This is a genomic window from Rothia amarae (genome assembly GCF_042677725.1).
GTDB classification, from domain to species: domain Bacteria; phylum Actinomycetota; class Actinomycetes; order Actinomycetales; family Micrococcaceae; genus Rothia; species Rothia amarae.
The window spans coordinates 115,343-160,997 of the sequence record NZ_JBHUCN010000014.1; the positions used below are offsets into that span (position 1 = coordinate 115,343).

Consider the following 45,655-nt stretch of genomic DNA (forward strand, 5'->3'; position numbering starts at 1 on the left):
TCGCCTAACAATCCCACCGGGACCGGGTTAGACTTGTCGACTATCGAGGCAGTATATGAGGCTATGAGCGAGCATGATGGTATCACCATCGTGGACGAAGCCTACGCCGAATTTGCCCAAGATCCCTCTCAGACAGCCCTAACGCTGTTGGAAGACCGACCTCTTCTCGTCGTTTCTCGCACAATGAGTAAAGCCTTTGCCCTGGCAGGCGCAAGAATTGGGTACTTCGCAGCATCTTCGGCTATGTGCGATGCCGTTCGACTGGTTCGACTTCCATATCACCTCTCAGCAGTTACTCAAGCAACTGCACTCGCGGCACTGCGCCATCGTACCCAGCTGTTAGAAAATGTAGAAGATATCCGCTCTCAACGTGATCGAATCGTTCGTAAACTCAGGGAGTTCGGATTAGAACCAGCAGATTCCGATTCAAACTTCGTGTTTTTTGGCGGACTCAAAGATGAAAAAGCAGCCTGGCAGTATCTGCTCAAAGACGGTGTGCTAGTTCGCGATAACGGCATCGCCCACCATCTACGGGTGACCGCAGGCACCGAATCCGAGACTTCTGCCTTTCTGGAAAGCCTAGAAACATACCTTCGTAACACCGGAGAACTCTCCTAGGTACAGAGATAAACAGCACTTCAGATGCTGGTGCGATAACCTAGTCCTATCCCTATACTCTCCAGAAAAAGAGAACAATGGCAGAATCAACGACCGGCTTGGGTCCACGCATTGCTTCACAAGAGCGGCACACCAGTGAATCGTCCGTCTCTGTTTCTATCAATCTTGATGGAACGGGAAAAGCTGACATAGACACCAGCGTGCCTTTTTACGACCATATGCTGACGGCTCTATCCAAGCACTCGCTCATCGATATGACCATTAAATGCACAGGTGATACCCATATCGATGTTCACCATACGGTGGAAGACACTGCCATCGTGCTCGGAGAAGTTCTGCGTGAAGCACTGGGAAATAAAGCCGGCATCCGCCGTTTTGGAATGGCTACTATTCCATTGGATGAAGCTCTTGCTCAGTGCGTTGTCGATATTTCTGGAAGACCTTATCTGGTGCATCAGGGTGAACCTGCAGGCTTTGAGTTTCATCTGATTGGCGGGCATTTCACCGGTTCTATGGTTCGCCATTGCTTAGAAGCAATCGCTTGCCATGCTGGTATTTGCCTGCACATGACCGTTCTGGGCGGGCGCGATCCGCACCACATCGCGGAGGCAGAGTTTAAAGCACTGGCACGTGCTCTGCGCGAAGCGATCGAATCGGATCCGCGTCATCACGATATTCCATCGACCAAGGGAGCACTCTAGATGGTAGCTACAGAAAGCATCTCCAAAGCCCCGCTGAATCGTCCTACCGTCGTTGTGCTTGATTATGGCGCAGGGAATGTTCATTCTGCAGTGCGAGCACTAGAGGAAGCTGGAGCTTATGTCATCCTGTCCAAAGACGAAGCGGACGTGCTCGGAGCAGATGGTCTGGTAGTTCCAGGCGTGGGGGCGTTTGACGCTGTGATGAAAGCACTTCAACAAGTGCAGGCGCCTCGTATGATTGGTCGCAGAATTGCCGGGGGTCGTCCCGTTTTAGGTATATGTGTAGGACTACAAATTTTTTTTGATAAAGGGGTAGAACACGGGATAGAAACTGCGGGAATGGGGGAATGGCCTGGAACCGTCGAAAAACTGAAGGCGGACGTAATCCCCCATATGGGCTGGAATACCGTAGAGCCGGCCGAAGGCTCGACTCTCTTTCAGGGAATCGAAAATGAGCGCTTCTATTTTGTGCATTCTTATGGAGTGCAGAATTGGGAATTCGAACAGAATTCTGAGACCATGAACCCGCCTCAAGTCACCTGGGCAGAACACGGTACGCGATTTATCGCGGCTGTAGAAAACGGTCCGTTGTGCGCCACTCAATTTCATCCCGAAAAGTCTTCAGAAGCTGGTATTGCTCTGTTGCGAAACTGGATTTCAACTTTAAAAGTTACTGGCCGGTTATCGCAGGAGGATTCTAAGGCATGAGTACTTCACTTTCTGGACTGTTGCTCATGGCGTTTGGTGCATTCTTTATTGGCGGAGCTTGGTCTTTCCGTTCGCAAAAACTTCCCCTCATCGTGCAACTCATTATGGCGATTGTGGGTATCGCGCTGACAGTCTATGGTGGATTTATTCTTTTTACCTATAACTAATGAAAGTGGGAGCAAGACTATGAGTACCCAACGGCTTGAATTGCTGCCCGCAGTTGATGTGGCAGATGGGCAGGCTGTGCGGCTTGTTCAAGGTGAAGCAGGCTCTGAAACGGGTTATGGAGATCCTGTGGAAGCAGCTTTAGCTTGGCAGAATGCAGGCGCAGAGTGGCTTCATCTGGTGGACTTGGACGCTGCCTTTGGTAGAGGGAACAACATCGAGGTTCTCACCGAAGTGGCTCGAAAAGTTAATCTCAAGGTGGAGATGTCCGGTGGTATTCGGGACGACGAATCCTTGGAGCGGGCGCTCTCTCTCAATCCTGCTCGAGTAAATCTGGGTACAGCTGCCCTGGAAAATCCTTCCTGGACTTCGCGCGTCATTCGCCAGTATGGGGGAAAAATAGCTGTAGGCCTGGATGTCCGGGGAACTACTCTGGCAGCTCGCGGCTGGACAGAAGACGGCGGGGATCTCTGGGATGTCTTGGATCGTTTAGAAGCTGATGGTTGTGCGCGCTATGTGGTAACGGATGTGACCAAAGATGGCACCTTGAAGGGTCCTAACTTAGAACTTCTGAAGCAGGTTGCAGAGCGTACCGATAAGCCCGTTGTCGCCTCGGGTGGAATCTCTAGCTTGGACGATATCGGAGCCCTTCGAAGCCTTGTTGGTTCGGGAGTTGAAGGTGCCATCATGGGTAAAGCGCTCTATGCCGGTAAATTCACTCTGGAACAAGCGCTCGAAGTCGCCGGATAATCACCTCTGCTCACGCCGCACATATCGTTTTCTACTCAAAGGTCATTATGTCTTTTCCTCAAACTACGGGGTCCGCATCAGGCGATTCGCAGAAGCAACCGCGTGAACTTCCCGCCCACATTGTGGCTCAGCTAGCGAGTGCGGGCCGGTCGACCGATACTGCCGGTCAGCCCTGGGGCGGGCGCAATCTGGGAGAGGGAACGAGTCATACGCATCAGTACCCTTCTGATACAGGACGCACAGAGTCTACTGTTCAGCAGGCTTTCGCTGCTTTTGTTGCGGGAGATATTGTTGAAGAAAACGTGGTAGATGCTCTACGGGGAGCTCGTGTTTTTGCTCCAGTGGTGGCTGAAGTTTCGCATTCTGTGATTACTGATGAAGGTCTCATCTCCGATAAGGAGGCAGATATGGCTTTGATTAGTATTGAAGCTCCCGACGGGCGCAAGGCGCTACCCATCTTCACGAGCGTAGATGCGTTAACAGCCTGGCATGACAAAGCGCGACCGGTAGCTGCGGATATGCGTAAGACAGCGTTATCTGCAGTAGAGGATCAGAATCAGATGCTGGTCATCAACCCCGGTAGTGATATGACGTTTGTGGTTCGACGTCCGGCGCTGTGGGCCATTGCTAAGGGGGAGTCGTGGGTTCCCTCCTATAAGAGCCCAGAAGTTTTGAAGCAGCTGAAGGATATTACCTCTGATTTAGCAGTGGTTACTGATGTTCGGATTACTGCCGGCCACGGTGTTGCAAGTTTGTCCGCAGAAGGAAAGCAGCTTGCCGGTGGCGGCCCGGGTCCTGAACTCAACATCACTTTGGTGTTAGTACCCGGTCTGAACCAAGAACAACTCAACACAGCAATCCAGGTTTTCCAGCAACGACTGGCATCTCATAGGGAACTGTCCGAAGCAATAGATTCTGTGCAACTTTCGTTGACTTCCCAGTAACCTGGTTTAGCGAGAGTTCAGGGAAAGCGTCTCAAAATAAGACGCTTTCCCTGAACTATTTTGTGGGAGGCTCGGGTCTCTAGAAAACTGGACCGGTGAATTTCTCTCCGGGGCCCTGCCCGGGTGCATCGGGTTCAAAGGAAGCTTCACGGAAGGCGAGCTGCAGGGTGCGCAGCCCATCACGCAGGGGACCAGCATGCTGTGAGCCAATTTCCGGTGCTGCCGCGGTGACGAACCCAGCCAATGCGGTAATGAGCTTGCGTGCTTCATCTAGGTCTTTGAGTTCGGCTGCATTTTCTTCAGCTGCCAAACCACATTTAACGGCTGCCGCGCTCATGAGGTGCACGGCTGCGGTGGTGATGATTTCTACCGCTGGCACATCTGCGATATCTCGCATTTGTGCGTTGACGGCGTCAATCTGTCCCTGGGAAATCTCATGGTCAGGTGCTGGCTCGCCGGATTCATCGGCGAATCGGAAAGAATTGTTTTCAGTCATGTATTCAGAATCTCATACTCTAATTCGGAACGCGGTATCGGATCGGGCAAAAGCTTGAAAACTGACGAGAGTCTGAGACCAATCTTGGTCACAATCGTTGAAAATCCGGGCATATCCGAGTAAACTCTATATAAGTTTGCAAGCGGAGGTATCTCCCACCCGCATCAACCGCATTCATCCAGTGATCAGGTTGTCGGGTATTGCCACGGATTCCAGTGAATCCTGTTTGAGGTATGCCTTCGTTTGCGCGCGCATCGAAGGCATTTTTTATGCCCCGATGAGCTAACGATTTTATTCACGGGGAAACCCACTGAGCTACAGGAGCTACTCATTAGCGATCCACGCATCAATGAACGTATTCGTGTGCCGGAAGTTCGACTTGTTGGACCCGGCGGCGAACAGGTTGGCATTGTCCGAGTTGAAGATGCTTTGCGACTAGCGCAGGAATCTGATTTGGATCTGGTTGAGGTTGCCCCCTCGGCTAAACCGCCGGTATGCAAGCTCATGGACTTCGGTAAGTACAAGTACGAAGCCGCAGTTAAAGCACGTGAATCCCGTAAGAAGCAGGTTAACGCTTCTTTGAAGGAAATCCGTTTCCGTCTAAAGATTGATACCCATGACTACGAAACCAAGGTCGGACACGCGCGTCGTTTCTTGACCGGTGGTGACAAAGTCAAGGCTATGATCCAATTCCGTGGTCGTGAACAGCAGCGCCCCGAGATGGGTGTGCGTTTACTGGAACGCATGGCGGCTGACTTGGCAGAGGTTGGTACCGTAGAGTCCAGCCCTCGTGTTGATGGTCGCAATATGGTGATGGTTCTTGCTCCTCTCCGCGGCAAAGCGGAAGCTCGCAAGGAATCTCAGCCTAAGCAGCGTTCCGGTGGCCGCAAGGGTCGCGAACGCGTTGACACTCAGAATGCTACCGAGGTCTCGAACTCTGTTGCAGGTGCTATGCCTGAAGAGCTCAAGAACATGGCTAAGCAGGCTGACTCAGAGTAATTCTGGGCACGAAATAGGCGGTTCAATGGACACCAAACTCCTCGCTCCACTAGAGTGAGGCAGTTGGTTCTGGTTGCACGACCCATATGTTTCCATAGGGCGTGAATCCACCTCGCAATTGCGAATCCAATTCGCTCACAGAGTTCTTCTCATTGAAAGATGAGAAGCAGAACGTAAGGAGAACGGCAGCTATGCCGAAGCAGAAGACCCACTCTGGTGCTAAAAAGCGCTTCAAGCTCACCGGTACTGGCAAGGTAAAGCGCCAGCAGGCGAACCGTCGTCACTACCTAGAGCACAAGTCCTCACGTCTTACCCGCCGTCTGGCATCTGACCAGATTGTTGAGGGTGGTCAGGCTAAGGTCATCAAGAAGATGCTGGGCAAGTAAGCTCACCCTTTTCTAGGACTGTGCCCTATAGACGGGCTTGAAAAAACTTTTTAGAACTCGCTCCTCGCCGATAATTTTGAGATCGGCCAGGACATTAAGACGAAGGAGACACACGTGGCACGTGTGAAGCGCGCGGTCAACGCGCACAAGAAGCGTCGAGTAATCCTCGAACGAGCATCCGGCTACCGTGGACAGCGTTCACGCTTGTACCGTAAGGCTAAAGAGCAGGTCATTCACTCGCTCGTATACAGCTACGATCACCGCCGCAAGAAGAAGGGCGATTTCCGCCGTCTTTGGATTCAGCGCATCAACGCAGCTGCACGCGCAGAAGGTCTGACCTACAACCGTTTCATCCAGGGCCTGAAGGCTGCTGAGGTTGAGGTTGATCGCCGTATGCTAGCTGAACTTGCTGTGAGCGAGCCTGCTGCATTCTCAGCTCTCGTTAAGATTGCTAAGGACAACTTGCCTGCTGATACTTCAGCTCCCAAGGCTGCATAATTTCAGCCGAGCTGGATATTTGAGGCTATTTACCTGATATATCTTTTGAAAGTGCCGCTTTCCCGTCGGGGGAGAGCGGCACTTTTTTGCTTGCCGCTAGCGAAACCTCTGTGTTTAAATCTGAAAGTGATTCCTCGCAACGTCAAGCAACGATATATTTTCACACCACCGATTGCGGCAAGATTAAATATCGCGGCTTCAACTATCAGATGGAGCCAGATGCATTAGAACAAACGCTGAATTCGAGATACCGCGGGCAGAAAATCATTTTTAGCGTGCCTGCAATTGATCTGCTCCCGCAGGACTTATCACCTGCCCATCGATTTGCGGTGGGAGAGCTAGATTATCGTACCTGGAGTATGCAAGAACACTAAGCCAACCGCGATAAACATAACTCCGGTACAGTAGAGATTGTGGAATTTAGAGAACGCCTATGCACCCCCGTCATTATGGAAAATCCTCACGCTGATCGTGTGAAGGATATTGCCAACCTCGCCAGCCGTCGAGGCCGCGCCAAGAAGAACCAGTTCTTGGTGGAAGGCCCGCAAGCTGTTCGTGAAGCTCTGAAGTTTCACCTGGACGAGCGTCCGATTCTTGACGCCGTCTACATCACCGAGGCTGCATTCGATCGCCACGAAGATATTGTAGATTTGCTGGAGGCCGCTCACGGTACTCCTACCCCCGAACAGGGTCGAAAAGTGTTCATGCGTATGGTCACCGAAGAGGTTTTGGACTCCATGGCGGAGTCTGTAACTCCTCAGGGGATTATTGCTGTTTCATTTAAACTGGATATTACTGAGGCCGATATTTTCGGCGCAGACGCTATTAACCCGCGCCTTATCGCCGTCCTGACTCGTGTTCAGGATCCGGGAAATGCCGGTACTATTTTGCGCGTAGCAGATGCTGCCGGCGCCGATTTAGTACTGACAACTAAGGGCTCGGTTGACTTGTACAATCCGAAGACCGTCCGCTCTACGGTCGGCTCGATTTTCCATGTGCCTATCTTGCAGGGAATCGATCTCGAAGAATTTGCAGAAGACGCAAAAGCACAGGGAATCGGCGTACTTGCTGCCGACGGCTACGGAAATGTTAGCTTGGACGATTTAGCCGACGCCGCTGTGGCACAACGGCTAGGAATTGAGCTAGAACGCAAGCCCAAATTCGATTTAGCGCAGCGTACTATGTGGCTCTTTGGCAATGAAGCCCAGGGGCTGACTCGCGAAGAGAAGGCAGTCGCTCAGGCAAAGGTTGTGGTACCTGTTCACGGTTCTGCTGAGTCTTTGAACGTGAGTACGGCAGCGGCTATTTGCCTCTATGCTTCAGCACGGGCAATCAACAGCGGATCGGCTCATGAGTGATTACCCCACCGAATCGAGTGATTTTGCGGTTCAGGTTGTAGGAGCTGCCATCGTTGATTCTTTGGATGGACCCCGGCAAATTTTAGTTGCCCGCCGAAGTGCGCCCGAGGCGTTAGCCGGGCTATGGGAATTCCCCGGTGGAAAGGTTGAGCCGGAGGAGACCTGTGAACAGGCTTTGCAACGAGAGTTATCCGAGGAATTAGGGATTGAATCTATCCTGGGGCAGGAGATATCCGGTCCGCTTATGCAAGGATGGCAGCTCAACGACCGGGCAGCGATGCGCGTGTGGACATCAGAAATTTCTGCTGGGAATCCGCAACCTTTACAGGACCACAGTGAGTTACGTTGGGTAAATCTCGACGAAACGCTGCTGGAATTGGACTGGATTCCTGCAGATTTTCCAATAGTTCAAGCGCTTTTAGAGACTCTCTAAGAAGAAGCGAGATGGAATATTTTCCATCTCGCTTCTTTTAATTTCGGCTGTAGCTAGGATTCCTTTGGACTGAGGATGAAGTCTGCTGCTCGCTCTGCAATCATGATGCTCGGAGCGTTGGTGTTGCCGGTGGGTACCGTGGGCATCACCGAAGCATCCGCAACATATAGACCGCTGACTTTATAAACTTCTAGGGTACGGGGATTGGTAACGGACTGAGCCGACTGGCCCATAGCGCAGGTTCCTACCTGGTGGTGATAGGTCACTACTGAATTTCGAGCGTATTCTTCAAGTTCCTCGTCTGTAGTTACCTGAGGACCGGGCCAAATTTCTTCAGCACCCCATTCCTCAGCGAGAGCAGCCTGGCGTCCAATAGTGCGGCAATGCTTGAGGGAAGCAACAAGAGCGTCCGCATCGGTTTGTTCTTCGAGTGCCGCCAAGTCTAAGGAAATAGGGTCTGAAATATCAGCGCCTGTGAGGGTGAGCTCGCCTCGACTTTGCGGGCGAACAATACCTGCCATCAGAGTAAATGCTTGGTCAGGACCGGTCATGTCACCTGGATACCCTTGTGAATACATGGGGTTGCTGAAAAAGATGGGCTGGGTATCAGGTACGAGCTGGTCAGCAGTGCTCTTTGCAAACAGATGAGTTTGCGCGGGTGCGGCCTCAGGCACACTGATTTCTTGTGTGGTGGTAAAAATGACGGGGGCTAGCATGTGATCGTGCAGGTTCTTTCCTACGCCGGGCACATCGGCAATTACCTCAATTCCCAGTTCTGTTAATTCATGTGCGGGTCCGATGCCGGAGCGCAAGAGTATTTCTGGAGACCCTAGAGCCCCCGCGCAGAGAATCGTGGCACCGGCAAAAATATCTTGAACAGCGCCGTCCTGCTTCAAAAATTGTGCACCCGTTACCTGAGTACCTTCGAAGAGAAGGCGGGTAACTCGGTGCCCGGTGAGAATCGTGAGATTCTTATGGTTCTTGACCGGCAGGATGTAGGCGCGGAACGTACTGAATCGATGTAAATCTCGAATATTTAGCTGCATACGGGAGATGCCTTCTGGATTTCCGCTGTTGTAATCTTTATTCAGCGGGAATCCTGCCTCAACCGCCGCCTGCACCATCGATTCTTGTAAATCGTGCCGTGGGTAGGTGGAGCAGACATCGAGCAGACCTTCATCGGAACGGGTCTCGTTGAGTTCTCCGTCAAATTTTTCAATCTTTTTGAAATAGGGGAGTACTTCATCCCAGCTCCAACCGGGGCAACCGTTATAACTCCAGTTATCGTAGTCTTCTCGTGCTCCGCGCACCCAAATACATGCATTCAACGCATGCGAACCGCCCATGACTTTGCCTCGCGGCACGTGAAGACGGCGTCCAACAGCCTACGTGCCATCACGTTACCTGCCGAACCTGCACCAATAACTAGATATTTCATGAATTCTCCTTAATGCCCAGAGAGCCAACCAAGCATCTTTGCTCAATTGGCTCTCTGAGTTATTTATTTAGCCGTTGATAATGTGGGGGACACCCAGTTGCTTCAAGCCTTCGAGCCCGAATTCAACACCGAATCCGGATTGTTTGATGCCACCGAAAGGTACTCGCGGATCGATTGCTCCGTGATCGTTAATCCAGGTTGAACCTGCTTCTAGTTGAGCTGCTACTTCGCGAGCGCGTTGCCGGTCAGAAGACCAGATGGAGCTACCCAAACCTACTTCAAGTTTGTTCGCTTCTTCGATCGCCCAGTCGAGGTCGCTGTATCGAATAATTGGTAGAACAGGACCAAATTGCTCTTCGACCACCAGCGGATGGTCGGGGTCAATATCTGCAATCAGGGTGGTGGGGTAAAAGTTACCTGGTGCATCGTAGTCCGGGTTGGCTCCCATCAAAACACGTGCTCCTGAGTCGCATGCTGACTTGACGAGGTCGTCCACAATCTTGAACTGCATTTGGTTCTGCAAGGGGCCCAGTACGTTGTTTTCATCAAGACCATCGCCCATCGGCATTTTCTGTGCGACGTCGGTAAGGGCCTGGCAGACCTCTTCGTAGAGAGCATCTGGTACGTACAGGCGTTTGAGCGCTGCACAGGTCTGACCATTATTCAAGAACGCGCCCCAGAAGAGAGTTTCAGCGTGCTCTTTTACATCAAAATCATCGAGGATGATACCGGCGTCGTTGCCGCCGAGTTCCAGCGTGACCCGCTTAACCGTGCCGGAAGCTGCAGCCATGATTTTCTTGCCGGTAGCAGTGGAGCCGGTGAACATAATTTTTCGAATATCGGGGTGCTTGGTGATGGCTACGGTGGCCTCATCATCGGTGAGCAGAGTCTGAAGGATATGTTCTGGGAGCACCGAATTCATGACATAGGTTAGCGCCAGAACACTGAGCGGTGTGTAAGGCGATGGCTTCACAACGATAGTGTTACCCATGCGAAGAGAAGGTGCAATCTGCCACATAGTAATCATCATGGGCCAGTTCCACGGCCCGATTGCACCGACGACGCCGAGGGGGCGGTATTCCATGGTGGCGTATGTTTGCCCGTCGTCCACAAGTACTTCTGGGGCTAGTTCTAGGGCTGCAGTGGTGCGAAGCCAGGCTACACAGGCACCCACTTCAAAGCGGGCGTTGGGCCCGTTGAGCGGTTTGCCCTGTTCGCGGGAGAGGAGCTGGGCGAGGGGCTCTGCTACTGCTTCGATGGCGTCTGCGGCTTTGTTGAGGTAATCCTGACGATCGGAATGCGAGACTTTCGCCCACTCTTTCTGTGCCGTCTTCGCGCGCTCTACGGTGGAGTTGAGCTCATCTAGGTTTTTGACGCTCACGTATCCTACGGTTTCGTCGGTGGATGGATTGCTAATGGGTGTTCCTGCTGAATCGTTTGCGCCGATTGCTTCGAGGAGGTCCTCAAAGGTGGTGGGAAGTGCTGACATGTTTTCTCCTTGAATCTATTACTTAGACTGATTGTCGTGGAGAAACCCAGTGTTGATGTTGTCTGAACGTGCAGAGCGTTTGGTTTTAAGTGTGTGCTGAATCACTCATGAGGTGATAAGAAGTGTAAGATATTCGAATGAACATTCGGTCAGGAAAGGAGAGCATGTGAACCTCGAAGAATGGCGGGCGGCAGTTTCAAAATCTTTTGCCCCCCTCCATATATTTGCTGACCGTCCTGATGAATTTCAGGCGAAAATAACTGAAGTCCAGCTCGATAATGTTCATCTCTACGATATGGAAACCAGCGCCCATCAGGTCTTGCGAGATTCTTCGCTCATTGACGACACCCAAGAACCTTTCTGCAAAATGTCCCTTCAGTTACGCGGTGAGTGCCAACTTATTCAGGACGGGCGAAGTTGTACATTAGTGCCCGGTGACTTGGGAATTTATGTGACCCAACGACCCTATGAGCTAATCTATCCTTCCGAGCAGGCAAGTCTCGTCATTATCTTCCCTTTACGGATGATGCAAATGAGCCCGGACCATATCAACCTCATAACAGCAACACCGGTGAGCAGGAACAGCGGGCTGGGGCGGGTCGCTGTACCCCTTTTTGAACAGCTCGCGCAAAATATGCAGATGCTGTCGGGTCCTCACGCCCTCGCGTTAGTGAAATCCGCCCTCGATATCCTCGTCACCGTCCTCTCCGCAGAATCAAGGGAAACGGCAGGAGACACCGGCGGCACGATCATTTTTCACCGCGCCGTCTCATATATAGATGCCCACCTGGACGACGAAAATCTCAACCCCACCACAGTAGCCCAGGCACTCTTTATTTCCCTGAGGCAGTTGCATACTCGTTTCTCGGAGAGGCAGCTGACGGTTTCCTCTTATATTCGCCGGCGCCGTCTGAATGCAATCCGGGAAGATCTCAGCAACCCTCTGCTCGGTCACGAACCAATTCACACCATTAGCGCGCGGTATGGCCTCCATGATTCTGCGTATGTGAGCAAGGCGTTTAAGCAGGAATTCGGGGAAAGTCCCGCCGCATTTCGTAAACGAATCCTCGACGGGCAATAAAGTGGAATAGCAAAAGGCGGCTGGTTCCTTTCGAAACCAGCCGCCTTTACCTTTTACGAAAATGGATTTACTTGACGGGCGCTAATGCTCCCTCAAAGTAAGCGCAAATCCCCTCGAAATCATTGAGCGGTAGAACGGCAGCAACATATTGATCGGGGCGAACAATCACGACGGCGCCGTCCTTGCTAATGCCGCGAAGGTCAAAAATATTATTTTCAGGAATAACCGAGTAAATTTTCTCCCAGTAATCCAGACCCAGCTCGCCTACCGGAGGGCGGAAAATTTCTGGTACTTCTGGACAAGTGAAAGTGGTGTACTCGCTCTGATAGATAACGTTAGGTTCTATCAGGGTTGAAATATCATCGCCTTCTTTGCGGAACTGCACGAAGGGGGAGCGGGGATCATGAAGTAGCTTCTCTGCAAGAGCATCTACCGTGGACTTTTCCTGCACCGGTGCATCATCAGCAAAGACATAGAGCCGATAACGACCGTCGGCTTTATGTTCATGTCCCAGATGGCGGACATAGGCATCTAGCCGGCGCATGACTTCCGCGGACCGGAATCGCTTACCGATAGGGAAGCCGGTAGCAAGATTTTGATGCTCAGCGGTCGAGGTAATCATCGACGGTTGATATTCGGTCATAAAGCCTGCGGGGAATTCCGCCGTCTTGACGTAAAAATTTTCCAGATACGCTGGATCGGGTAACTGATCGGCAGGAGTTGCCATCAGAGTGGACCACTCTTTATCGAAATCAATCAGGTTCTTAGCGATTTCCTGGCGCTCGCCCGAATAGGTATCGAGAAGAGAAGATGGAGCTCGCCCCGAAAGAACCTGACCCAACTTCCAAGCGATATTCCAGCCGTCTTGCATCGAAACGTTCATTCCCTGACCAGCTTTGGCAGAGTGGGTATGGCAGGCATCTCCTGTAATAAAGACACGCGGGCACACCGCCCCGCGGTCGTCCGGGTTGACGTCATCAAAGTGGTCAGTGAGGCGGTGCCCCACCTCGTACACCGAATGCCAGGCAACCTGCTTGACGTCCAAAGAGTAGGGGGTGAGAATCGCGTTGGCCCGATCGATAATCTGTTCGATGGTGGTTTCTCGGACGCGGTGGTTATCGTCTTCGGGTACTTCGCCGAGGTCGATATACATGCGTACCAGATGCCCGCCTTCACGAGGAATATGGAGAATCGATCCGTGCTTGGAGCTGATGGCACATTTGGTGTGCATATCGGGAAAGTCTGTATTTGCTAGAACGTCCATGACGCCCCAGGCGTGGTTAGCAGACATGCCGGTGAGCGTTCGTCCGATTGATTTACGGACGCCGCTACGGGCGCCGTCGCAACCCACTACATATTTAGCGCAAACGGTGCGTTCTTCGCCTGCTCGTTCACCGGCGACGTACCGAAGATGCACTGAGACGGGGTATTCGTTGGTGCCATCTTTGTCAATGTCTAAGGAGAGGAACTCAATTCCATAGTCGGGGGTGATACGCCCCGGAGAGCGTTCGGCAAACTCTCTAAAGTAATCCAATACTCGTGCCTGGTTCACGATGAGGTGGGGGAACTCAGATATATTGTTGGGATCATCGGGGGTTCGGGCGGTCCGAATAATGTTCTGGGGGTTTTGCGGATCCGGTTTCCAGAAGCACATTTCGGTGAGATGGTATGCCTCACGGATGAGTTCTTCGGCAAATTCAAAGGCCTGGAAAGTTTCTACGGAGCGTGCCTGAATGCCGTCTGCTTGGCCCAGGGGTAGGCGTCCGTCCCGTCGCTCAATCAGGCGGGTATTGATGTCAGGAAACTGAGAAAGCTGTGCTGCTGCAATCATGCCCGCAGGGCCAGAGCCCACAATCAGAACATCCATTTCATCAGGGAGTTCTTCGGAGCGGTTCTCTCCATATCCTGCAGGAAATTCGACGCGCGGGTCTATTGAAACGTATCCGTTGTGGTGAAAATGCACGGTTACTCCTTTGTTTAGTGGATCGTCTTTGAGCGGTGGCGACGGTGACATCGCTCAGTTAGAAGGGGCTGGTGAATCGGTTAGTGGTTGAGGATCGGATTGGAATGGTTCTTCTGGTGAAAGATGAAAGGTGATTGAGCCTGCACCTGCTCGTGCGCAAGACCAAGGGGAATACCCGAGCGATCTCTGAGAAGAAGAATTGAGATGAGACTGATTGCATCAGTACTATTTTGCGGCCGAACTTATCGCCAAAATGGCCAGCGAGAAACGCGCCTAGGGGGCGAAAAAGAAAACTCAAACCCACGGTGGCGAAAGCAAGAAGTGTAGCAGCCTGTGGACCAAGGGGTTCGAGAAAGAGGGTTGTGAAAACTAGGCCGGCAGCAGAGGCGTAGAGAAAGTAGTCGTACCATTCGATGCTGGTGCCAATGACAGTTCCCGCCACGACACGGCGTTGTTCTTTGCGCTGAGCTACAGTCCGTAAAGCGGCTGTGGTGGTTGTCGGATCATGGTATGCGGCCACGATACCTCCTTGTGTGTGGGGCTGAAGCGCACTCATGATTTGTGACGTACACTACTTGCTAACCTTGTTTGGATAATATACGATTTCAAATAAGATTCCAAGAGATTTCATGATAAGGCTCACAAAATGGTCGAGATTAATCAGCAAAAATTTCAACAAGAAACCGGCAAAATCATTGCGGTGCACGTGGCATATGAGTCCCGCGCCCAACAGCGCGGTCGGCGTCCTCAACAACCTTCCTACTTTTTCAAACCAACGAGCTCACTCTCATTTTCTGGGTCTTCTGTAGAGCGCCCCGCGGGAACGGAACTGCTTGCCTTTGAAGGGGAAATCGCTCTTATCATCGGTAAGGTAGCTCACCGGGTCTCGCTGGAAGACGCCTGGAGCCACGTAGGATATGTCACCGCCGCTAACGATCTAGGTATCTATGACTATCGTGCCGCGGATAAAGGATCAAATGTCCGCTCCAAAGGTCGCGATGGGTACACCCCGATTGGCCCTGAACTGATAGAGGCATCAGCAGTCCGCCCAGATGAGCTGCGGATTCGTACCTGGGTTAACGGTGAACTTCGCCAAGAAGACACCACTGAAGACGAGCACATGATTTTTTCGCTTCCCCAGTTCGTCGCTGACCTCTCTCAACATATGACTCTGGAACCCGGCGATATTATCCTCACCGGCACACCTGCCAAATCTTCGGTGATTGCCCCTGGCGATACCGTAGAAATTGAAGTCGATGCCCCTGCAGCCAACGGCAACCTCACCAGCGGCAAGCTAAAAACACAGGTGGTCGCAGGAGCAGGCAACTTTGATTCCGCGATCGGAACCTTACCCTCTACTCATGAAACTCAGATTGAAGAAGCCTGGGGCTCTCGTGAAGAAGCAGGATTACCCCCTAAACCATCCCTTACCGCAGAGACCCGCGCACTTTTGGAAACAATCCCCACCGCCGGGCTCTCTGCCCAGTTGCGCCAGCGCGGTCTGAACAATGTCGTCATTGAAGGGGTCTACCCTCAGACTCCCGGCACCAAAATGGTAGGTACAGCTAAAACCCTGCGTTTTGTGCCCAACCGCGAAGACCTCTTTAAGAAGCACGGCGGGGGATTCAACGCCCAAAAGCAATGCTTTGATGCGGTCAAAGATGGTGAGGTCATTGTCATCGAAGCACGTGGGGAATCTGGTTCGGGAACGCTCGGAGATATCCTCGCCCTGCGCGCCAAAAACAACGGGGCCGCAGGTGTTGTTACCGACGGCGGGGTTCGAGACTACTCAGCAGTTCAAGAGATTGGACTACCCGTTTTTACCCAGGGTGCACACCCTGCGGTTCTTGGGCGTAAGCACGTACCGTGGGAGTCTGATGTAGCTGTGGCATGCGGCAACGCGACCGTGCTCCCTGGCGACGTCATCGTAGGTGACGACGACGGCGTCATCGTCATTCCCCTCGAACTGGTCGATGAAGTCGCACACGACGCCCAAGCCAAAGAACACCAAGATTCCTGGGTAGCTGAGCGCGTAGCCGAAGGCTACCCCGTCGATGGACTCTTTCCCCCTGTAAGAGAATGGAAAGAAAAATATCAGCAGTGGCTCAAAGAAAATCCCGTCCACTAGCTGAAGACAAAGCCGAAAGATTTTCTCCCCTATGACGAACACGCCACCCCTGACCACCACAAGTACCGAGCTTTCCAAAGCACAACTGGCATATCTGTGGATTAAAGAACGAATTACCAGCGGAGAGTTCACCCCTGGCTACAGACTGGTTCTTTCCACTATTGCCACAAACCTCGATATGTCCGTTGTGCCGGTACGAGAAGCCGTACGCCGTTTAGAAGCTGAAGGGATCGTAAATTTTGAGCGCAACGTCGGAGCCAGCGTTGCGATGGTTGATGAATCAGAATACCGAGTGATTATGGAAACCCTCGGCGTGCTGGAAGGAGCGGCAACCGCGTTGTCCTTCGCCTACCTTACCGACCGGGATCTCGCAGTAGCACGATCCATCAATCGGGAAATGGAGCAATCACTGGCAAATTTTGACCCCAAAACCTTCACCCAGAAAAATCAAGAATTTCACCAAATTCTCTACTCCAAATGCCCCAACCACCGACTCAGCGAGCTTGCAGATTCTGAGTGGGAACGGTTGAACAATATTAGAACTTCATCGTTTTCATTTGTGCCAAACAGGGCTAGAGAATCAGTTGCAGAGCACTATCAATTACTCGATCTCATTGAGACTAGTTCTACGGGGCGAGGCATTGAAGAAGCTGTGCGAGCACACCGCACCGCTACCTTAGAAACGTACCTTACTAACCACTGGAAGACCCACCGAACCCTCTAGATTCAGAACAAACGAAGGAGTTTGACGATGACCACCGAAACCATCACTGATCGCAAAGCTGCACAGCCCGCTGACTTGCCAGAGAAGATTCAGCACTATATCAACGGGCAATTTGTCGATTCAATCGACGGTGATACCTTCGATGTACTCGACCCAGTCACCAATAAGCCCTATATCAAAGCAGCCTCCGGCAAAAAAGAAGACATCGAAGCAGCTGTTAAAGCAGCTAAAGAAGCCTTCAAAAACGGCCCCTGGCCCACGATGCTACCTCGCGAACGCGCTCGCATTCTGACCAAAATCGCAGACATCGTGGAGTCCCGTGAGCAAGTTCTTGCCGAAATGGAATCCTATGATTCGGGTTTGCCTATCACTCAGGCGAAGGGCCAGGCGCAACGCGCCGCAGAGAATTTCCGCTTCTTTGCAGATTTGATTGTGGCTCAGTCAGATGACACCTTCAAGGTACCGGGGCGGCAGATTAACTATGTCAACCGTAAGCCTATTGGCGTTGCGGGTTTGATTACCCCCTGGAATACGCCGTTCATGTTGGAATCCTGGAAACTGGCCCCTGCGTTGGCCACCGGCAACACCGTTGTGCTCAAGCCTGCTGAATTCACACCGCTTTCGGCATCACTGTGGGCAGGCATTTTTGAAGAAGCAGGCTTGCCCCAAGGCGTGTTCAACCTGGTGAACGGGTTTGGCGAGACCGCAGGCGATTCGCTGGTGAAGCATCCTGACGTTCCTCTGATTTCCTTCACCGGCGAGTCCAAGACCGGCCAGATTATCTTTGGAAATTCAGCACCCTTTCTCAAGGGTCTTTCCATGGAGCTCGGCGGCAAGTCACCGGTTGTAGTCTTTGACGACGCCGACCTGGAAACCGCCGTCAACGCCACCATCTTTGGTGTGTTCTCTTTGAACGGCGAGCGTTGCACTGCCGGTTCACGCATTATCGTCCAGCGTGGAATTTACGATGAATTCGTTGAGCGCTATGCGGCTCAGGCTAAACGAGTTAAGGTAGGTCTTCCCTCGGATCCGAAAACCGAAGTCGGGGCGCTGGTGCACCCCGAGCACTTCGAAAAAGTGATGAGTTATGTCGAACTCGGCAAGGAAGAAGGCCGACTGGTTGCCGGTGGCGGACGCCCCGAAGAGTTCCCCGAGGGCAACTTTGTGCAGCCCACTGTATTTGCCGACGTCGCTCCCGACGCTCGTATCTTCCAAGAAGAAATATTTGGTCCTGTAGTAGCCATTACTCCTTTCGATACCGAAGAAGAAGCACTCGAACTTGCCAATAACACCAAATACGGATTGGCAGCATACATCTGGACTTCTAATCTGCAGCGTGCCCACAACTTCTCCCAGGCAGTAGAAGCGGGCATGGTATGGCTGAACTCCAACAACGTTCGTGATTTGCGCACCCCCTTTGGCGGAGTGAAGGCATCCGGGCTCGGGCACGAAGGTGGCTACCGCTCCATCGATTTCTATACCGACCAGCAAGCCGTCCACATCAACCTGGGTGAAGTTCACAACCCTGTTTTCGGCAAAGCCGACTAAACCACCGAAGGCGCTTATGCCAAATACACCGTTCTGGTTGAGGTCAAAGAAGCCCCGAGCCAGAACACTAGATAAGAAAGTAAGATCATGGCACCAGAATTTGTCAGCTACGACGTCGTTACCCCAGATGCAGATGCACCCGATGTGCTGCGTTGTGCATCCATGGAATTAGTCGTCACCGACTTGAAACGCTCACGAGATTTTTACGTAGATGTGCTCGGCCTCGTCGGCACCGAAGAAGACGACGACGCAATCTACCTGCGCTCGCTCGAAGAATTTATCCACCACAACCTGATTCTTCGTAAAGGCGATACACCTGCGGTAGCAGCCTTCTCCTACCGCGTTCGCACTCCTGAAGACCTCGATAAAGCAGAGAAATTTTACGCTGCGCGCGGCTGCGAAGTACGCCGCAACAAAGAGGGATTTGTTAAAGGACTGGGCGATTCAGTACGAGTCCAAGATCCGCTAGGGTTCCCCTACGAATTCTTCTACGACGTCGAACACGTAAAGCGTCTGTGCTGGGACTACCATGTTTACACCCCCGGCGCTTTGGTCCGCTTGGACCACTTCAACCAGGTCACCCCTGATGTTCCCAAGGCAGTTGCCTACATGGAAGACCTCGGATTCCGCGTGACCGAAGATATTCAGGATGCAGAGGGTACCTCTTACGCCGCATGGATGCGCCGTAAGCCCACTGTCCACGACACCGCAATGACCGGCGGCGATGGTCCCCGCATGCACCACGTAGCATTCGCAACCCACGAAAAGCACAACATCATCGCAATCTGCGACAAACTAGGTGCTCTTCGCCTCTCCGACCACATTGAACGCGGCCCCGGGCGTCACGGCGTCTCCAACGCCTACTACCTCTATCTGCGCGACCCAGACGGTCACCGCGTAGAAATCTACACTCAGGATTACTACACCGGTGACCCTGACAACCCCCGCGTGACCTGGGATGTCCACGACAACCAACGTCGCGACTGGTGGGGTACGCCCGTCGTACCTTCCTGGTACACCGATGCCTCCCGTGTACTCGACCTCGACGGCAACCTCATGCCCTTGTCCGAACGCACCGACGACTCCGAAATGGCACAAACCATCGGAGCAGATGGCTTCTCCTACACCCGTAAGGAGGAGGGCGAAGAGTCAATGCCCGAGTGGAAGCAAGGCGAGTACAAACTGGGGCACCAGCTCTAACAGGGCTGTTATACCTATAAACCTACTGGATAGAGGTGTGCGGGGAAATGCTCCCTCCCTCACGCTGGGCCCTCGGTCAGACAGAGCCCCGCGCATCTCTACCCATCCGGTACATCAGAGTATTAGCCCTGTGGTTTGCTCTGCAGCCTCCGTTTCATCCGTTGTCCATTTCAAGGAAGAACATGCTCACCGAAGAACAACTCACCACGATTGCAGATAATCTGGCAGAGGCTGAGAAGTCTCGGACCATGATTCCCCGCCTCACCGCCCAATACCCAGAGATGACAGTAGAAGATTCCTACGCGGTACAAAACACCTGGCGAGCACGGGGCGAGGCCGCAGGACGCCGCCTGGCGGGGCGAAAAATTGGGCTCACCTCCAAGGTGATGCAGGAAGCCACCGGCATTACTGAACCTGATTATGGTGCAATTTTTGCCGATCAAATATTTGAGAACGGATCAGTGATTGAACACGCCCAATTCTCGAACGTACGCATCGAGGTGGAGCTAGCGTTCGTCCTCAAAGATGATGTGAAGGGGCCAAACACCACCATTTTTGATGTGCTCAAAGCTACTGACTATGTGGTTCCCGCGCTAGAAATTTTGAGCTCACGGATCGAGATGGAAGGCCGCACCATCGTCGATACCATCAGCGATAATGCCGCACTCGGTGGCATGATTTATGGCGGAACTCCCATAGCTCCTGATGCGGTAGATTTGCGATGGATTTCGGCACTCTTGTATCGCAACGAAACGATTGAAGATACTGGGGTTGCGGCTGCGGTGCTGAACCACCCTGCGATGGGCGTGGTGTGGCTGGCTAACAAACTTGCTCAGCACGGTGATTCATTGAAGTCGGGAGAAATAATATTGGCTGGGTCTTTCACCAAGCCAATGTGGGTTTACCCCGGAGACACAGTGCATGCTGACTATGGTGATTTGGGGTCAATTTCATGTCGCTTCGAGTAAAAAAGATGCTGGCGGATGAGGCAAACCACCCCGTCCCCGGTTTGCCTCCCAGTTTCAAAGATCTTTTCAGCCCTGCTGCCCAGCAAAATTCTGACGCACCGGTCACTGGACTTTTTGTCTGCTCAGGTGATGCAGGAGTCGCAGAGATTTGTGCCGGAGCGGGTTTTGACTACCTTCTGATTGATGGTGAGCATGCGCCGCTGTCGTTGCAAAACATCCAGAATCAACTCCGTACTGTAGCTGCTTACCCAACGCTGGCTCTGGTGCGCGTGCCCTCCAATCATGAAGTCACCATTAAGCAGTATCTAGATTTGGGTGCTCAATCCTTGCTTGTACCTATGGTCGATACTGCCGACGACGCGCGTGTAGCCGCCGCTGCGGTGGAATACCCCGGCTCCGGCGTCCGAGGAGTGGGGTCGGCGCTTGCCCGTTCGGCCAGGTGGAACCGTGTGCCTCAGTATCTAGCGAATGCCCGCGCATCGATCTCTTTGGTGGTTCAAATCGAATCTGCTGAGGGAGTCAAAAACGTCGATGAGATTTTGGCGGTGGAGGGTGTTGATGCGCTTTTCATTGGTCCTTCAGACCTAGCAGCATCGATGGGGTATTTAGGGCAGCAGAATCATGAAGAAGTTGTTTCTGCTGTTTTGGAGGTCATCAAGAAAGCGAATGAGCGCGGCAAAATCGTGGGTGTGAATGCCTTTGATCAGGAGCAGGCGCAAGAGTATCTCCTCGCGGGAGCGGACTTTATTAACATTGGTGCGGATGTGGCACTTTTAGCGCGAGCAACCGAGAATTTAGCGCAGTTATGGCGCCGCGATCAAGGCGGTAAGCAGATTACCTCCAGTTACTAGAATTAGCGCATGAAAATATACCTAAATATTTGGAGATAAAGATGTGAGGGTCGTATCATTAGGTATGCCTCAGTAAAAGCTCAGGTAATCCTAGAGAAAGCACCTCATCGTGTTTCAAAATTTCCTCATCGGTCTGCGAGAAGGACTGGAAGCAGCCCTCATCGTAGGAATTTTGATTGCTTACGTTCGCAAAACAAACCGCGCATTTTTGCTACCTAAAATTTGGATGGGTGTTTCGCTGGCGATTCTGATATCGCTAGGATTTGGAGCTTTCCTGACTTTCGGACCCAACGGTCTCACTTTCGAAGCACAGGAAGCAATTGGTGGCGCGCTGTCTATCATCGCCGTGGGGTTTGTGACGTGGATGATTTTCTGGATGGCAGAGAACTCACGCAATCTCTCCAAACAACTGGGACAGCGTATCGATGCGGTGGAAACTAGCACCTGGGGAGTCATTCTTCTGGCGGCTCTTTCAGTAGGTCGAGAAGGACTCGAAACGGCGCTGTTTCTCTGGGCAGCATCGCAATCAGCAGGTTCGGGCTCATTGGCGCTCGTCGGTGCCCTTCTTGGTATCCTCCTCGCGGTACTTCTTGCCTGGCTTTTGATGCGCGGTGTCCTTAAACTGAACCTCTCAAAATTTTTCAAGTGGACAGGCGCATTTCTTATTTTTGTAGCGGCAGGGGTTCTTGCCTACGGTGTGCATGATCTTCAAGAAGCCGGTATTCTGCCCGGACTGCACCACCTTGCTTTCGATGTATCGGAAACTATCCCGCCGACGTCGGTCGCAGGCACACTCCTCAAGGGAATTTTCAATTTTTCCCCGGCAACCACCTGGCTGGAAGCCATCGTCTGGGTACTTTATGTAGCTATTGTGCTGACCTTCTTTGTCCGCTCCTACCGTGCTCCCAAAGTCTCACCTAAGACTGCCGTTGCGAGCGTCGCTTCTTAATTTTTCTTTCTCACATCTCTATCACCCCATTGAATTTCAAGGAAAAACCGTGAAAAAACCTCTCCTTATTTCAGGTGTGTCTGTCTCCCTGCTAGCAATGGCGCTGACCGGGTGCACTCCGAATAACAAGGGTGCCAGCGATTCAGACGGCACCGTATCTGTTACTTCCACCGCCTCCGAATGCAAGCTCTCTACCACCGAGGTAAAGGCAGGAAAGACTACCTTCTCCGTGAAGAACGACGGTAACGAAGTAACCGAATTCTACGTTCTGGCAGAAGATGGATTGCGTATTCTCTCCGAAGTAGAGAATATTGGCCCGAGTATTAGCCGTGATCTCACGGTGGAACTTGCCGAAGGTAAGTACAAGACTTCCTGTAAGCCGGGCATGGTGGGCGACGGCATCGTGGGAGATCTAACGGTTACATCGAACCCCGATGCCACCGCTGTTTCTGCTGATGAGCAGGCTCTGCGCGATACCGCCATTTCCCAGTACACCTCCTATGTCAAGGACCAGGTAGAGCAGCTCAAGACCGCTACTGGTGACTTCGCCGAAGCATATCAGTCTGGTGACTTCGAGAAGGCGCGTGTACTCTACCCCCAGGCGCGATTGCATTTCGAACGTATAGAACCTGTTGCTGAGTCATTTGGCGATCTTGATCCCAAGCTAGACGCCCGCGAAGCCGACGTTGAAGAAGGCCAGGAATGGACCGGATGGCACAAGATAGAAAAAGATCTCTGGCAGCCTAAACCTGCTGAAAACGATGGCAAAACCTACACTGCCCTCACCGATGCTGAACGCGCTAGAGTTGCCGAACAACTGGTCACCGACACCAATTCCCTCTACGAGAAGACCCGCGATGTCGATTTGACGGTGGATCAGATTGCTAACGGCGCCAAGGGTCTCCTTGATGAAGTTACCGCATCTAAAGTCACCGGTGAAGAAGAAATCTGGTCGCATACAGATCTTTCGGACTTTCAAGGAAACGTTGACGGCGCTCGGGTAGCTTTCGAAGATCTTCGCCCTATCGTGGAGAAAAAAGACTCTGAATTAGCGTCCAACATCGACGAAAAATTCAAAGACGTGCAAACTCTCCTCGACCAGCATCGGGAGGGCGAAGGATTCGTGTCTTACACCGAGCTTAGTGAAGACCAAGTGCGTGAACTATCCGACTCTATTGATGCCCTCAGCGAGCCTTTGAGTAAGCTCACCGGCGTCGTTGTCTCCTAGAAGAATCCCATGAATACTGAACCGAATCCCATTCACCAGCCTGTTTCATCGTCTGACGAAAAAACTTCAGGCGTCAGTCGTCGAGCTGTCTTCGGGGGTGTGGCTGGAGCAGCTGCGCTCACCGGCGCGGTGGCGGGCGGCTATGCCTGGGGAAACCACCAGAACTCATCCGAGGAAACTGTTTCCGACTCCTACGAGTTTTGGGGCGAACACCAGCCTGGAATAGATACCCCTGTGCAAGACCGCCTTCATTTTGTGGGGTTGACGGTCAAGACCGAGAAAGTGGAGCAGCTGGTTAAGCTCTTTAAAGACTGGTCTGAGGCGAGCGCGCGGTTGATGTCGGGGCAACCGGTGGGGGAGGAAACCTCCTATAAAGCGCCGCCGGATGACACCGGTGAAGCGCTAGACCTTTCTGCTTCGCACCTGAGTATCACCTTTGGGCTAGGTCGATCTCTATTTGTTGATGAGCAAGGTAACGATCGGTTCGGTCTGAAAGACCACATGCCCGAGGGTCTCATTGACGTGCCCCATATGAGTGGGGACATGTTGGAAGAGGCTCGTAGCGGTGGTGATTTGTGCATTCAAGCGTGTGCCGATGATCCTCAGGTTGCCGTGCACGCTATTCGTAATTTGGTGCGTATTGCTTCAGGACGCGCGGTCGTTAAGTGGAGTCAGCTAGGGTTTGGGCGCACGTCCTCCACCAGTACCCAGCAGGCAACTCCGCGCAATTTGTTTGGGTTTAAGGATGGTACTGCCAATCTTAAAACTGAAGAGCCGGAGCTTCTTCAAGAACACGTGTGGGTGGATACCCAGGATGAGAAGGAACCTGCCCAGTGGATGGCAAGCGGCTCATATTGTGCCGTGCGTCGAATCCGCATGATGATTGAAACCTGGGATAGGGCGCCTCTTCAGGAGCAGGAAGATATCGTGGGCCGCACTAAAGTCAGTGGCGCGCCGCTTTCTGGCGGAGGCGAATTTGATGCTCCCCAGTTCGACATGCAGGGCAAAAAGGGGCCGATTATTCCGGTTGATTCTCACGTTCGACTGATGCACCCGCAGATGAATGGGGGAGTGCAGATGCTTCGTCGCGGATTCAACTATACGGATGGCACCGATGGTTTGGGCCACCTTGATGCGGGGCTGTTTTTCATAGCCTATGTGCGGGATCCTCGCACTCATTTTGTTCCGCTATTGCGCACGATGATGCGTTCTGATGCACTGAGCGAATACTTACGTCATACTTCAAATGCGTTGTTTGCTATCCCACCGGGCTGCAAAGACGAGAATGATTTCATTGCATCAGGTTTATTCAAAGCGGCGAAAATCGCTATTGATTGAGACGACGGCGTAACGAAACGGCGAAAACTCCTGGTCACGGCGTACTTAAGGTATTTTATAAATCACATACTTATTCAGTTTGTGCAATGAAGCACAACGCCGATATCAGGAGTTCACTGTGTCTATTCCTCCACCTCAGAACCAAAACCCCGGTTATAGCCACGCACCGAGTGATACTCAGGCTATATCCATCGAAAATAACTATCCCGCCACGGGTGCAATCTATCCCCCCGGACAGCATCCTCGTGTGAAGTCCTTACTGTCTCTTACTCTAGGGTCCGCTACGGTCTTCGCCCTCACTCAGATTTTGGGTATTTTTACTCCTGTTCAAGAGTCGGGGATTACGCTGAGCGCCAGTAGCGACTCCGGAGCTTTTCAGACGGATCCCCTCCTTAGCGGTATCTTGGGTCTGGTCATTGGCCTTGCGCTCTACGCCCTGGTGTACAGCCTAATCAAGAAGGGTAAAAAATCTGGTCGAATCACCGGCATCGTGTTTTGTATCTTGGGCACTATCGGTGCTTTCTTCGGTATCTTTGGTTTGCTCTTTATCGAGATGCCGTGGGGGCTGCTTTCCACCATCGTGTATCTGGCATTTTTTATCGTCAATATTTTCTGGCTGATGCGTGCATTCCACTCTGATACGAAAGCTAACTTGGTCTAACCAAACCCCGCGTGACCTACGAGGGCCTCCTCACCACTTCATCCCCGCCCCAGCGGGGATGAAGTATTTAAGCACGAAAAATATGCTCAAAATATTTGGAATCAATGATGCAACAATGGGTTTCGGTCGATACCCTTAAAGGACAAAACTACGTACTTCAAGCGTTGGGAAAATACAATGGCACCGTCTAAAACTGAATTACTGCACGAAAGCGGTTATGGAACTAGTTCGACGTACGGGGACTACAACACCTACCAAGACCAAGGTTTCTCCAAGCAGCAAGACCAGGCAATCAATCCGTTTGCAACCAACGCAGGGTACGCCTTTAGCCCCTCGCCACGTACTCCGAACCCCGCTATCCAGAAATCTCAGTGGGTTTTGTTGGGGTCTGCTCTTTGTTTCGTAGGTGCCATCATCTTGGGATTTACGCAAAATGCTCAAATTGCTGCAAGAATTGGTAACCTATCCTCCGGCGCAGCCATTGCTGCCGGAGTCTGCCAGGTGATTACTGCCCTCTTCCTTTACGGGCTCGTTGCCTATCTCATGAACCGCCGCGAAAATAACGGGCGTATGATTGGCATTGCTTTTTCTCTCATCGGAATCGTGATGGGGATTATTTGGGCAGTCTTCGGTTTTTTCAGCGGAAACATTCTCGGTGTAATTGCGGCAGTACTTTGCTCGGGCGTCGTACTCTTCAACTGCATCTGGCTCTATCAGACTAACCAGCCCAAGCTCCATCGTGGACTGCGTAAATAAAGTTTGAGTTAGCTCATCTTTTGAACCAGTAGGTGGGCGCGAATCGCAAGACTTGCGCCCACCTACTAAACTAGGGAACGAATGAAACTGGGCTCAGCACCCAGCCACCGCGTTAAGAGATGAGTAATTCATGAGCGAATCTTTGCCCCAGAACGCAAATACGCCCGAATCATATCGGATTCTGGCGAATATCAAAGATGTTCTGGAAAGTTCTGAGAACGGGCTCGACACCGTTCGTCAGGCATTTACCGACGAATTTGAACGAGCCAACACAGCAATCAAAGAACATTCAGCTTCTTTCGACGAGCTGAAAGAAACACGTTTGGCATTCTTGGGGGATAAGGGTTCATTTACCCTTGCCAACAAGCAGATGCGCGAATTGAGCAAAGAACACAAAGCTGAGGTTGGCAAGCTCATGGGTCAAGCCCGCGGCCGCCTCACCAAAGCAATTGATGCTCGCACTCACGAACTAGAAGAAGAACGCGACGCTCGCATTCTTGTGGAAGAAGCGGTCGACGTCACCGCAGCATCACCTCGCCGCCCCCTAGGCGGACGCCACCCCTTGGGTATTCTCCAGGAACGCCTCACCGATACTTTCGTGGCGATGGGCTGGGAAGTTGCAGACGGCCCAGAAATCGAATCCGAATGGTTCAACTTCGATTCCTTGAACTTCAAGCCGGATCACCCCGCGCGCGAACTACAAGATACTTTCTTCATCGAACCTGCAGAAGCACACCTGCTCCTTCGTACTCATACGTCTCCGGTTCAGATGCGCTCGTTGTTGACCCGCGAGTTGCCCGTCTACGTCGTCTGCCCCGGTCGCGTGTACCGCACCGATGAACTAGACGCTACCCACACCCCGGTCTTCCACCAGATTGAAGGTCTGGCTGTTGACAAGGGACTGACTATGGCCCATCTCAAAGGCACTTTGAACCACATGGTGAAAGAAATGTTTGGCCCCGAAGCGAAAATTCGCCTGCGTCCTAACTACTTCCCTTTTACCGAACCATCTGCTGAGCTGGACCTCTGGCATCCCGGCGCTAAGGGCGGACCCCAGTGGATTGAATGGGGCGGCTGCGGCATGGTGCACCCCAATGTATTGCGCGCCGCGGGTATTGATCCTGAAGTCTATTCAGGCTTCGCATTTGGCATGGGTATCGAGAGAACTCTGATGTTCCGTAACGATGTTCCCGACATGCACGACATCATCGAAGGCGACATTCGCTTCAGCCAGCAGTTCGGAATGGAGATTTAATAATGCGTATCCCACTTTCTTGGTTGCGTGAATACGCACCGGTCCCTGCAGATGCAACTGCCGAAGACGTCATGGAAACTCTAGTGACTGTCGGCTTTGAAGAAGAAGCTGTTCACCGCCCCACCGATGAACTTTCCGGCCCGATTGTGGTGGGTCAGGTTCTTTCGATGGAACCGGAAACTCACTCCAACGGTAAGACAGTGAACTGGTGCCAGGTTCGGGTTGTTCCTGAAGGGCAGCCTCAGACTCTCACTGGAAAAGGAATCGAAGAATCAGGCGTTCAGGGCATTATCTGTGGCGCCCATAATTTCAAGGTAGGGGACAAGGTCGTTGTTACTCTTCCTGGCGCTGTTCTGCCCGGCGGATTCGCGATTACCGCTCGTAAGACCTACGGGCATAAGTCCGCCGGCATGATTGCTTCGGTACGCGAACTGGGCATCGGCGATGACCACAACGGTATCCTCGTACTTTCAGATATCGGGTTAGATCCAGAAATCGGTACGGATGCTATGGAACTTTTGGGGCTCTACGATCAGGCCGCTGAAGTTAACGTGACACCGGATCGCGGTTACGCCTTTTCAATCCGAGGAATCGCCCGGGAATACTGCCACGCCACTCACACTGAGTTTGAAGATTTTGTATTGGACCTGGCAGAGCGTGCACCGGCTGCAAATAACTCGGGATTGCCCGTTGAAATCTCCGATGAGGCACCCATCCACGGGAACGTTGGTTGCACACGCTTTGTAGCGCGACAGGTTTCCGGAGTAAATTCCGCTGCACCGACCCCCACCTGGATGTCGTCCCGACTCCGCTTGGCTGGTGTCCGCTCCATTTCGCTTCCCGTTGATATCTCAAACTACGTGATGCTGGAGACTGGACAGCCTCTGCACTTTTACGATGCAGACAAACTGGACGGCGGAATCGTCGTTCGCCGGGCGCGCACCGGTGAGAAGCTCACGACACTTGACGATAAGACTCGGGAACTGAACACTGAAGATTTGCTCATCTGCGATCAGTCAGGCCCTATTGGTCTTGCTGGCGTGATGGGTGGGGCGACCACGGAAACTTCGTCGGACACCACCACCATCATTATTGAAGCTGCTCGTTTCGATGAGGTGTCCATCGCTCGTACCTCTCGCCGCCACAAGCTTTCATCCGATGCTTCAAAGCGTTTTGAACGCGGAGTGGACTTCAAGCTGCAAGCAGCAGCAGCTCAGCGAGCGGTTGACCTTTTGGTTGAACTTGCAGGGGCAACGGTGGAAGAAGGTGTCACCGATTTCAATAACACGGTGGAGAACGAACCCATCGAGCTGCCTACCGGTTACACCTCTGCGCGAGTTGGCGTAGAGTACTCGGAAGCTCAAATTGTTGATGCTCTCACTGAAATCGGTGCCGAAGTAGTATCCTCCGGGGAAAATTTCAAGGTAACAGCTCCTTCGTGGCGACCAGATATTGCCGATAAGGAAGATCTCACCGAGGAAATCGCTCGCCTGGTAGGTTATGACAAGATTCCTTCTACCCTTCCCGTTGCTCCTCCCGGTCGCGGTTACACCGACGAGCAAGTCGCACGACGTCGGGTGCTCGATGCGCTTGCCGCGGCAGGTATGACCGAAGTTCAGGCATACCCATTCGTTGCACAGACTGCTAATAACCTTTGGGCGGCTCCCGAAGCGGGTCAGAAGCTTGAGTCTATTAAGCTGGCAAACCCCATTGCTGAGACCCAGGCATGGATGCGCCGTTCTCTGATGCCCGGTTTAGTAGAGGTATTCAAACGCAACCTTTCTCGTGGCTTCAAGAACTTGGCGATTTTTGAATCAGGGCATGTATTTATTCCCGGTTCTCAGACCGGTTCAACACATATCCCAGGGCTCGGCGTCAAACCTGGTGACGACGTCTTGACCGATCTCAACGCTGGTATTCCCTTTCAGCCGCGCTACGTTGCCGGTTTGTTTGCAGGAAATGAGCACGCTGAAATGCCGGGAACAACGGCTCGTGCCTACGATTGGCGCGATGCATTGGATGCAGTTCAGCTGATTGCAGATGCAACAGGGACAGAAATCAGTGTGGTTCAGGGAACGCACCAGGCGTTTCATCCAGGTAGAACGGCAGAATTGCGCAACTCCGAGGGTGAAACCTTAGGATTCGCGGGGGAACTTCACCCCAAGCTACTCAAGGATAACGATTTGCCGGAGCGCACGTGTGCCTTCGAAGTTGATTTCACTCGTATGCTCAACGACAAATCCGACCGGGTGGAGGCATACGGTATCTTCGGTTACCCCGCAACTAACCAGGACGTAGCGTTAATCGTTGACGCTACCGTTCCCGCTGCAGAAATCTCAGCTGCTCTCGCTGAAGGCGCAGGAGATTTGCTGGAAGATATTCGGGTCTTTGACGATTATCGGGGGGTGGGAATCGAAGAGGGCAAGAAATCTGTAGCATTTGCGCTACGTTTCCGTGCTGACGATCGCACGCTCACCGCCGAAGAAGCCTCGGCATCTCGTGAAGCTGCTATTGCAGTTGCTGCCGAACGTTTTGGAGCAGTTTTGCGCGGCTAAAAATCCTTGGATTCTCTTCTTTGAAGGAGGATAGGGCGGTGTTCTTCAACCGAAGAACACCGCCTTTTTTCAGTTATCCCTTGTAGACTGTAGTGTTAGCCCCCCAAGCACCTTAAATTTTGGAGTATTTTTATGGTTCACGAACCTCAGGAAATAGACAACGATTCTTTCTTTGAGATGGCAGAAGATGATGTCTATGAAAACGAGGTAGATAATCGAGGACGCTGGTTGACTGTGGCAATGGTGCTTTTGGCAACCATTGTGGCAATTTTCCTCTGCGTTTTGGGAATCCGCCAGCTTTCCGAAGCTAATCAGAACAAGGGATATGAGGACAAGAGCTGGGTCATGAGCGGCACGTATGTTGATTTGACTCCTGACCTGCAGACCAAATCTAATGTGGCTATCTATAGTGGCGCGGTTCCTGCAGATGACCAGCTCAAAGAAATTACCTATGTTTCTAACCTGAATGATTCAAAGAAGATTCAGCCGGGTGAGACGGTTCAGTTCCGCGGCACTCAAAACGGTTCGGTTGAGGGCGATTTTGACAAGGATGTCGATGCTCTTCTGGCTAAAACCGGAGATCACCAGGTTGAAGTTGTGCGAACAGGCGAAAAAGGTAGCCTCGAACCCGTTACTTCTTCTCTCGTTTCTCAGCAGCAGATTATGGGCTGGGCGTCGCTGATTGGTGCCGTCGTTGTTTTTGCAGCTGGTGTTTTTGCGGCGATCTTCCTCAACCGTCGCGCTCGTGCTGAGGAAGACCTTGACTAGTCTCATCTAAGGCATGAGCAAGACTTTTCCACGAGTATGCCGCCCTTCAAGAAATTCGTGGGCTTGGCTTGCTTGAGTCAGAGGAAAAATTTGATCAATAGTAACAGTGAGCTCTTTGGCCAGAATACGGTCAAAGAGCTCATTCATTCTCCACAGGAATTCAGGGCGGTTGAGCGTGTAGTGAGCCAGGGTGGGACGGGTAACGTACAGCGAACCTAAGGCATTTAGCTGTTGGAGGTCAAAGGGCGGTACCTGCCCGGATGCGCCCCCGAAGAGGACGGCGGTTCCGCGCGTCTTGAGGGTTTTGAGGGTTTGGTCAAATGTTGTTTTGCCTACTGAGTCGTAGGCGACGTCCACACCTTTGCCCTGAGTAATTTCTAGGGTTTCTTCGGCAAAGTTGTCGTAGAAGAGCACATGATCTGCACCGTGGTTGAGCGCGATGCGTTTCTTTTCTTCGGTGGAGACGGTAGTAATAACCGTAGCGCCGATTGACTTGAGTAGTTGAATCGCTATTCCTCCTACCCCGCCTGCTCCTGCGTGGAGGAGAACGGTGTGTTCGGGGTTGACGGCGAAGGTTGAGCGGGTGAGATAGTGAGCAGTCATGCCTTGTAGGGGGAGCGCTGCAGCAATCTCATCTGAAATCTCGTCTGGAACGGCAGCGGCAAATTCTTCGGGTACGGTAAAGAATTCCCCGTAGGTTTGGGTAGCTGAAGCGGTGGTGATTCGATCGCCTACAGAAAATTCGCTCACTTGATCACCCACCGCTTCTACGATTCCGCATGCCTCTCCGCCAGGTATGAAAGGGAGCTTTACTGAATAGACGCCGGCTCGTTGGTAGGTTTCTATAAAGTTGACCCCGGTAGCGCGCGTTTTGACTAACAGTTCGTGGGCGCCAGGAGGGGGCACAGGAGCTTGCGATGGGCGCAGGACGCTCGGGTCTCCAGTTTCTTGGACAAGGGCAACGTTTTGAGTCTGTGGAGTATGCATGTGTTCTAGACTACTCCAGCCTCCTAGAAGTTTGAGTATGCACGAAAGAAAAAGAAACATTGCTATAAATTCCAAATTATATGAATAAATATGTTTATATTCGTATAAATACGCGTTATGGCGGCTCCATGACACATTTAGTTGCAGTCTCAGATGCCACCGGGGACGCAGACGGCGAAGTTCTTCGTTTGCTCACCTCCCACCCCGAGGTGGACGTAAAAACCGTGTGCGCCAACAGCCAAGCAGGTCAACGACTGGGAGAAATAGCACCGCACCTGCGAAAGTATTCGACAACGGTGTTGCAGGAAACTACTGCGGACGCTTTACGGGGGCACGACGTCGTCTTTCTCGCCCTACCGCACGGTGCATCGGGAGAACTAGCCGCAGAACTCAGTGAAGATACCCTGGTCATCGATGCAGGGGCCGACCACCGACTCATCAATGCTGTTGACTGGAAGCAGTACTACGGCACTGAATGCGCAGGATCATGGCCCTACGGGTTGCCTGAGTTCACCTTTCCTAGCGGTCAGAAGCAACGGGAAAATCTAGAAAACACGAAGCGCATTGCAGTGCCAGGTTGCTATCCCACCGCAAGTATTCTTGCGTTGCTGCCGGGGTTTCAGGGGTAGCTACTGGAGGCGGACGACGTCGTTATCGTAGCCGCATCAGGAGTAAGCGGCGCGGGCAAGAGCTTGAAACCTCATTTGTTGGGTTCCGAATCCATGGGATCTATGAGTCCCTATGGGGTAGGTGGAATGCACCGGCATACACCTGGGATTGAATCTGCGTCGATTCGAGGAACATCGCTATGACTGGTATGCAAAAATCATTAATGGGCCAGTACCCCCAAGATCTGCTGGGAGTCTTTGGTGATCCGGGGTTGGTGGTTGAAAAAGGAAACGGCTGTCTTCTTGAGGATGTCAACGGCAAACGCTATCTTGATTTGCTGGCGGGAATTGCCGTCAACGCCTTGGGGTATGCCCACCCTAGGTGGGTGAAAGCCGTCAACGAACAGGCAAGCGACTAGCTCATATTTCTAATCTCTTTACCACGCCTCAGCAGATTGCTCTGGGTAACAAGCTCTCTGAGCTTTTTAATTCCGCTGAACCCGTTCAAGCTTTTTTCTGCAACTCGGGAACTGAAGCGAACGAAGCCGCCTATAAACTCGCCCGTCGTTTTGCCAACCAGCACGGAAAAAAGACTATTCTTGCACTCGACCATGGATTCCATGGACGAACGGTCGGAGTGTTGCCGCTTCCCGGTGGCTACCTGCAGAAAGCGCGCGAACTTACCCGTCAGAAGAACGCGTTCCTCATTGTGGACGAGGTACAAACGGGGATGGGCCGCACTGGCCGTTGGTTGGAATGTACCCGCGAACTTGACGCGCAGTCTATGCCCGATGCGATCACCCTGGCTAAGGGCCTTGGGGGCGGGTTCCCTATCGGCGCTTTGCTAGTGAACGGGGCAGAAAATCTTTCGATTTTGCAAGCAGGGATGCACGGAATTACCTTTGGCGGTAACCCGCTGGCATGCGCTGCAGCATTGGCGACTCTCTCTGTGATTGAAGAAGAGAATCTACTGGCATCAGCTCAGCATCTGGGTGACAGCGTGCGAGCGCACATTGAAAAAGTAGTAGGGGTAGTAAGCACCAGCGGTGCGGGTTTCCTGATTGGAATTCAGCTGGAGTCAGATGCTACAGCATCCGGCGCCCCCTTGGCTCCTCGCTGCGTAAATATTGCCCGCGAAAAAGGTTTTATCCTCAACGCAACGGATGCGAAAACTTTACGTATTGCCCCGCCCCTGATTATCAGCGCTGCCGAGCTGAGTAGTTTTGCTGATGCTCTGGAATCAATTATCGCTGAAGCCGCGGCGTCCTAAACAAATAGATTTTATATGCATATAGTGCATAAATATCGCTATCTAGCCTTATAATTATTGAGAGTGCCGATTCATAAACTAATTGGTGCATGTATAAACAGGAGAAAATCATGGTTCGACACTTTCTGAAAGACACAGATCTCACGCCCATGGAGCAGGCTCGCGTGCTGCGTCTAGCAGCAGAGTTTAAAGCTGATCGGTTTTCTCAACAACCGCTCAGCGGCCCCCAAACAGTTGTGGTAATTTTCGACAAGACCTCCACTCGAACTCGCGTCTCATTTGCCACGGGAATTGCTGAAATGGGGGGTTTCCCGCTGGTGATGGACTCGGGTGAATCGCAACTAGGTCATAAAGAATCTATTGAAGATACATCTCGGGTACTTACCCGTATGGCATCTGCTATTGTCTGGCGAACATCCGCACAGGAAGGGCTGGAAAAGATGGCGGCACACGCAACAGTGCCTGTCGTTAACGCACTTTCTGACCAATATCATCCCTGCCAAATACTTGCAGACCTTCAAACCATGCAAGAAAATATAGGTGATTTGAGGGGTAAAACTCTGGCTTACCTGGGCGATGCAGCCAACAACATGGCGCACTCCTACCTGCTGGGGGGAGCGACGGCGGGAATGAACGTCCATATTGCTGGTCCTGCCGATTATCAACCCGATTCAACCGTTGTTCAGGAAGCACATCAGCGGGCTGAAGAAACCGGCGCCACCATCCTCATCACCGATAACCCCGAGGAAGCACTGCAGGGAGCCGATGTGGTTATTACTGATACTTGGATATCAATGGGGCAGGAGGGAGAAAAAGACCAACACGAAAGCATCTTCCGCCCCTATCAAGTAGATTCCGGAGCAATGGCTCAGGCGAACGATCATGCAATCTTTATGCACTGCCTACCCGCCTATCGAGGCTTCGAAGTCACCGCTGACGTCATAGACGGCTCCCAATCAGTGGTGTGGGACGAAGCCGAAAACCGGCTACACGCCCAAAAAGCACTTCTCACATTTTTACTTGAAGAATCAATTACCCGATAATAATAAAAATCACTTCGCATATGAGGAACAAATAGATGGCAATCCCTTCCACCAAAACCGCGCGGCAAGCGCGCATCGTAGACCTGCTTTCCACCCACCGAGTGCGCTCCCAAGCAGACCTTGCGCAATTGCTGACCGACGACGGCGTCAAAGTCACTCAAGCTACGCTTTCCCGAGATCTTGTAGAAATTGGGGCAGAACGCGTACGGGACGAAAAATCAGGTCTTATTTATGCTGTGCCTAATCATCCGGTCCGTCGCTCATCATCAGATGGTATTGATGCCCGTATGATTTCTCTCTTCAAGGAACTTCTCATCACAGCTGAAGCTTCGGGCAATCTCGTTATTTTGCGCACGCCCCCGGGTGCCGCACAATTTCTCGCGTCATCCATTGATCAAGCAGGAATCGACCGTGTTCTTGGTACTATCGCGGGCGACGACACTGTCATGGTTATCACTCGCGCCGCCATGGGAGCAGAAGAGTTGGCGGAGCAATTTCTTGAATGGGCCGCGTAAATGTGGAACCTACCGTAGGAGGTTGCCTCGCACCGTTGGGTTCCTTACCGTTCCTAGCGGCTCTACTTCCCGGCTAACAGTTCTTTCATGTGTGGCAAATTGAAAAAATCAGCAACCTCTGCAGGGGTTTGGTGGCCTAGCCGAGCGTCTGCGCCGGCATCAAGCAAGATCTTGGTGATTTCTTCATTGTTGCGGAAGACTGCGCAGACCAGTGGGGTCTGTCCACGGTCATTGAGTGCATCGATATTTGCTCCTCGGCTTAGTAAGAGCTCCACCAGCTGAGTGTGCTCATGGTAGGCGGCAAGGATGAGAAGCGAATCCCCTTTGGTGTCCGTAAAATCTACAGGGATTCCTTGGTCGAGTAGTGAGGTTAGCTTGGCAAGGTGGCCTGCCCTTACTACATCAAAGATGGCATTGAGAAACTCAATTTCTTCATCGCTGAGTTCAAAACTTGTTGATTCAACTGGCATGTGAAACCTTTCCATTTCCTTATTATGAGTAAATCATAATAAGGAAATTGGTGCAATAGCCTGTATAAAATAAGCCCATAACGGCATAAGATGCTGATACCTATTCCGCTCGGCAGAATCCAGCGAATATTTGAAGAGGAGAAACGGTGGCACTTTCTAAGTCATCCCAGTTCAATCTTGCCCATCTTCTGGAATCTTCGTCTTCAGAAGCAACCGCGCTGGTCACAGATGATGTTGAGCTGTCCTATCCAGACCTCAAAGCAGCGGTAGGTCAAGCGGGAAAATGGCTGCAACACCTGGGTGTTTGCCCTGGGGATCGCGTTGCCCTCTCCTTACCGAACGTAGTGCAGATGCCTGTCCTTTATTTTGCTGCTCTCAGCATGGGGGCCGTGGTGGTGCCGTTGAATCCTCTACTCAGTACCGATGAGGTCAATTTTCATATAGAGGATTCGGGGGCGCGCCTGCTGATTTGCTGGGATAGCTCCAGAGTCGCCCAAGAGAGTTCAAGCCACCAAATATCTGCGGTTCAACAGATAGAAATAAGTGCTCATACTACTTTTCCCGCCGATGAATCATCAGAAGATGCAGGGGAGTGGACTTCATATGCTGTGGGTAAGAATGATCCTGCAGTAATTCTTTATACCTCCGGCACTACGGGTAAACCTAAAGGTGCTGTGCTGACACATAAGAATCTGCTTTCGAACGCTTGCACCGTGGCAGATTTCTTTGAGTACCGTTCTGATGATGTATTTTTTGGTGGGCTACCGCTTTTCCATGCCTTCGGGCAGACCGTTTCTATGAATGCTGTCTTCGCTGCAGGAGCATCCATTGCCTTGCTTCCAAGGTTTACTCCCGACGCCGCAGCTGAGCTGTGTGAACAGAAGGGCGTTACGGTCTTCGCAGCTGTACCTTCGATGTACTCGGCCCTAGCTGCCTACTGTGAAACACGGGATGTAAGTGGTTTATACGGAAAAATCCGGTTTGGGATATCTGGCGGTTCTCCTTTACCGGCATCGGTGCATTCTGATTTTGCGCGTCTCTTGGCATGCCCTATCTATGAAGGATACGGTTTGTCTGAGACGGCGCCCGTCGTCAGCTTCAACCAAGAACGATTTGGGTTGGTAGTGGGTTCAGTGGGGCGTGCGATTCCTGGAGTCCAAGTTGCGGTGCGGGGGAAGGATGGGCAAGAACTTCCTGCAAATGAGCCCGGCCAGTTATGGGTGCGAGGCGATAACGTGATGGCTGGCTACTGGGGCAATCCCCAGGAAACTGCGAAAGTATTTGACGGCGATTGGTTTGCCACGGGGGACGTAGCCCGTATCGATGAGCTGGGAAATATCTTCATTGTTGACCGTATTAAAGACATGATTTTGCGGCATGGTTACAGCGTGTATCCGCGGGAGATTGAAGATGTCATGTATTCCCATGCGGGGGTGCGCCTGGTTGCAGTGGTAGGTGTACCGGATGTGCGCGTGGGCGAGGAAATTTGTGCCTATATTGTTCCCAAGGAGGCTCTGAATATAGCTGCCCAGAATGCTTTGATTGAGGAGCTGAACACCCTCTGCCGAGAGAAACTGGCGTCCTATAAGTACCCTCGTCAATTTCGGGTCGTGAAAGATTTACCGCTGGGTCCCACGGGGAAAATCCTGAAGCGGGAGCTGACGCAATAGTATGAGTTTCCTTAAAAATGAAGAAATTTGGGCTCACTTCGGTCACTCCAACTTGCATAATTATTGATCCATGTTAATAATTATTTATAACCAATTTTTTTGTTTGCCTAGGCAGACCACGAAAGGATGACGATGAAGGATCGCGTAGTACTTGCATATTCAGGTGGTCTAGATACCTCCGTAGCAATTGGCTGGATTGGCGAGGCCACAGGAGCAGAAGTTATTGCGGTTGCTGTTGACGTAGGACAGGGCGGCGAGGATCTTGAGACTATTCGCCAGCGCGCTCTCGACTGCGGCGCCGTCGAAGCATATGTGGCAGATGCCCGCGATGAATTTGCTAGCGAATACTGCATGCCCGCGCTGAAGGCTAATGCCTTGTATATGGATGCATATCCGCTAGTTTCTGCGGTATCGCGTCCCGTCATCTCTAAGCACCTGGTGAAAGCTGCTCAAGACTTCGGCGCAACTACCGTAGCTCACGGTTGCACAGGCAAGGGTAATGACCAGGTTCGTTTTGAGGTCGCCATTCAGACTCTCGGCCCCGATTTGAAGTGCATTGCACCCGTTCGCGACCTTGCGTTGACTCGTGAAAAGGCAATTGGGTATGCAGAGAAGAACAATTTGCCGATTGTAACCACAAAGAAGAATCCCTTCTCCATTGATCAAAACGTATGGGGACGCGCAGTGGAAACCGGGTTTCTCGAAGACATCTGGAATGGCCCGAGCAAGGATGTCTACGACTACACTGATGATCCCACTTTCGCGCCGGCTCCCGATACCGTCGTCATTACCTTCAAAGAAGGTATTCCGGTAGCTATTGATGGTCAGGCTGTATCACCGCTTGAAGCGATTCAGCAGATGAACCATCGTGCCGGCGCACAGGGTGTTGGTCGTATCGATTTGGTAGAAGATCGCCTGGTAGGTATCAAATCCCGTGAAATCTATGAGGCACCTGGCGCGATGGCTTTAATCGCTGCGCACAAGGAACTTGAGAACGTCACTATTGAGCGCGAACAGGCTCGTTTCAAGAAGACTGTGGGTCAGCGCTGGACCGAGTTGGTGTATGACGGTCAGTGGTTCTCCCCGCTGAAGAAATCTTTGGATGCGTTTATCGATGACACTCAGAAGATGGTCAATGGCGAGATTCGCATGGATCTGCATTCAGGACGCGCAGTTGTCACCGGACGTCGTTCAGATACCTCTCTCTACGATTTCAACTTGGCGACTTACGATGAAGGCGACAGCTTCGATCAGTCCCAGGCAAAGGGATTCATTGAACTGTTTGGTATGTCTTCTAAGGTTGCATCTTCGCGCGATCAGCGGTTGGGCAAGTAGGACTGTGGGCGGGCTGGTTGCAGTCCGCCCCTGTAATTTCTAGTGGTTTTTTCTCCAAGTTTTTAGGGTCTTTGTATGTCTTCTCATGAAAAACATGGCACAAATTCTGGTGCTTTGTGGGGCGGTCGGTTTGCCGGCGGCCCTTCGGATGCTTTAGCTGCGTTGTCGAAATCTACCCAGTTTGACTGGCGGCTGGCGCCTTACGATATCGCCGGTTCACGGGCTCATGCTCGCGTGCTCCACCAAGCTGGTTTGCTTACCGACACTGAGCTTTCGGGGATGATTTCTGCCCTGGATCAGCTGGAAGCTGATGTTCGCGATGGTTCTTACACTCCGGCAGACTCAGATGAAGATGTGCACGGATCATTGGAGAAAGGTCTCATCGAACGTGGGGGGGCTGAGCTGGGCGGCAAATTACGCGCTGGTCGTTCGCGTAATGATCAGATTGCCACCTTGGGGCGCATGTATCTGCGCGATCATGCCTCCATCATCGCTTCTGGCGTCTTAGACATGATTGATGCACTGGTTGAACAGGCTGAGGCTCATCCTTATGCGCCGATGCCTGGGCGTACTCATTTGCAGCACGCTCAACCTATCCTTTTGTCCCATCAGTTGCTGGCGCATGCCTGGGCATTGAGCCGAGACGTGGAGCGATTGCGTGATTGGGACGCGCGTGCTGCGGTTTCGCCCTATGGCTCTGGCGCGTTGGCTGGCTCCTCCTTGGGTCTTGATCCGGAGGCTGTAGCTGCGGAATTGGGTTTTGAATCAGCGACTTTTAATTCGATCGACGGCACGGCTGCTCGGGACGTTTATGCCGAGTTTGCTTGGGTAGCGGCCATGATTGCTGTGGATCTTTCTCGATTTGCCGAAGAAGTGATTCTGTGGGCAACCAAGGAGTTCTCCTTTGTGAAGTTGCACGATTCGTTCTCGACCGGTTCCTCGATTATGCCGCAGAAAAAGAATCCTGATATCGCAGAGCTTGCTCGCGGTAAAGCCGGTCGACTCATTGGCGATTTATCAGGATTGCTTGCAACTCTGAAGGCTCTTCCGCTGGCTTATAACCGCGATTTGCAGGAAGATAAAGAGCCGGTTTTCGATGCTATTGATCAGCTGGAAGTTCTTTTACCGGCAATGTCTGGCATGACGTCCACTCTCACCTTCAATACTGAGCGTTTAGCTGAGCTAGCACCCCAGGGGTTTGCACTGGCAACCGATATTGCCGAGTGGTTGGTTCGCCAAGGCGTACCTTTCCGCGTGGCTCACGAACTTGCCGGTGAAGCAGTTCGTGTTTGCGAAGAAAAGAACTGCGAACTGTGGGATCTTTCAGATGAAGATTTCGCTTCAATCTCTGAGCATCTGACCCCGCAGGTTCGCGAGGTCTTGACCGTTGAGGGTTCTTTGAATTCTCGTTCTGCTCAGGGAGGTACTTCTCCTAGCGCAGTGGCAGAGCAACTAACGGCGTTGAAGAAGGTACTGGCAGAACTTAAAGATTTTGCCGAGCGACCTGCAATAGTCAATAGCTAACTCATTTCTAAGGCCCGCCTGTTCTTCTCGGAGAGCAGGCGGGTTTTGCGTGTCAGAGATTGTTCCGAGCTCGCAGGCTCCTGCTGCGCGTATAATTTTTGAAGGATTCTTTGACCATTTATAAAAGCAATCACCGTTTTTCGGTGTGAAAGTTTTACCCGCGATGATTTCAGCAGACCTTCAAAACCTTTCCATTCAAGACGCCGTGCCCGCAGCGTGCGCGCAAATTCAGGACTTTCCTAAGCCGGGGATCTTGTTCTACGACGTCACTACTCTCTTTGCTAATCCGCAGGTATTCCGCCGCTGTATCGATGAACTGACCGAACGGTTCGCGGGAACTTTTGACATCGTAGCCGGTGTGGAGGCTCGTGGATTCCTGCTTGCTTCTGCTATTGCCTATAGTGCAGGAACCGGTGTAATGACTGTTCGCAAGGCAGGTAAGCTCCCTCGCGATACCTATACCAAGGAGTACGAGCTGGAATACGGTTCAGCTGCAATCGAGATTCACCGGGATGATATCCCAGCCGGTACGCGCGTTTTGATTGTGGATGATTTGCTGGCAACCGGCGGTACCCTTGCTGCTGCAGTGAACCTTATGGATCAAGCGCAACTGAAAGTCGCGGGTGTGGGAGTACTCCTTGAGTTAGAGGGGCTAGGTGGCCGTGAAGCGATTGGACCGCATCTGGTTGAGTCTTTATCTATTGTCTCTGAATAAGTTTTCCCACCCTTAACTTTTGAAGGGTACCCGCCCTATTTCCAAGCGGCCTTTTGACGCGTAAACTAGAACGTCTCAGTTTTAAATTTAGAGAAAGAAACGTGCGTGACTGATCATAATTCGGAGAATGCTCGAGGTCCGGTATCCCCGGTTGATTCTGAAGCTGCTGAGGCCGCTTATGCTCAGGCATTGCAGTTGGAGCGGGACTACGTCAATCGGTTGTATTTACGCCTGGATGAGATGCGTGAAGATACCGATGCCAAGCTCAAAAATATTCGGCGTTCGCAAACAATCGGCACGCACCAGAATCGTTCGGAGCGAGACGCGTATGCCAGCCACTACGAGGATAGGTTGGCGCAGCTCAACGCAGTAGACCACCGGTTAGCGTTTGGTCGGCTCGATCTTGACGATGAAACGACCCGATACATCGGGCGTATCGGTTTGGCCACCGAAGAACACGAGCGTCTTCTCATTGACTGGCGCGCGCCGGAGGCTGGCACTTTTTATCAGGCAACGGCTTTTGACCGGCAGAATGTCCGCCGCCGCCGTCATTTGATGCTGGAAAAGCGCAATGTGGTGGGAATCGAAGATGATGTTCTTGATTCCACTATGCTTGATACTGAGGACAATTTGCACGGCGAGGGCGCTCTTCTCGCTGCGCTCAATCGCAAGCGTACCGGTCGTATGGGCGATATCGTTGCAACTATTCAGGCGGAGCAGGACAAGATTATTCGCGCTGATTTGCCTGGTGTCCGCGTTGTTCAGGGCGGCCCGGGTACGGGTAAGACGGCGGTTGCTTTGCATCGTGCGGCCTATTTGCTCTATACCTTTCGTGAGCGGTTGAACAAAGCTGGTGTTTTGGTCGTCGGACCTAGCGCTTCGTTCATGTGGTACATCGAGCGTGTTCTGCCGTCCTTGGGCGAGACTGGCGTTGTGATGACATCCCTGGCGTCGCTTTACCCGGGTTTGCGCGCGGTTCCAGAGAACGATCCGCAGGTCGCCAGACTCAAAGGCGATCTTCGGATGGTTCGTGCTATCAAGCGTGCGGTGAAAGACCGCGAAAAGCGCATCAAGGAACCGACGCGATTGACGGTAGATTCCACCGAACTCATGCTCACTCCAAAAATGGTTGATTATGCGCGGGAGAAAGCACGTTCAACCGGAAAGCCCCATAATGAGGCACGCGAGACTTTTGTGAAAATTCTGATCCGGGACTTGGGTCAGCAACTGAACGAAAAACTGGATGAGGCTGCTGGCAGGCAGGTAGATCGGCCGCATATTGAGGACGATGTCCGTGAATCAATGGATGTGCGTCGGGCTTTGAATCTGGCGTGGATGCCTATCTCTCCGGAGACTCTATTACGCTCGCTATTTTCCAAACGCGAGTATTTAGATTCGGCGTTGCGGGAGTTTACTGACGCGGAGCGTGATTTGTTGGTCCGCCCTGCGTCTGCTCCTTTCACCGAGGCGGATGTTCCGCTGCTTGATGAAGCTGCTGAATTGCTCGGTGATTTTGGAAAGATTACCGGTGCTGCGGCAGCCGCTCGCGCGGCGGCGGAGCATAAAGCGAACCTTGAGAATGCTCGCAAAGCGCTGGAAAATGTGCATTATGAGCTAGAAGATTTTGGCGTCGATGGTGTGATTACCGCCGAGCAAATTGCTTTTTATAACGAGACGGGTGCTCAGCGCATGACGGCGGCTCAGGCAGCTAAGTCAGATCGCACCTGGGCGTATGGGCATGTGGTGGTCGATGAGGCTCAAGAACTCTCACCGATGCAGTGGCGGCTTCTCTTCCGTCGTTGTCCCATGAAGTCTTTCACTATTGTCGGAGACATTGCTCAGGCGTCTTCAGCAGCTGCTTCTCATTCTTGGCAGGACGCGTTGGAGCCGTTCGTGGGGGAGCGTTTCGAATTAGATACGCTCAGCGTCAATTATCGAACCCCCGCTCAGATTTCTGATGCGGCTGTTGCCGTGGCGCAGGCGGCTGGTCAAGATGTATCAGCCCCGCGAGCTGTTCGAGAGGGGGAGTGGCCACCCTTCCTTATACATGTTGAATCTGAAGATCTTATCTCTACTGTTGTGGATAAGGTAACGGAAGAAGTTCGGTTTGCTGCCGGAGGCTTGATCGGTGTCATTGCTGCTCCAAAAAAATTTGCTCAGGTGGCTAATGCGGTAGCACGAGCACATCGGGATAAGACCGGTACATCGCAGACCGCCTTGGAAAATCAGATTTTGGTACTCACTCCTTGGGAGGCAAAAGGGCTTGAGTTTGATGTGGTTATTATCGTCGAACCCAATGATTTAGTGAGGGCAGCTAATGGCTCTATTGGAGACTTGTATGTTTCGATGACTCGTCCGACTCAGCGCCTGTACCTGATTGGGGCCGAGGAATTTCCCTCAGGATTAGAGTCTTAGCGGCTCAGACCGCTAGTGATAGCGACCTGGTAGTTTGTACCTTAGTAATGAAGTAAGCACGTAATGCTAATGAATGGAGAAAGAGTGTCAACCAGCATTCTTGAAACGCAGCACAATGATGATTCTTTCGAGAACATCTGGCAGGAACTCAAGTGGCGCGGTCTGGTGCATGTGAGTACCGATGAAGCTGCACTGGAAAAGGCTCTTTCTGAAGAATCGGTGAACTTCTATATTGGGTATGATCCCACGGCGGCTTCACTTCATTTGGGTCATTTGGTGCAGTTGCTGACGATGCGTCGTCTTCAGCTGGCTGGTCATAATCCCTTCGGGCTGGTGGGTGGTGCCACCGGTTTGATTGGTGATCCTCGCCAGACATCAGAGCGAGTTCTTAATTCTCGTGATGTAGTTGAGGGGTGGGTCGAAAAACTGCGCGGTCAAATTGAGCGCTTCCTTGATTTCAAGGGCGACCATGCTGCTCAAATGGTGAATAACTTGGAGTGGACGTCGGAGCTATCGGCTATTGATTTCTTGCGGGAGATTGGTAAGAACTTCCGTGTGGGAACCATGGTGAAAAAAGAGATTGTGGCAAAGCGCCTGAACTCTGATGAGGGTATTTCTTACACTGAGTTCTCTTATCAAATTCTGCAGGGTAACGATTACTTAGAACTTAATCGCCGGTACGGAGTTACTTTGCAGTGTGGTGGCTCGGATCAGTGGGGCAACCTTACCTCCGGTACTGAGCTGGTTCGTAAGGTCGAAGGTGCGCACGTTCATGCATTGGGGACACCACTCATCACTAATTCTGATGGGACTAAGTTTGGTAAGTCTGAGGGCAACGCCATCTGGCTTGATCCGCAGATGTGCACCCCCTATGCCTTCTACCAGTTCTGGCTCAATACTGCCGACGCCGACGTCGCTGATCGCTTTAAAGTCTTCACCTTCAAGACTCGTGATGAGATTGCTGAAATCCAGAAGTCAGTTGAAGAGGAACCTTACAAGCGTTTGGGTCAGAAGACTTTGGCCTACGAAGTAACCGCTTTGGTCCACGGCGTGGAAGCAACTGAAAAGGTTATTGCTGCTTCAGAGGCACTCTTTGGTAAGGGACAATTGGCAGATTTGGATGAGGACACTCTGGTTGCTGCAACAGCTGAGTTACCGCATGCTGTAGTGACTCCGGACCAGCTAGATATGATTACGGTTTTGACCGAGACTGGTCTTTCTGAATCGAAGTCAGCAGCACGACGAACTTTGAAAGAGGGTGGTGCTTCAGCCAACAACGTAAAGGTGCAGGGCGAGGATTCTGCCATTGCAGCTCCTGAGCTACTTCATGGCAAGTATGCGGTAGTTCGTCGAGGAAAGAAGAACATGGCAGTAGTAGAAGTTCGGAATTCCTAACCGTTCTAGCTCTCTATACGCTGTGAAAAGCCGAAATCAGACCTTCAGGTCTGATTTCTTCTTTTTTATTAGGAATATCAAGGTATTTTGAGTGAAACAGATTACTGATATACACCACAGTGTTGTCTAATAGACGTTGAAAACCCATGATTTACTAGGTAAAACATCTCTCGTTAGAAAGATGAGTATTCAATAAACGACAGTTATGTGAGCCAGCTCTATCAAACTGGAGTTGCGGGGGTGTTGTGGAGTGTGTAAAGTAGTACGAGTCGCCGGGGCGAGGGAGTGAAAGAAACTCCTAGTCAGGCGGTGATTCGGATAAGTTTATAGGGTGTTTTTCTTCGGGTTTGTGACTGGTTTTGCTGGTTGCTCTGATTGAAAGAATGTGGTGTGTTTCACGGTTGTTCGTGTTGCATGGTCGCTGGACACCTGGTAAGCTAGACGAGTTGCCCCGATGAGGGTAGCGAAAAATGTAAACAAGATGTTGACTGACGTTCTGCAGTTGCCACGGTATGAGTGGTGTGATTGGTTCGTGTGGTTTGTTGTTTGAGAACTCAATAGTGTGCTTTGTTCAATAAATGGCCTCTTTTTCTCATAAATATTGGGGAGGCTTATTGACTGAAACTGATACCAAATATTTATATGTATTTTTGAATACCTTTTGGTTATCAGAATGACAGCTTGAAGTAGTGATGAGTCACCGTACCCCGTGTGGCGTTTGAATCATTGTTTCGTTTTTATTTTGAGATCAG

The 45,655-nt window shown here is 52.0% G+C and carries 42 protein-coding genes and 3 pseudogenes (1 of these 45 only partly in view); 38 read left to right on the top strand and 7 right to left on the bottom strand.

The annotated features are described in order from the left end of the window. The 6 genes from ACFR81_RS09485 to ACFR81_RS09510 form a co-directional block, all read left to right on the top strand. Positions 1-618: the 3' portion of a histidinol-phosphate transaminase gene (locus ACFR81_RS09485; protein WP_343875642.1), read on the top strand. It extends 498 nt beyond the left edge of the window; 618 of the gene's 1,116 nt are visible here — the last part of the coding sequence; the start codon falls outside the window, past its left edge; its stop codon occupies positions 616-618. Positions 619-695: 77 nt separating this feature from the next. Continuing rightward, positions 696-1,319, top strand: coding sequence for an imidazoleglycerol-phosphate dehydratase HisB (gene hisB / locus ACFR81_RS09490; RefSeq protein WP_068168034.1), 624 nt, complete (start codon positions 696-698; stop codon positions 1,317-1,319). After that, the gene (gene hisH / locus ACFR81_RS09495) at positions 1,320-2,027 is read left to right on the top strand and encodes an imidazole glycerol phosphate synthase subunit HisH (protein WP_068168038.1); all 708 of its coding nucleotides are present in this window, start codon (positions 1,320-1,322) and stop codon (positions 2,025-2,027) included. It abuts the gene before it with no gap. Further along, entirely contained in the window at positions 2,024-2,194 is a 171-nt protein-coding gene (locus ACFR81_RS09500) for a hypothetical protein (RefSeq protein ID WP_186303174.1), read from the top strand. The genes hisH and ACFR81_RS09500 overlap by 4 nt, the downstream gene beginning before the upstream one ends. Before the next feature lie 19 nt (positions 2,195-2,213). Further along, positions 2,214-2,942: a bifunctional 1-(5-phosphoribosyl)-5-((5-phosphoribosylamino)methylideneamino)imidazole-4-carboxamide isomerase/phosphoribosylanthranilate isomerase PriA gene (gene priA / locus ACFR81_RS09505; protein WP_343875639.1), complete on the top strand. Its 729-nt coding sequence runs from the start codon at positions 2,214-2,216 to the stop codon at positions 2,940-2,942. A gap of 47 nt (positions 2,943-2,989) precedes the next feature. Further along, positions 2,990-3,886, top strand: a complete 897-nt coding sequence (locus ACFR81_RS09510) for an SseB family protein (protein WP_343875637.1) — start codon at positions 2,990-2,992, stop codon at positions 3,884-3,886. Positions 3,887-3,965: 79 nt separating this feature from the next. Here ACFR81_RS09510 and ACFR81_RS09515 read toward each other — a convergent pair whose 3' ends face one another. Continuing rightward, positions 3,966-4,382, bottom strand: a complete 417-nt coding sequence (locus ACFR81_RS09515; RefSeq protein WP_068168047.1) for a DUF1844 domain-containing protein — start codon at positions 4,380-4,382, stop codon at positions 3,966-3,968. A 363-nt stretch (positions 4,383-4,745) separates the two neighbouring features. Between ACFR81_RS09515 and infC the strand changes: the two genes are divergently transcribed. The 6 genes from infC to ACFR81_RS09545 all read left to right on the top strand — a co-directional run bounded on the left by infC (position 4,746) and on the right by ACFR81_RS09545 (position 8,056). After that, on the top strand, positions 4,746-5,381 hold the full coding sequence (gene infC, locus ACFR81_RS09520) for a translation initiation factor IF-3 (RefSeq protein ID WP_068168053.1): 636 nt from the start codon (positions 4,746-4,748) through the stop codon (positions 5,379-5,381). A gap of 191 nt (positions 5,382-5,572) precedes the next feature. Then, positions 5,573-5,767 carry a 50S ribosomal protein L35 gene (rpmI, locus tag ACFR81_RS09525; RefSeq protein WP_068168056.1) on the top strand — a complete coding sequence of 65 codons (195 nt, stop codon included), beginning with the start codon at positions 5,573-5,575 and terminating at the stop codon, positions 5,765-5,767. A gap of 114 nt (positions 5,768-5,881) precedes the next feature. Next, the gene (rplT, locus tag ACFR81_RS09530) at positions 5,882-6,265 is read left to right on the top strand and encodes a 50S ribosomal protein L20 (RefSeq protein WP_068168058.1); all 384 of its coding nucleotides are present in this window, start codon (positions 5,882-5,884) and stop codon (positions 6,263-6,265) included. 110 nt (positions 6,266-6,375) lie between these two features. Beyond that, on the top strand, positions 6,376-6,639 hold the full coding sequence (locus tag ACFR81_RS09535) for a hypothetical protein (protein ID WP_141669314.1): 264 nt from the start codon (positions 6,376-6,378) through the stop codon (positions 6,637-6,639). A gap of 75 nt (positions 6,640-6,714) precedes the next feature. Further along, a complete protein-coding gene (locus tag ACFR81_RS09540) occupies positions 6,715-7,623 on the top strand; it encodes a TrmH family RNA methyltransferase (RefSeq protein ID WP_343875765.1) in 909 nt (302 codons plus the stop codon). Next, the gene (locus ACFR81_RS09545) at positions 7,616-8,056 is read left to right on the top strand and encodes a (deoxy)nucleoside triphosphate pyrophosphohydrolase (RefSeq protein ID WP_068168068.1); all 441 of its coding nucleotides are present in this window, start codon (positions 7,616-7,618) and stop codon (positions 8,054-8,056) included. The genes ACFR81_RS09540 and ACFR81_RS09545 overlap by 8 nt, the downstream gene beginning before the upstream one ends. A 53-nt stretch (positions 8,057-8,109) precedes the next feature. On the opposite strand, the gene ACFR81_RS09550 is transcribed toward ACFR81_RS09545, so the two are convergent. After that, a complete protein-coding gene (locus ACFR81_RS09550) occupies positions 8,110-9,402 on the bottom strand; it encodes a GMC family oxidoreductase (protein WP_343875630.1) in 1,293 nt (430 codons plus the stop codon). A 159-nt stretch (positions 9,403-9,561) separates the two neighbouring features. Then, complete coding sequence (locus tag ACFR81_RS09555) at positions 9,562-10,983, bottom strand: aldehyde dehydrogenase family protein (protein WP_343875628.1); 1,422 nt, start codon at positions 10,981-10,983, stop codon at positions 9,562-9,564. 166 nt (positions 10,984-11,149) lie between these two features. Between ACFR81_RS09555 and ACFR81_RS09560 the strand changes: the two genes are divergently transcribed. Then, the gene (locus ACFR81_RS09560; protein ID WP_151146567.1) at positions 11,150-12,064 is read left to right on the top strand and encodes an AraC-like ligand-binding domain-containing protein; all 915 of its coding nucleotides are present in this window, start codon (positions 11,150-11,152) and stop codon (positions 12,062-12,064) included. A 67-nt stretch (positions 12,065-12,131) separates the two neighbouring features. On the opposite strand, the gene ACFR81_RS09565 is transcribed toward ACFR81_RS09560, so the two are convergent. Continuing rightward, positions 12,132-14,027: an FAD-binding monooxygenase gene (locus tag ACFR81_RS09565; RefSeq protein WP_343875626.1), complete on the bottom strand. Its 1,896-nt coding sequence runs from the start codon at positions 14,025-14,027 to the stop codon at positions 12,132-12,134. Between the two features lie 217 nt (positions 14,028-14,244). Beyond that, positions 14,245-14,583: pseudogene (locus ACFR81_RS09570) on the bottom strand (hypothetical protein); the annotation flags it as partial. 90 nt (positions 14,584-14,673) lie between these two features. Here ACFR81_RS09570 and ACFR81_RS09575 point away from each other — a divergent pair. The 14 genes from ACFR81_RS09575 to ACFR81_RS09640 all read left to right on the top strand — a co-directional run bounded on the left by ACFR81_RS09575 (position 14,674) and on the right by ACFR81_RS09640 (position 30,956). Next, the gene (locus tag ACFR81_RS09575; RefSeq protein WP_343875624.1) at positions 14,674-16,155 is read left to right on the top strand and encodes a fumarylacetoacetate hydrolase family protein; all 1,482 of its coding nucleotides are present in this window, start codon (positions 14,674-14,676) and stop codon (positions 16,153-16,155) included. A gap of 31 nt (positions 16,156-16,186) precedes the next feature. Beyond that, entirely contained in the window at positions 16,187-16,879 is a 693-nt protein-coding gene (locus ACFR81_RS09580) for a GntR family transcriptional regulator (RefSeq protein WP_151146574.1), read from the top strand. Between the two features lie 27 nt (positions 16,880-16,906). Beyond that, positions 16,907-18,427, top strand: a complete 1,521-nt coding sequence (hpaE, locus tag ACFR81_RS09585; RefSeq protein ID WP_151146577.1) for a 5-carboxymethyl-2-hydroxymuconate semialdehyde dehydrogenase — start codon at positions 16,907-16,909, stop codon at positions 18,425-18,427. Positions 18,428-18,514: 87 nt separating this feature from the next. Further along, the gene (hpaD, locus tag ACFR81_RS09590; RefSeq protein ID WP_343875619.1) at positions 18,515-19,627 is read left to right on the top strand and encodes a 3,4-dihydroxyphenylacetate 2,3-dioxygenase; all 1,113 of its coding nucleotides are present in this window, start codon (positions 18,515-18,517) and stop codon (positions 19,625-19,627) included. A gap of 182 nt (positions 19,628-19,809) precedes the next feature. Then, the gene (hpaH, locus tag ACFR81_RS09595; RefSeq protein ID WP_343875616.1) at positions 19,810-20,595 is read left to right on the top strand and encodes a 2-oxo-hept-4-ene-1,7-dioate hydratase; all 786 of its coding nucleotides are present in this window, start codon (positions 19,810-19,812) and stop codon (positions 20,593-20,595) included. Positions 20,596-20,600: 5 nt separating this feature from the next. Further along, on the top strand, positions 20,601-21,446 hold the full coding sequence (locus ACFR81_RS09600) for an HpcH/HpaI aldolase family protein (RefSeq protein ID WP_377148850.1): 846 nt from the start codon (positions 20,601-20,603) through the stop codon (positions 21,444-21,446). Between the two features lie 109 nt (positions 21,447-21,555). Then, a complete protein-coding gene (gene efeU / locus ACFR81_RS09605; protein WP_145174939.1) occupies positions 21,556-22,395 on the top strand; it encodes an iron uptake transporter permease EfeU in 840 nt (279 codons plus the stop codon). 49 nt (positions 22,396-22,444) lie between these two features. Next, positions 22,445-23,623 carry an iron uptake system protein EfeO gene (gene efeO / locus ACFR81_RS09610; RefSeq protein ID WP_068168099.1) on the top strand — a complete coding sequence of 393 codons (1,179 nt, stop codon included), beginning with the start codon at positions 22,445-22,447 and terminating at the stop codon, positions 23,621-23,623. 9 nt (positions 23,624-23,632) lie between these two features. Beyond that, positions 23,633-24,961 carry an iron uptake transporter deferrochelatase/peroxidase subunit gene (efeB, locus tag ACFR81_RS09615; RefSeq protein ID WP_068168102.1) on the top strand — a complete coding sequence of 443 codons (1,329 nt, stop codon included), beginning with the start codon at positions 23,633-23,635 and terminating at the stop codon, positions 24,959-24,961. 118 nt (positions 24,962-25,079) lie between these two features. Next, on the top strand, positions 25,080-25,622 hold the full coding sequence (locus tag ACFR81_RS09620) for a hypothetical protein (RefSeq protein WP_068168106.1): 543 nt from the start codon (positions 25,080-25,082) through the stop codon (positions 25,620-25,622). A 177-nt stretch (positions 25,623-25,799) separates the two neighbouring features. Further along, positions 25,800-26,378: a hypothetical protein gene (locus ACFR81_RS09625; protein ID WP_068168109.1), complete on the top strand. Its 579-nt coding sequence runs from the start codon at positions 25,800-25,802 to the stop codon at positions 26,376-26,378. A gap of 130 nt (positions 26,379-26,508) precedes the next feature. Continuing rightward, positions 26,509-27,633, top strand: coding sequence for a phenylalanine--tRNA ligase subunit alpha (gene pheS, locus ACFR81_RS09630; RefSeq protein WP_145174948.1), 1,125 nt, complete (start codon positions 26,509-26,511; stop codon positions 27,631-27,633). A 2-nt stretch (positions 27,634-27,635) separates the two neighbouring features. Further along, positions 27,636-30,188 (top strand): phenylalanine--tRNA ligase subunit beta, encoded by a 2,553-nt coding sequence (pheT, locus tag ACFR81_RS09635; protein WP_151146592.1) that lies wholly within the window; start codon positions 27,636-27,638, stop codon positions 30,186-30,188. 132 nt (positions 30,189-30,320) lie between these two features. Next, positions 30,321-30,956: a hypothetical protein gene (locus tag ACFR81_RS09640; RefSeq protein ID WP_145174954.1), complete on the top strand. Its 636-nt coding sequence runs from the start codon at positions 30,321-30,323 to the stop codon at positions 30,954-30,956. 6 nt (positions 30,957-30,962) lie between these two features. Here ACFR81_RS09640 and ACFR81_RS09645 read toward each other — a convergent pair whose 3' ends face one another. Further along, complete coding sequence (locus ACFR81_RS09645; RefSeq protein WP_343875596.1) at positions 30,963-31,943, bottom strand: quinone oxidoreductase family protein; 981 nt, start codon at positions 31,941-31,943, stop codon at positions 30,963-30,965. A 128-nt stretch (positions 31,944-32,071) separates the two neighbouring features. Here ACFR81_RS09645 and ACFR81_RS09650 point away from each other — a divergent pair. The 5 genes and pseudogenes from ACFR81_RS09650 to ACFR81_RS09670 form a co-directional block, all read left to right on the top strand. After that, positions 32,072-32,725, top strand: a pseudogene (locus ACFR81_RS09650) (NAD(P)-binding domain-containing protein); the annotation flags it as partial. Positions 32,726-32,775: 50 nt separating this feature from the next. Then, positions 32,776-33,125: pseudogene (locus ACFR81_RS09655) on the top strand (aminotransferase class III-fold pyridoxal phosphate-dependent enzyme); the annotation flags it as partial. A gap of 63 nt (positions 33,126-33,188) precedes the next feature. Further along, positions 33,189-33,821 (top strand): aminotransferase class III-fold pyridoxal phosphate-dependent enzyme, encoded by a 633-nt coding sequence (locus ACFR81_RS09660; protein WP_358431037.1) that lies wholly within the window; start codon positions 33,189-33,191, stop codon positions 33,819-33,821. 110 nt (positions 33,822-33,931) lie between these two features. Further along, the gene (argF, locus tag ACFR81_RS09665) at positions 33,932-34,864 is read left to right on the top strand and encodes an ornithine carbamoyltransferase (RefSeq protein ID WP_343875587.1); all 933 of its coding nucleotides are present in this window, start codon (positions 33,932-33,934) and stop codon (positions 34,862-34,864) included. Between the two features lie 35 nt (positions 34,865-34,899). Continuing rightward, entirely contained in the window at positions 34,900-35,379 is a 480-nt protein-coding gene (locus ACFR81_RS09670) for an arginine repressor (protein ID WP_068168132.1), read from the top strand. Between the two features lie 62 nt (positions 35,380-35,441). Here ACFR81_RS09670 and ACFR81_RS09675 read toward each other — a convergent pair whose 3' ends face one another. Next, the gene (locus tag ACFR81_RS09675; RefSeq protein ID WP_145174962.1) at positions 35,442-35,849 is read right to left on the bottom strand and encodes an ankyrin repeat domain-containing protein; all 408 of its coding nucleotides are present in this window, start codon (positions 35,847-35,849) and stop codon (positions 35,442-35,444) included. A 146-nt stretch (positions 35,850-35,995) separates the two neighbouring features. On the opposite strand from ACFR81_RS09675, the gene ACFR81_RS09680 reads away from it, so the two are divergent. The 6 genes from ACFR81_RS09680 to tyrS all read left to right on the top strand — a co-directional run bounded on the left by ACFR81_RS09680 (position 35,996) and on the right by tyrS (position 44,903). After that, positions 35,996-37,519: a long-chain-fatty-acid--CoA ligase gene (locus ACFR81_RS09680; protein WP_343875580.1), complete on the top strand. Its 1,524-nt coding sequence runs from the start codon at positions 35,996-35,998 to the stop codon at positions 37,517-37,519. Positions 37,520-37,651: 132 nt separating this feature from the next. Then, positions 37,652-38,854: an argininosuccinate synthase gene (locus ACFR81_RS09685; RefSeq protein WP_068168142.1), complete on the top strand. Its 1,203-nt coding sequence runs from the start codon at positions 37,652-37,654 to the stop codon at positions 38,852-38,854. A gap of 75 nt (positions 38,855-38,929) precedes the next feature. Beyond that, entirely contained in the window at positions 38,930-40,378 is a 1,449-nt protein-coding gene (gene argH, locus ACFR81_RS09690; RefSeq protein WP_343875578.1) for an argininosuccinate lyase, read from the top strand. A gap of 163 nt (positions 40,379-40,541) precedes the next feature. Continuing rightward, on the top strand, positions 40,542-41,093 hold the full coding sequence (locus ACFR81_RS09695; RefSeq protein ID WP_068168148.1) for an adenine phosphoribosyltransferase: 552 nt from the start codon (positions 40,542-40,544) through the stop codon (positions 41,091-41,093). Positions 41,094-41,198: 105 nt separating this feature from the next. After that, the gene (locus tag ACFR81_RS09700; protein ID WP_377148845.1) at positions 41,199-43,508 is read left to right on the top strand and encodes a HelD family protein; all 2,310 of its coding nucleotides are present in this window, start codon (positions 41,199-41,201) and stop codon (positions 43,506-43,508) included. Positions 43,509-43,592: 84 nt separating this feature from the next. Next, the gene (gene tyrS / locus ACFR81_RS09705; protein WP_343875575.1) at positions 43,593-44,903 is read left to right on the top strand and encodes a tyrosine--tRNA ligase; all 1,311 of its coding nucleotides are present in this window, start codon (positions 43,593-43,595) and stop codon (positions 44,901-44,903) included. Positions 44,904-45,655 lie beyond the last annotated feature (752 nt).

Bases quoted from the DNA above. Each gene is read 5' to 3' on its own strand.
- hisB (WP_068168034.1), top strand. From the start codon at position 696: ATGGCAGAATCAACGACCGGCTTGGGTCCACGCATTGCTTCACAAGAG.
- hisH (WP_068168038.1), top strand. From the start codon at position 1,320: ATGGTAGCTACAGAAAGCATCTCCAAAGCCCCGCTGAATCGTCCTACC.
- ACFR81_RS09500 (WP_186303174.1), top strand. From the start codon at position 2,024: ATGAGTACTTCACTTTCTGGACTGTTGCTCATGGCGTTTGGTGCATTC.
- priA (WP_343875639.1), top strand. From the start codon at position 2,214: ATGAGTACCCAACGGCTTGAATTGCTGCCCGCAGTTGATGTGGCAGAT.
- ACFR81_RS09510 (WP_343875637.1), top strand. From the start codon at position 2,990: ATGTCTTTTCCTCAAACTACGGGGTCCGCATCAGGCGATTCGCAGAAG.
- ACFR81_RS09515 (WP_068168047.1), bottom strand. From the start codon at position 4,382: ATGACTGAAAACAATTCTTTCCGATTCGCCGATGAATCCGGCGAGCCA.
- rpmI (WP_068168056.1), top strand. From the start codon at position 5,573: ATGCCGAAGCAGAAGACCCACTCTGGTGCTAAAAAGCGCTTCAAGCTC.
- ACFR81_RS09540 (WP_343875765.1), top strand. From the start codon at position 6,715: ATGGAAAATCCTCACGCTGATCGTGTGAAGGATATTGCCAACCTCGCC.
- ACFR81_RS09545 (WP_068168068.1), top strand. From the start codon at position 7,616: ATGAGTGATTACCCCACCGAATCGAGTGATTTTGCGGTTCAGGTTGTA.
- ACFR81_RS09550 (WP_343875630.1), bottom strand. From the start codon at position 9,402: ATGGGCGGTTCGCATGCGTTGAATGCATGTATTTGGGTGCGCGGAGCA.
- ACFR81_RS09555 (WP_343875628.1), bottom strand. From the start codon at position 10,983: ATGTCAGCACTTCCCACCACCTTTGAGGACCTCCTCGAAGCAATCGGC.
- ACFR81_RS09575 (WP_343875624.1), top strand. From the start codon at position 14,674: ATGGTCGAGATTAATCAGCAAAAATTTCAACAAGAAACCGGCAAAATC.
- ACFR81_RS09580 (WP_151146574.1), top strand. From the start codon at position 16,187: ATGACGAACACGCCACCCCTGACCACCACAAGTACCGAGCTTTCCAAA.
- hpaE (WP_151146577.1), top strand. From the start codon at position 16,907: ATGACCACCGAAACCATCACTGATCGCAAAGCTGCACAGCCCGCTGAC.
- hpaD (WP_343875619.1), top strand. From the start codon at position 18,515: ATGGCACCAGAATTTGTCAGCTACGACGTCGTTACCCCAGATGCAGAT.
- hpaH (WP_343875616.1), top strand. From the start codon at position 19,810: ATGCTCACCGAAGAACAACTCACCACGATTGCAGATAATCTGGCAGAG.
- ACFR81_RS09600 (WP_377148850.1), top strand. From the start codon at position 20,601: ATGCTGGCGGATGAGGCAAACCACCCCGTCCCCGGTTTGCCTCCCAGT.
- efeB (WP_068168102.1), top strand. From the start codon at position 23,633: ATGAATACTGAACCGAATCCCATTCACCAGCCTGTTTCATCGTCTGAC.
- ACFR81_RS09625 (WP_068168109.1), top strand. From the start codon at position 25,800: ATGGCACCGTCTAAAACTGAATTACTGCACGAAAGCGGTTATGGAACT.
- pheS (WP_145174948.1), top strand. From the start codon at position 26,509: ATGAGCGAATCTTTGCCCCAGAACGCAAATACGCCCGAATCATATCGG.
- pheT (WP_151146592.1), top strand. From the start codon at position 27,636: ATGCGTATCCCACTTTCTTGGTTGCGTGAATACGCACCGGTCCCTGCA.
- ACFR81_RS09640 (WP_145174954.1), top strand. From the start codon at position 30,321: ATGGTTCACGAACCTCAGGAAATAGACAACGATTCTTTCTTTGAGATG.
- ACFR81_RS09645 (WP_343875596.1), bottom strand. From the start codon at position 31,943: ATGCATACTCCACAGACTCAAAACGTTGCCCTTGTCCAAGAAACTGGA.
- argF (WP_343875587.1), top strand. From the start codon at position 33,932: ATGGTTCGACACTTTCTGAAAGACACAGATCTCACGCCCATGGAGCAG.
- ACFR81_RS09670 (WP_068168132.1), top strand. From the start codon at position 34,900: ATGGCAATCCCTTCCACCAAAACCGCGCGGCAAGCGCGCATCGTAGAC.
- ACFR81_RS09675 (WP_145174962.1), bottom strand. From the start codon at position 35,849: ATGCCAGTTGAATCAACAAGTTTTGAACTCAGCGATGAAGAAATTGAG.
- ACFR81_RS09685 (WP_068168142.1), top strand. From the start codon at position 37,652: ATGAAGGATCGCGTAGTACTTGCATATTCAGGTGGTCTAGATACCTCC.
- argH (WP_343875578.1), top strand. From the start codon at position 38,930: ATGTCTTCTCATGAAAAACATGGCACAAATTCTGGTGCTTTGTGGGGC.
- ACFR81_RS09695 (WP_068168148.1), top strand. From the start codon at position 40,542: ATGATTTCAGCAGACCTTCAAAACCTTTCCATTCAAGACGCCGTGCCC.